Source organism: Apibacter sp. B3935, from assembly GCF_009827705.1.
In the GTDB taxonomy this organism is placed as follows: Bacteria; Bacteroidota; Bacteroidia; order Flavobacteriales; family Weeksellaceae; genus Apibacter.
Genome location: NZ_WINL01000001.1, coordinates 1 through 57,671, shown reverse-complemented (window position 1 = coordinate 57,671; position 57,671 = coordinate 1). Strand labels below are relative to the sequence as shown.

The window sequence follows — 57,671 nt, the reverse complement described above, 5'->3', positions numbered from 1 at the left end:
TTAAAGACAATCTATCATTTATAAATGAAATAGTTTTTTTTCCAATCTTCTTTTTATCATCAATTATATCGTCTTGAAACTGTAGTATTAAAAGATCAATTATTTTATTGGCATTATTAGGTAAATTACTTTTCATGCCTAAATTAATTACATGCCCATTTTTAGACATACTATAAACATCCAATAAATTTATATATTCTAAGGTAATATCTATAAGGGGTACAATGGATACTAATACGGATTTTTCCGAATTAGATGTATGGTTGCGAAAAAAAATAATTTCTCCAAACTTAAATTTCAATGGTTTGCCGAAAATACCTTCAATTTTATTATTAGTTTTTAGGTCTTTACAAATAAAGTTTTTACTAGATTTAATAACTATCTCATAATTTTTGGTGCTATCAACTAAATACTTAGATTTCTCGTCAACAAATTTTAATGTAATAGGTGAATTTTCTTTATAAATTTCTGTGGTTAAAAACCCTTTTTTTTCTTTATACTTAATATTTAAATCTAATTTGTCCACAACCTTCATCATTAAACGACGCGATTTAAGTATCTCAATCCAATCATCTAATTTATTTCGAGATAGATCCGCAAAATCTGTCATATCCATCCATTCTGAAATGAGAAAACTTTCTTTATTTCCTGTTTCAAGAATAATTTTGCTTTCTGACAAATATTTTTTAGGAGTAATTTTCAAAAATAAAATCCCGATAGACGTAGTTATTATGATGGAGAATAAGAACCATCTCCAATATTTAATATATTGAAATATTAATTCTTTTAAATTTATAAAATCTTCTTTTTCATAATATATATTTTTGTCATATCTATTCATATTCATACTATTTACAAATATATTAACGGGTAAGAATTGAAATTACGGATATAATTATACCTGCTAAAGATATAAATACCGAATTTGTTGCGCTATAAGCTGAAGAATTAGTTTTTGCATTATTAGGATGAACATAAATTACATCATTTTGAGATAAATAATATACCGGCGATCTAAATATTTCTTTTGAAGTTAAATCTACCGTAGTAAAAGTTTTATTTCCTCCTTTATCTCGTATGACTAAAATATCTTTTCTTTTTCCATATATAGTAAGATCACCTGCTAAACCAATAGCTTCAAGAATTGTAATTTTTTCATTGGATAATGTATATGTTCCTGGATTAGTAACTTCACCTAAAATTGTAATTCTGAAATTGGATATGTGAATATTAACTGATGGATCTTTAATATATTTTCTAAGTTTATTTCTTATAAAATCCATAGCTTGAGATCGAGTTAATCCTCCTAACTTTAATTTACCAAGTACAGGAAAATCAATTTCACCCTTTTCATCTATTAAGTAGGTTTTCAATCTAGGATTTGTTGAAATTAAACTTTCTGATCCAGTAGTATTTGCATTATATGGACTTTGTTGATTAAATGGAAGCGTAGACTCCAAATTCAAGGCTGAAACAGTAATTATTAATAAATCATCTGGTTTTAAAGTTGGTGTATACTTATAAAATTCTTTCAAAACTGCTTCATTACCTTGAAAATAATATAGATCTTTTTTCGAGACACATGAAGATATTAATCCTGATAAAAGAATTAATAAAAGTGGTATGATAAAAGAACTATTTTTTTTCATTAGTTTTTTATTTTTATAAATAAATATATTATCAAAATATTTTAAAATACAATATTTTTAATTATTATATTTTTATTCTTTAATACTAAATTAAGATTGGCAAAAATAATATATTTTAAGATTATAATCTAAAAATTATTTAAAATTTAATAATTAAATTTATTAAAATTAAATAAAATAAATACATAAGTAAAATACACATTTAATGATAACAAATAAAATACTATAAAAATATCTCATAAATAATTTTAAGTAATATGAAAATATTTACTTTAAAATATTATTGATCTAAATTTAGTAAATTGTATTAACATAAAACATAAATTATATGTTTTTTATTTTAATGTTTTTTTATAAAAATTATACATCAAATTAATCATTCCATCAGCAGCACCAATTTTTGGAACATGAATTCTTGTTGAATGTGCAAATTTCATGACCGAATTATATATTAATAATGCCGGAACTATTACATCTGCCCTATCCGGTTTCATATTAAATTTTTCAATTCTTTCCTCATAAGAAATGCCTTTATATAGTTCGTACTGATGATGTATATAAGAAGCCGAAAGAAATTTACCTTCTTTTTTTCCTGAATTTTTAAATACAAAATTTATATTTCCTCCTGATCCTATTAAATCCACGGATTTACCTTTTGTTATTTTAGTCACCCAGGGTTTAATGACATTTGTTAGATAATTTTCATCTACCTTTTTATCTAATAATCTAACGGTTCCTATAGGAAAAGATTGACTATGATGAACTTTACCTTTATTTAATAGGGATATTTCCGTACTACCCCCTCCAACATCTACGAATAAATAATAATTATCGGAATACAAAAAATTCTTAAGTTCCGAACTAAAAATGATCTTTGCTTCTTCTTCTCCGGAAATAACATCTATTTTAATTCCGCTTTTGTCTTTTATATAATTGATAACATCTTTGGAATTTGAAGCTTCTCGCATAGCAGATGTTGCAAATGCTCTATACTCATCCACATTATAAACTTTCATCAATAAGCTATAAGCTGACATTGCATCATTTAACCGAACCATAGTTTTTTTAGATATTTTCTTATCTGTAAAAACATCCTGTCCCAGTCTTATAGGTACACGAACTAAACTGGTCTTATTAAATGTTACAGTTTCTTTAGTTTCATAAATGGTATTTATTAGTAGTCGTACTGCATTAGAACCAATATCTATAGCAGCATAGGTTAATATATTCATCATTTATTGAACTCTTTAATATATTGGTATATAGTTTCTTGAGAACGATTTTTCTTTTTTCTGTTTTTCTGATAGGGTTCCTCAAATCCTTCTTTTATCAAACGTCCTTTGACATTATCGTTAAAACCTAGTTCGAAAATTTTCATAATCTCCTGTTTATTTTTTGTGCTGATAATAGGACATGCAACTTCAACTCTATGATCAAGATTTCTTGCCATAATATCCGCCGATGAAATATAAATGAGGTCATCACCTCCATTCTTAAACCAATACACTCGTGGATGTTCTAAAAATTTATCTACAACACTAATTATTTTAATATGATCACTTAAACCCGGAACTTGAGGGATTATAGAACAAATACCTCGTACAACCATTCGAACTTCAACTCCCATTTTACTGGCTTCATATAAATAATCAATGATTTCTTTATCACATATACTATTAACTTTAATATTAATTTGTGCGGGTAATCCGTTTTTTTTATTGTTTATTTCCCGTTCAATACCTTGTATAATTTTTCGACGTATTCCCCAAGGGCTTACTGCTATATCTTTATAATGTTTTACCAAATAATTGGCATTAAAAAAATCAAATACTTGATCCACTTGTTTTACTATAGCTTCATTAGCTGTAAAAAGAGTAAAATCCGTGTACAATCGTGCGGTACCTTCATGAAAATTTCCTGTTGAAATAAATGCATATTTAGTAGCTGCACCTCGCTGAGGTTCTCTTTCTACAATTCCTATTTTTGAATGGACTTTTAATCCGGGAACTCCAAAAATTACCTTGACTCCTTCATCTTGTAATTGTTTTGACCATTTAATATTATGAGCTTCATCAAATCTTGCCCTTAATTCTAAAACTGCCGTTACTTCTTTTCCATTCCTTGCAGCATTGAGTATGGCACTTAGAACTTGGGAGTCACTGGCAACCCTGTATATGGTTATTTTTATTTTTTTTACTTTTGGATCGATAGCCGCTCCTCTTAAAAATTTCAAAAAAACAGAATAATCATAATACGGAGCATAAAGTAAAGTATCTTCTTTGGCAAAAGCCTTAAAATAGTTTTTTTCGCCTTTTAAAATTTTAGGTATAATCGGTTCTATTTTTTTATATTCCAGATCTTGCCGTCCTAAGGTAGGAAATTTCATAAAATCTTTTTTATTATGATATTTTCCTCCGGGCGCTAAACTATCGTATTCATCAAGATCAAACATTTTCTTTAAAAACCTGAGCGTTTTAGGATCAATAGTTTTATCGTATACTAAGCGGACCGGTAATCCTTTTAATCTTTCTTTTAAGGCCACTGCTATGCTATCTACATAACTGACTTGCACATCGTTATCAATGGATAGATCCGCATCTTTCGTTAATTTTATGGATTTCCCCTCGATGGTCTCGAATTTAAAAAATTGAAAGATATCTTTTAAATGATATCTAATAATATCTTCAAGAAATATTACATAATGTTTATCATTAATATCAGGTAAGACTAAAAAGCGCGAAAATCTGTCCGAAGGAACTTCAATAAGAGCATATTGTTGATTTCCATTTTTTTTAGTCATGGTTACTATTAAATAAAAAACATTATCTCTAAGGTTGATAGTTTTATCTCCTTCTTTCCAATATAATATAGTTAAATTATGACTTAATTTATTTTCAAAAAAATCTTGCACAAAAGGTTTCAAGCTCTCGGGTAAGGTCTTATCATCAACTAATAAGGTTTTTTCTTTAGCCAGCTCCTTAATAATTTGTTCATACAATTTATCATATTTTTCTTGCTGATGAGCAACCGTCATATTAATCTCTTCCAATAAATTTACATCTTCTTGACTCTCAACAATATTATTATATTTTCTGTTGAATTGAACCATTCGTGCTATATAAGCATACCTTACTTTATAAAATTCATCTAAATTGTTAGAATATATTCCTAAAAAACGAAGTCTTTCCAATAAAGGATTTTTCTTATCCATTGCCTCTTGAAGTACTCGAGAGTTGAATTTAAGCCAACTTATTTCCCTATTGATATATCGAAAATTAGATCTATCCATGACTAAAATTTATTATAATTAAATCTAAAAAAATTTATTCTATTTTCAAATGGGTTAAAAAAAACAATCCATAAAAATTTATGGATTGTTTTTGCTATTGTTCAATTATTTTTTATTAATAATATCATTTAAAACATTGACAGATTCTCTAAGGTTAAAATCTTTTTTCATTCCTTTGTACCAATCTTCCCGTTTTGCTTTAAGGACAGTATCTTCTTTAAACTTGACTAACTCGTAAGCCGGAGCCTCTACTTTTATTTTTGCATCAAAATTAGTTTCCTTTTCATATACTTTACTTTGATCCCTTCTTTTATTCATTTCCTGCATGAACTTATCATACTTTAGCGGGATTTTAGTAATCTTTTCCAATTCTTTTGTCCATTTACCTGCTTTCTCTATAGACGAAACATAGGTACTACCTTTTAATCTTTCTGCACTTCTAGCTTTAAGATATTCATAATCTATTTTAGGGGTACCTTTCCAGGTAGAATAATTTGTTGGAGATATCTGATCCCACGGTAAAGCATATTCTTGAGACTTTTCAAAGATATCAGAATAGGAAAATATACCGGGAATAACTATATCGGAATTTACCCCTTTCAACTGAGTTGAACTTCCGTTTATCCTATAAAATTTTTGAATAGTTACCTTTAAGGCTCCGAACTTATCGTCTTTCATACCAAATCGATCCAAAGGAAAGATAGTTTGTACCGTTCCTTTACCATATGTTTGAGAAGGTCCGACAACCACAGCCCTATGATAATCTTGCATGGCTCCGGCCAGTATTTCTGACGCAGACGCTGAAAGTTCATTGGTCATAAGAATTAAAGGTCCATCCCAAACAATATCATTTTCTTTACTGTCTAATACTTTTATTTTTCCGCTTGAATCTTTCACTTGAACTACGGGCCCCTTTCCTACAAATAATCCGGTTATATCAACCACCTCAGACAATGATCCTCCCCCGTTGTTTCTTACGTCCATAATTAAACCGGTAATTCCTTGCTTTTTTAATTCATTAATTTCTCTTTTAATATCATCAGAACAATCTCTACCTTTACTGTTACTCTCTAGATTCACATAAAATTCGGGCAAATACAATATACCGAATTTATTACCTTTTTCATCCGTTATAATTGCACTTCTAACAAAGGTTTCCTGAATTTCAATTTCTTCTCTTACCAGAGTTACCGTTTTGGTACTTCCGTCCTTTTTCTCTAAAGTTAATACTACCGTAGTTTTTTCTTCCCCTCTTATTAATCGGATGGCATCATCTAATAACATTCCTACGACACTTACCGGAGTACCGTTTTTACCTTGTTGCACTTTAATTATTTTATCTCCTGCCTCAATTTCTTTAGATTTCCAAGCCGGACCACCAATTACTAATTCCCTGATCGTAGGATATCCTTTAACATCTTGTAATGTTGCACCAATTCCTATAATTTTACCACTTATAGAGCTGTTAAAATTTTCTTTATCTTTAGGTGAAAAGTAGGTAGTGTGAATGTCAAAAACTTCCGTGTATGCATTGACAAATATGGAATATAGATCAGATTTTTTTCTTAATTTTATTTGTCTAAAATATTCTGACAAGTTTTCTTTAACTTTTTTTACAGCATCTGCTTCTATTTCTTCTTTTGTTTTGGGCTTTTCATTTTTTTTAGTAACTTTTTTACTGATCGAATCCGTTTTTATGGAGTCACTAGTATTTATGCTATCTTTTACGTTTTGAGTATTAAATATTTCCTGCAGTATTCTATATTTAATGTAAGATTTCCAATACTGTTTTGCCTGATCTTTATTTTTTGGGAATTTTCTTTTTTTATCATCAGAATAAAAATAATCATCATTAGAGAAAGTAATTGGCTCGCTGAAAATATCATTAACATATTGTTCCGTTTCATCAATTCTTTTATATAACCTATCGATGGTTAAATGATAAAATGAAACATCATTATTAATAAACATATCACTCATTTTATCTCTGTATTCAGAAAACTCATCCATATCGGAATCCAGGAAATATCTTTTAAACGGATCTAAGTCTTCCATATATTTTTTAAAAACATCCCTTGAATAAGACACATCTAAATTTTTAGGCGCATAGCTTGTAAAAAGTAGTGTTTCTCTAACTCTTTTAATTATCTCTCTTTCATTGTCGGCATGAGAAGAAGCATTAAAACAAAACACTAACAGGCTCATGGAACATAGCGATAAAAATATCCAGGTCTTTTTTAAATTAAGCATCGGTTTACGTATATTATTTGTAATTTTAAAAAATAAATTCAAAGATACTATATTTTTACAAGGAAAAATCTTAGTTTTGTTATAAATTTTAAATTTCATTGAAATCCTATGGAAAAGCCCTTAATATTAGTTACCAATGACGACGGAATCAATGCTCCGGGAATACGTGAGTTGATTGATATTATGAATGAAATCGGTGAAGTATATGTTGTTGCTCCGGATAAGCCTCAAAGTGGAATGGGTCATGCAGTAACCATTCATTCCACTATTCGTGCAGAAAAAATGTATATTGAAAATGATACCCGCAGAGAATGGGCTTGTAGCGGTACTCCTGTGGATTGTGTGAAATTAGCCATTGATCAATTATTACCCCGAAAACCGGATATTTGTGTCTCCGGAATTAATCACGGTTCCAATTCCTCTATTAATGTAATCTACTCCGGAACGATGTCTGCTGCCATTGAAGGAGGTATTGAAGGAATTCCTTCCGTTGGTTTTTCTCTATGCGAATTTTCTTATACTGCAAATTTCAAAGCAGCCAGAAAACATATAAAATCAATATGTGAAAATATTTTAAAGTATGGATTACCGGAAGGGATCGTTCTTAACGTAAATATTCCTGAAGCCGAAGAAAAAGATATTCAAGGAATTAAAATTTGCAGACAGGCAAATGCTCATTGGGATGAAGAGTTTGACCGTCGAATTGATCCTAAGGGCAAAACTTACTATTGGATGACGGGTAAATGGTGTAATTCAGATAAGGGAGATGACACGGACGAATGGGCATTAGAAAATAATTTTATAAGTATAGTTCCCGTTCAATTTGATTTAACTGCTTACCATTTTATGGAAAAAATTAAACAATGGAATTTTGAAATAAAATAACATAATTTATAAATAAACTTTAAAAAGGAAATATTTCAAATGTTGGTTGTTATTGGTATATGTATTTTTGCAGTTTTGGGGATAATTCTTTTTGCTATATTGAATAATAAAAAATAGCTTCCACATTAAACTTTTCTCTTAAAGAATTTAAAATTATATTGATATTAAGGATTATTTTGTGATAGTTTATTAAATTCTTTCTTGATATCAAACTTTTGAATTTCTTCTTCTACTTTAGGAAATAAGAACATTTTATCGAATATTCCTAATCCAATAGTTTTCCATTGATCATGATATAAGATTTCAATGGTAGAAAACAGATAATAATTTTCTCTTCTTATATGAGTATCCATCATGTAAGTAACGATCTTATCACTGATAACGGGAATTATATTCTTACTAAATTCAGCTAAAAAATTAAGATTAAGATCTTTGTTTTCATTTAGTTCATCCTCCACTTTCTGATTCATAATGGATGTTAATTTATCTTTAATAAATGCTTGGTGCATTTCTTTGTCCGGATTAGTAAAAAAAAGACTACCAGCCAATAGTATAATGATAAAAATAAATAAATACCTTAATTTCATATTTCTTCAAATTAAAAGTTGCAAAGATAAAATAAAAATTTTATACAAATATTTATATTCTACTTCATTTATCCTTATACTTTATCTAATTACATGAAATAAATTAATATTAAATATTGGAACTTATCTTATAATTTAAGTTTAAATAAAACTATTATATTGTTTTGAATAACAAAAACAGTAATATAAAATTTTATATAAAAAATCACCTTCTTCATCTAAAAAAACTCATATTTTTGTGTAAATATTATTCGGAAATGGGCAATTATAATTTTGATCAAATCATAGATAGAAAAAATACAGATTCACTTAAATTTGGAGTACTTAAAGAAAGATTTGGAAGAGATGATCTTATCCCTCTTTGGGTTGCAGATATGGATTTTCAATCTCCAAAGGAACTTGTTGATGCTATGGTTGAAAGGTCAAAGAACGGAATTTTTGGATATCCTTATGTTTCCAATGAATACTATCAATCAATCTGTAATTGGCAATGGAAACAACATCAATGGAAAGTAAGCAAAGAAGAAATTAGTTATTTACCCGGAGTAGTCAAAGGAATTGCTTTTGCTATAGATGTCTTTTCAGAAAAAGGAGACCAAATTATAATTCAACCGCCCGTTTATTATCCTTTTCGTATTATAACCCAATTACATGACAGAGAAGTGGTAACCAACCCCTTACTTTTAGAAGGAGATCAATACAGAATGGATTTTGAGAGTTTGGAAAAATTAATGACTCCTAAATGTAAAATTTTATTACTCTCAAATCCCCACAATCCCGGAGGCAGAGTTTGGAGTCGAAATGAGTTGAAAAAACTTGCTGAAATTTGCTATAAAAATAATGTTTTGGTTATCTCGGATGAGATACACTCTGACTTGGTTCTATTTGGAAATAAGCATGTTCCTTTTGCAACAGTTTCTGAAGAAGCAGAACTAAACAGCATTACCCTTAGTGCACCTTCCAAAACGTTCAATATAGCCGGTTTGGTTACCTCCTACTCCATTATTAAAAACAAAAATTTAAGAGAGCGTTATCATAAATATTTGGTTAGCAACGAATTGAATCAAGGAAGTATATTTGCCTATCTGGCCATACAAATTGCGTATGAAAAAGGGGAAGAATGGATGAATCAATTAAAAAAGTATATCGAAGAAAATACTAAATATGTTGACCGATTCTTAAAATCAAACTGTTCAAAAATTAAAGTAATCATACCGGAAGCATCTTTTTTGATATGGCTGGATTGCAGAGAATTAAAATTATCTCAAAAAGAATTAAACTCTTTTTTTATAGAGAAAGCTCGTTTAGCATTAAATGATGGTGCCATGTTTGGTAAGGAAGGTACTGGATTTATGAGGATAAACGTCGGATGTCCTCGATCTGTACTTGAAGTTGCTTTAAAGCAATTATCGGATGCTGTCAGTCAATTATAATTAGGTTTATTATTTTAACTAATCATTAACTTATTTATAATTAAAATAAATTAATAGTTAACTATTCGCTTTTCGACCACATTTTCAGCACGTTAGATTATATTATACATATACATGTTAAAAATCATATAAATAAAAAATGATAAATTATCTAGTTTTATCCTTGAAAAAGGAGTTATATGAAAAACATTTATATTATATTGTTAACTTTCATCTTATTCACGCCAATATTTATTAAATCTCAGAATGTAAGTATACTTGCAACTGCCTCAACAGCTCAGGTAAATCAAAAAGCTTCTGCGAATTCTAATGAAATAAAATCAGAGGAGACTAAAAAAGAAACCATTTCTAACTCGAATGCAACGAATGAAAATAACGCCCCTCTAAAATTTATCACACAATTAGGGCTATTATTAATCGTTATTTATTTTGGTATAAAAAAAGGTGGAGTTTCCTTAGGTTTATTAGGGGGATTTGGAGTGGCCATATTAGTTTTATTATTCAGGGATTCTCCCGGATTACCTCCCATTGATGTAATGCTTATAATACTTGCCGTAGTTACTGCTTCCTCAACCTTAGAGGCCACCGGTGCACTTGGTATGTTGGTGAGTTTTGCGGAAAGAATTTTACGTAAAAATCCAAAATATATTGTCTATTTAGCTCCTTTATCCACTTTCTTTTTAACCATGCTTGTAGGAACCGGTCATGCTGTATATCCATTATTACCGGTTATTTACGATGTATCTTTTAAACAAAAAATTAGACCCGAACGACCTATGGCGGTAGCTTCCATAGCTAGTCAAATGGGAATTACAGCCAGTCCTATAGCAGCAGCAACAGCAGCTATGATTGGTGTGGCTTATAAAGCCGGAGTTACCATAAATTTAATTGACATTTTATTAGTTACCGCACCTTCTTGTTTTTTAGGAGTGATGTTAGCTGCAACTTGGAGTTTAAACAGAGGAAAAGATCTCGATAAAGATCCTGCATTTTTAAAGAAAATGGAAGATCCTGATATGAAAGCCTATATAGTAGGCGATTTAGAAAGATCTGAAAGTACTAAACCTTCAAAAGATGCTAAAATATCATTAAGCTTATTCTTTATTGGTATCCTATTTATCATCTTAATTGCTTTATTCCCGGATTCAATTTTACCAAAAAATAACGGTAAAACCATTCCAATGACCAGCGTATTGCAATTTATCATGTTAGGAGTTGGTGCTATTATTGTCTTAATAACCGGAGTTAAAGCTAAATCTATATCGGATACTAAGGTTTTTAATGCGGGAATGATTGCTGTAATTATGATTTTTGGAATAGCTTGGATGAGTGAAACCGTAATAAAAAATAATGAATCTTATTTATTATCTTTAATAAGTGATATGGTGAAAGAACGTCCCTGGACATTTGCCATAGCCATGTTCTGTGTGTCTATGTTTTTAAAAAGTCAAGCAGCCACAATATTAGTTATGATGCCCATTGGATTTATGCTACATATACCTGTATCCATTTTAATCGGATGTATTCCTGCATCTTATGCTTACTTCTTTTTTGCTTTTTATCCATCGGATTTAGCGACCATAAATTTTGATAGAACAGGAACAACCCATATCGGAAAATATATTCTTAATCACAGTTTTATGATACCGGGTTTAATCGGGGTAATTTCAGCAACAGCCATTGCTCTATTTTTATCCTATTACGTAGTTAATTAAATTAACTGATTAACTATTTTTTAATCTCAAGAAATTGATAAGTGTTTCTATGAATATAAAACTGTATTCATTTTGATTTTTATCAAGAAGATAAAATACGGAATCTTTTTCTAAAATCTGGATGGATGCTTGATCGGAAATAACAAAATTATTTTTTACCAAAGCTTTTTTTAACCAGTATGCAGATTGAGATTTGGAATCTACTCGTACCGTTTTAGAATTATCAGATTTGAAAAAATTATATTCATTGGCTTGATAATCAAAACGTATTGTATCGTTTACAAAATAATCATATAAGTTATATCTGTTAGCAATATCTTCTGTAAAACCTGTATGTAACAAATCATCTTTTATAAACCATAATCGGTCTGCTACAGCAAGGCCTAAGGATAAATCATGAGAAGTAAATAAAATAGATTTACCCTGATCGTGGGCGTACATTTTAATTATTTTCATGATTTCTAATTTATTAGCTATATCTAAATGTGAGGTAGGTTCATCTAAAATTAATATTGGACAATTTTGAACTAAAGCTCTGGCAATCATTACCTTTTGAAGATTACCATCCGAAAGTTTAGTTATATTATATTCTCTATATCGGCTAAGATTCAACAGGTGCAGTATATCGTCAATCGCTTCAATTTCTTTTTTTGTAAGACTTTGATACCATTTTTTATAAGGATATCTACCTAAAGCCACTAAATCAAAAACCCGTAGAGAGGGGCTGACAGCGATTTTAGAAAGAACTACCGCAAGATATTTTCCTGTTTCTAGGGGTGAGATTTCAGAAATATTTTTACCCTCAATTTTTATTGAGCCCTCAAGCAAAGGAAGTTCACCATAAATGGATTTTAATAATGTTGTCTTTCCACTTCCGTTTTTTCCAGTCAAAAGTATAATTTCTCCTTTTTTCATGGTAGCATTTATCCCTGAGAGAATTGGCGATTGATAACCTATGGATAGATTATGAAATTCAAGTATAGAATTACTGTTTGTTTCCAAAGGATTAATTTTTAAATCTGTCTTTTAAAATTATAAATAATATTGTTGGTACACCTATCAAAGAGGAAAGTATATTTACAGGCAATTGCGTATAACTCATAATAAGACTTACCAATAACATAAATCCGCTGCCTATTAAAATATTTAAATTAATTTGAGCCCAAAGTGCGGAAGGATTCCAAATTTGTCTGCAAAAATGCGGAATAATAATACCTACAAATACAATCGGCCCAAGCATAGCGGTTGTACTTCCCGTGAGTAAGCAGACGGCTATCAGAATATTAATTTTAAGCTTCGCCATATTCACTCCTAAAACCTTTGCATACTCCTCTCCCATGAGATAACCTATTAATTTTTTTACCGACATAAAAGCCGGAAATAGTCCCAGTATCGTGCAAATTGTAAAAACTGAAATTTGATTTCCGGATAATCCTTCAAATGAACCAAAAGACCAATATACGTATTGTTTCAGAGATTCAGATTGTGAGTAAAATTGTAAAGTACTGATTAATGACCCACAAAAAGAGGATAAAAGAAAACCAATAATAATAAATGTTGAAATATTCTTAATTTCTTTGGATATAAACAATAACAGGAGTGAAGTAAGCAAGGCACCCGTAAAAGCACTTATGATAAGTAACCAACCTTCTAGCCATTGGTATTGAAGAAAGAATAGTCCTCCACCTAAAAAAATAAGCAATGCTACAGCTAAAGCTGAAGCAGATGTAATTCCTAAGACGGAAGGTTCTGCTAAAGGATTTTTAAAAAGTTCTTGAAGTAAAAATCCGCTAACGGGTAATGATATCCCTGCTAATACTACAGCTACCGCCCTGTAAAATCGATACGATATAATTAACGTTTTAGTTTCTTCTTGAGTAAAAAAAAGATCGTATAAAGAAATATTTTCAAATCCGGTCAATAAATTAATAAGAAATAAGAATATACAACTTAAAAAAAGTAAAACTATAAGTAGTATAAATCTTTTTGAAAACATAAATACAAATATAAAAACTACTCGACCATTTGTAGTGAATAATCTATTAAATTCTGTTATCAAATTAGTATTTTTGCATTGAATTTTAACTTTATGCCTGAATATATTGATTTTTTTGTTGAATTATTAGGACCTGAACATTGTTTCTACGATGAACAAAGTCTTGAATTTTATTCTTATGATCATACCGAAAATTTAAGTTTTAAACCTTTGTTGGTTGTTAAACCTGAAAATTCGGAAGAAATTTCTCAAATAGTTAAATTCTGCAATGAAAAAACGATACCTATTACAACTAGATCCGGGGGGACCGGACTAATGGGAGGCGCTTTACCTATACATGGAGGAATTGTTTTATCCATGGAAAGACTTAATAAAATTATAGAAATTGATATTCAGAACTATCAGGCTGTTGTAGAAGCTGGTGTTATCAATTACCAACTTCAACAAGCCTTAGAACCGCACGGTTTATTTTATGGTCCCGATCCTTCGAGTTGGGGCAGTTCTTATATAGGAGGAAATATTGCTACCAATGCAGGAGGATTACGAGCGGTGAAATACGGAGTCACTTCTGCTTCCGTATTGAATTTAGAAGTAGTTCTCCCCAATGGAGAAATTATATGGACAGGTGCTAATACGCTTAAAAATTCAACAGGGTATAATTTAACCCAATTGTTTATTGGTAGTGAAGGTACATTAGGTATAGTTACCAAAGCCGTTTTAAAAGTTCTTACAAAACCCAAAACTGATATAACTTTGCTTATTCCTTTCCACAATTTAGAGGATTCGGCAAAGGCTGTAACGGAAATTTTTAAAAGCGGTTTACTACCATGTTCACTTGAACTTATGGAAAGAAATGCTTTGGAACAAACCTTATTGCATTTAGATGAAAACTCTATTATTTTACAGGAAAATGTACAAGCTCATCTATTAATAAATTTCGACGGAAATTCTCAAGAAGAATTATTACCATTACTTGAACAAACCATATCGGTTGTTGAATCCTTTCCGACAGAAGAAATTTACTTTGCTGACAATGAAACAGATAAAAATCGTTTATGGGAATTAAGAAGAAAAGTTGCTGAAATTGTAAAATCAAACGGATATACTATTGAAGAAGATACGGTTGTACCAAGAGCTGAATTACCTAATTTGATAAAATTTGCTCATCAATTAGCTGAAAAAAATGAATGTAAAGTAGTTTGTTACGGTCACGCAGGAGATGGAAATCTACACATTCGATTCAATCATCCCAAATATAAAAATTCGTATAATAATCCGGTTATTCACGCTATGCTTTATGAATTATTTGAGTATATCCATTCTCTTGGGGGAACAATTTCAGGAGAACATGGCATTGGATTGCTTCAAAAAACATTCTTGCCTATAGTTTTTTCAAAGGCTAATTTGCAAATCCAAAAAAACATAAAGAAAGCTCTTGACCCTAAAAATATTATGAATCCTGGAAAATTAATCCCCGATTAAATTAATCCAAATTCTATTTATGTAACAAAATTTTTAATGTAATTACTTATAATTTAATAACTAAACCTGTGAAAAAAATCGAATTAGAATTTTCGAAATTAATTGAAAAAAATCAGGGAATCATTCATAAAGTTTGCCGAATTTATACAAACAATGAAGAAGATTCTCAAGATTTATTTCAAGAAATTCTATTACAACTTTGGAAATCCTATAAAAGTTTCCAAGGAAATTCTAAATTCACTACTTGGATGTATAGAGTTGCACTAAACACGGCTATCACTCTTTTTAGAAAATCAACTAAAACCATCAATACCCAAGAAATTGATAACACCTTATATAAAATATCTGAAAATGATGATTTTAGTGAAAAGCAAGAACAAATCAACAAGCTTTATGAGGCTATTAAAAAACTTTCTGAAATAGAACGAGCTTTAGTGTTGCTATATTTAGAAGATTTATCTTACAGAGAAATTTCCGAGACTTTAGGTATTACAGAAGTTAATGCTCGGGTAAAGATGAATCGTGTGAAAACCAAATTAAAAGAAATAATGAACAAAAATGAAGAATGAATTGGATATAGACAGTCTAAAAAAATCTTGGCAAAAGCAAAGTGAGACCAATCAATATTCTCAGGCAGAATTAATATTGATGCTTAATAAAAAATCGCGTAATAATGTAAAATACATTGTAATCATAAGTGTTATTGAATTTATAATTTTAATGACCTCTCTCCTGTTTACAGCAGCGGATATGAACCTTATTATGCCCAATTTGGGAGGGGAAGCTCTAAAAGTTTACATTCGTAATTACCACATGAGCAGATTGCTCATCTATTTTAATCTTATAACTTCCATTGGATTTATATTTTATTTTTACAGATGCTATAAAAAAATTAATCTCCTGTATTCAACCAAAGATTTAATCAATAATATATTAAGATTTAGAAAAAGCGTTAATTGTTTTATTTGTATTAATATTTTGCTGGGTGTATTGATACTAATTTTAACCGGCTTTTATGAATTTATGTATGGAAAAAGATTGGGACGAGGATTCAATTCTACAGATATTTTAAATATCGATCAAATAAGACTTAATTTCTCTTATCCTGAAAATATATTTGTTTTTATTATCATTTGCATAATTTTATTTTTAATAATTATCGCCTACTATTTATTAATTTATGGAATATTACTAAAAAAATTAAAGAAAAATTTAAACGAAATTAAAAAATTGGAAAAAGACAATCTATAATTTATTTTAAAAATACAAGAGGTAGATCAGTGGTCTACCCTATTACAAAATCATATACAATATACAATTTGTGTATGATTTTTTTTATAAATGAAAAATCGTATTTTTGCACATATTTAGTTGGAAGAAGATGAATCAAAGTACTCAATATACCGAGGATAATATAAAAACTCTCGAATGGCAGGAGCATATTCGTATCCGTCCGGGAATGTATATTGGAAAATTAGGTGACGGATCTTCCCCGGATGATGGTATCTATATTCTCTTAAAAGAAATAATCGATAATTCCATCGATGAATATGTTATGGGAGCAGGAAAAAAAATTGATCTTTCCCTTGATAATACCATAATAAAAATACGAGATTACGGAAGAGGTATTCCTTTAGGAAAAATGGTTGATGCCGTTTCTAAAATGAACACGGGAGGAAAATATGATTCCAGAGCCTTTAAAAAATCCGTTGGATTGAATGGAGTGGGTACAAAAGCCGTAAATGCATTATCCTCCTATTTTAAGGTTAAATCCGTACGTGATGGAGTTTCACGATATGCTGAATTTTCAAAAGGTGTACTGACATACGAAAGCCCTGAAACAGAATCCAAAGAAAGAAAAGGTACCGAAATTTCTTTTGAACCTGATTCTTCCATATTCGGAAACTTCAAGTTCAGGAAAGAATATATAGACAAAATGCTTAAAAACTATGTCTATCTTAATCCCGGACTGAAAATTTTCTTTAATGGAGAAGAATACTATTCTGAAAATGGTTTGCAAGACTTACTTCAAGATAATATTGAAGGAGAAACGATTTATCCTATCATCCATTTAAAAGATGAAGATATTGAAGTAGCTTTCACTCACAGCGAACGTTCTCAATCAGAAGCTTATTTTTCCTTTGTAAACGGTCAACATACCACACAAGGAGGAACACATCTCAACGCTTTTAAAGAAGCCTTCGTAAAAACCATACGAGAATTTTATAATAAAAACTACGATGCATCTGATATTAGAAAATCAATCATAGCAGCGGTTTCCATTAAAATTATTGAACCGGTTTTTGAATCGCAAACTAAAACTAAATTGGGAAGTAGTGAAATGGGACCCGATTTACCCACGATTCGAACTTTTATGAATGATTTTCTAAAAAAACATTTAGATAATTTTTTACATAAAAATCCGGAGGTGGCGGATGCTCTTCAAAGAAAAATTATAATATCTGAAAAAGAAAGGAAAGAACTTTCCGGCATTCAAAAACTGGCAAGAGAAAGAGCAAAAAAAGTAAGTTTACACAATAAAAAATTAAGAGATTGTCGTCAACATTACAATGATCAGAAGTCTCAAAGAAAATTGGAATCTACTATATTTATTACGGAAGGTGATTCAGCCTCCGGATCCATAACTAAAAGTAGAGACGTGGAAACCCAAGCGGTATTCAGCCTTCGTGGAAAACCATTGAACAGCTATGGATTGACCAAAAAAATAGTTTATGAGAACGAAGAATTTAATTTACTTCAATCTGCTTTAAATATTGAAATAAGCTTAGAAGATTTACGTTATAATAATGTAGTTATCGCAACAGATGCCGACGTTGACGGAATGCACATCCGTTTGCTTATGATAACTTTTTTCTTACAATTTTTCCCTGATTTAATAAAGAACGGGCATTTATATATTCTCCAAACTCCTTTATTCAGGGTTAGAAATAAAAAAGAAACACGGTATTGTTATACAGATGAAGAGCGAATTAAAGCAATCCAAGAGTTAGGAAAAAATCCCGAAATAACTCGTTTTAAAGGGTTGGGAGAAATATCACCTGACGAGTTTAAAAATTTTATCGGCAAAGATATAAAATTAGAACCCGTAATGTTAAGTAAAAATACTTCTATTGAAGAACTATTGGACTTTTACATGGGAAAAAATACACAAACCAGGCAAGAATTTATAATTAACAATTTAGTAATAGATACTTTTTAATAATTGAAATTAAAAAAAACTATATAAGATGAATAATCCAAAAACTGCTTTTTTATGAAATTTCAAAATCCAAAAACCAAAAGTAAAATTGCTATAATAAATATTGTAATATTGATAGTTTTTTTTACTAGTTTTGTATTTATCTATTTAAATGTACCTGCTTTTGGCAGAAGTGATGAATTTGTTTTATTTATAAGTCTATTATTGCTTATTTATTTAGCCTATTTAGGTTGTCCTTTCTTTAGGTATGACAGTGAGGGAGAGACTTTAATCTTTCAAAATGAGAAATCTCTTCCGATTGCATTTTTGGTTAGAGAATCATTATCTGACTTTCCTAAAAGAAAACTTGTTAAATTTGTTATAAAAAACAAGCCTTTATTTAAAAAAGTTTTAGAAATTTACATATCCAGTAAACGAGTAAGTTCAGGACAATCTAAAGTGAATTTCGATATTTCATATTTAAATTCTAGACAAATTAGAGATATACGAATTTCACTTAATAAGGTAATCAGCGAAAACAAAAAAGAAATTTATCAATAAAAGTTTATAATAAGTATATAAAGACACTTTTAAACTAATAATGAACGAAGACAATCAAGAAAACGTAAATAAAAATAATCGAAACACTGAAACTATTCAAAAAATATCTGGTATGTACCAGAATTGGTTTTTAGATTATGCTTCTTATGTCATTCTTGAAAGGGCTATTCCATCCATCTTCGACGGTTTAAAACCCGTTCAAAAAAGAATCCTACACTCAATGAGGGAATTAGAAGATGGCCGATATAATAAGGTTGCCAATGTGGTGGGTAATACCATGAAATACCACCCCCATGGAGACGCTGCTATTACTGATGCTATCGTTCAAATAGGACAAAAAGAACTATTAATTGATACCCAAGGAAACTGGGGTAATATATATACAGGAGACGGAGCAGCTGCTGCCCGTTATATTGAATCCAGATTAACTCCTTTTGCTTTGGAAGTTGTCTTTAATCCTAAAACTACGGTTTGGAAACCATCTTATGATGGACGGAATAAAGAGCCTGAAAACCTTCCTATAAAATTTCCCTTACTTTTATCTCAAGGAGTGGAAGGTATTGCCGTGGGATTATCAACTAAGATTTTACCACATAATTTTTTAGAATTAATCGATGCTTCTATTGCGATTTTAAAAGGAAAAACATTTACCTTATATCCTGATTTCCAAACAGGAGGTTTAATTGACGTTGCGAATTATAATGACGGAGAACGCGGAGGAAAAATAAGGGCTCGAGCCAGAATTTCAAATCCTGAAAAAGGACTTCTTCTAATAAATGAAATTCCGTATGGAACTAATACAGGTTCTCTTATAGACAGTATCCTTAAAGCCAATGAGAAGGGAAAAATTAAAATAAAAAAAGTTGAAGATAATACCGCTTCTGAAGTTGAAATTTTAATACACTTACCTAATGATGTCTCTCCGGACAAGATGATTGATGCATTATATGCTTTCACAGATTGCGAAATTTCAATATCTCCTAATGCATGTGTCATCAATGTAGACAAACCGGAATTTTTAAGTGTTTCTGAAATATTAAGAAGAAATACCAACCATACTGTAAATCTTCTTAAGCAAGAATTAGAGATTGAACTCGGCGAATTGCAAGAACAATGGCATTTTGCTTCGTTAGAAAAAATATTTATCGAAAACAGGATCTACCATCAAATCGAAGAACTTGATAAGTGGGAAGATGTGATCTCAACTATCGATGCCGGATTAAAACCTTTTACTAAACATTTGATTAGAGAAGTTTCCGAAGAGGATATTAATAAGTTAACTGAAATACGCATTAAAAGAATTACCCGATTTGACCTGGATAAAGCAGAGGAAAATATTGCAGCATTAGATGGAAAAATAAAAGAAGTAAAACACCATTTAGATCAATTAATCCAATATGCAATTGAATACTTTACCAATATAAAGAAAAAATACGGGAAAAATAAAGAAAGGAAAACCGAAATTCGAACTTTTGATACAATTGACGCAGCAAAGGTTGCAGTTGCAAATATTAAATTCTATGTCAATCGTGAAGAAGGATTTATTGGATATTCCCTTAAAAAGGATGAATACCTTTTTGACTGTTCGGATATAGATGATATAATTGTGTTTAGAAAAGACGGGGTAATGCTGGTTACTAAAGCAGATGCTAAAACCTTTGTAGGAAAAAACATCATCCATGTAGGAATTTGGAAGAAAAATGATACCCGTACTATTTACAATATGATCTATCGTGAAGGTAAACTAGGTCCTTGGTATATGAAAAGATTTCCGGTTACCTCCATAACCAGAGATAAAGAATATAATTTAGCCTCTACCGCTAAAGGTTCAGAAGTCCAATATTTTACTGCGAATCCCAATGGTGAAGCGGAATCAGTTACCATTTTCCTTAAACCCAGCCAAAGGTTGAAAAAATTAAAGTTTGACATAGATTTTTCGGAATTAGCCATTAAAGGAAGAAGCTCTAAAGGAAATTTGGTATCAAAAAATTATATAAAGAAAATTGAATTAAAAGAGTCAGGTATTTCTACTTTAGCCCCTAGAAAAATATGGTTTGATGAATCAGTACAACGCTTAAACGTTGAAGGCCGCGGTAAATATTTAGGCACTTTTAAAGGAGCCGATAAAATTGTTACCCTCTCTTCTACCGGTATTGCTAAACTTCATACTTTTGATCTGTTAAATCATTTTGATAATGAATTTTTAGTACTTGAAAAATGGAATCCGGAAAAACCGGTATGTTGTATATATTACGACGGAGATAAATCCATTTATTATATTAAACGCTTCTTATTAGATGATACCTTGAATCCGCAAGTATTTTTTATCTCAGAAAATCCAAGATCTTTTATAGAATGGGTTGGAACCGGATGGAAATTAATTGCTAAAATCAATTTTGGTAAAGATAAAAGTCCGGAAACCATTAATTTAGAAGACTTTATAGCTATTAAAGGAATTAAGGCACAAGGAAATCAAATTTCTAAAGAAAAAATAAAAAAGATAACCATTACAGAAGAACCTTACGAACAGGAAAATGAAGCAAATGCCGATGCTGAAACTGAAGAAGCCCCAACTGAACCTAAAGATTCTCAAGATCCGAACTCCGGGACAGATGGTGAACAGATAAATCTTTTCTAATAATCTGAATATTTTTTATTTCAAAAAAACAGTAAATATTTGTTTACATATTAATTTCAAATATCTTTATTAAATAATTTAATGCCTTTACCGCATACTTACTCTTAAATTCACTAGATTTGTTTAATAAATTTAAGTTAAGTTTAATTTTTAATTAAAAAAAAGAATATGGCATTTGAATTACCAAAATTACCGTATGCATACAATGCGCTAGAGCCTTATATCGATGCAAAAACCATGGAAATCCATTATACGAAACATCATGGTACTTATACTACAAATTTAAATAATGCAATCGCCGGTACAGAACTTGAAAATTTACCTATAGAACAAATTATAATTAAAGGTTTTGATAAAACCCCTATAAGAAATAATGGTGGTGGTTATTTGAACCATTGTTTATTTTGGGAATGGTTAACCCCTAATGGTAAAGGTAAACCGGAAGGAAATTTAGCTGCAGCAATCAACGAATCTTTTGGATCTTTTGATGCTTTCAAAGATGAATTTTCAAAAGCAGCAGCCGGCAGATTCGGATCCGGATGGGCTTGGTTGTTATCCAATAATGGAAAATTAAGTATTGGCTCAACGGCAAATCAAGACAATCCTTTAATGCCGGGAGTAGGTGCATCAGGAACTCCTATTCTAGGGTTGGATGTTTGGGAGCATGCTTACTATCTTAACTATCAAAACAGAAGAGCAGACTACATCAGTGCTTTCTTTAACGTGATAAACTGGGATAAAGTTTCTGAATTATTTGAATCAAGTAAATAAATCAGTATAAAGATTTAATAAAAAGCCGTCTAAATTAGATGGCTTTTTATCTTTTAGTGAAGATTGACACCAATGCTAAAAGGAAAATAGCGCCAATAGTGGACATAGCCAATAGGAGAGTTTTATCATTTTCATTAACCGGTATTTGAAGATGTCTAAATAGCCAATTTCCTAAAAAACTACCTAAAATACCAACCATTAAATTTCCAAAACATCCAAAACCTCGACCTTTAATTAAAGTCCCTGCTAAAAAACCGGATGAAATCCCTATAAGTAATGTCCACATTATTTTATGTTCTAATTTTTTAACTTTTGTGAATTAATAATTTTTTTCCAATCTAAATATCCAAAAATTGCGATGATAAATAAAAATATAGTTAAAAGAGAATATAATAAAAGTCCTTTATGAAGTAATAACGGAACGGCTATAAAATTACTAATATTTAAAAAAATCCAATTATCCAGTTTTCTTTTTGCTAATAGCCACATACCGGCCCAAGCAAATGCGCTCACCAATGAGTCCCATACAGGAACATCTGAATTAGTGTAATTCGTTAAGAAAAAATATAAAAGAATCCATGAAAATATCACAATGCAACATGCGATTAATCTATCGTTGACAGTACATAAACTTACCGTACTACTATTATTAGTTTTATTTGTCCATAAAAACCATCCATATATACTCATCACAAAATAATATCCTTGCAATAAAATTTCCGCATATAAACGAAAATCCCAATAAATATACATGGTTATGAGTATATTAAGTAAGCCGCAAGGATACAACCAAACCTTATTATATTTGGCGAATAAAGCTTCCGCTATACCAAAAGCTACTCCTATGGCTTCTAACAAAGAAATTTGATAAAATTGTTGCTTTAAAATTGTCCACCATTCATGTATTGAAACCATAGTTACACCTATATTTATTTATTAGTACTTAAACATACATTATATGTAGATATTTTATTTTCTTAGAAAGTCATGATTTTAATATAAATTTTAAAATCAATCCGATTGATTAAAACGTAGTATTCCTGATTTCGTATAGTATATTATTATTTTACCTACAAAGATATTAAAAAGACCTACTTTAATTAGTATTCTTTTACAAATAATTAAAATATAGATTATTTCAATAATTTTTATGGCAATAAATTTGATGTGATTTAAGTTTTTAATAAGTAATATAATCCAAAAATTAGTATGATAGCAGGTATGACTAAAGAAAAAGAAAATTCAGATAACCCTATTGACATTCTAAAAAGATGTAAAATTATACGAGAAAAGCATACAAAATCAGCTTATTTAAATATAAATATTTCGGGAGAATGGAAATTATATTCAGGCGATTCAGTTCAAACTATTGATACTAAAAAACCGATCGCGCAAGGTAAAGATTACGGAACTTATCCTTTATATATATTACCATCCAAAAGAAGTTATTTTAAATTAGAGACTTCCGAAGGATCGGCTATACTTGCGGAAACACACCTTCCGATGGAAGGAGGATATAATTTTAGAGATTTAGGAGGTTTAGAGTCTAAAGACGGAAAACGAATTAAATGGGGGAAATTATTTAGAACAGACGATTTATATAATTTAACCCATAATGATTTACTATATTTATCCAGTATTCCTATAATTACTCTGGTTGATTTCAGATGCGAAGAAGAATATAAAGCCTTACCGGACAAAATTCCTGCAGAAGTTAAAAATCATTACTATTTATGTATTGAACCCGGTCGTTTAAAAGCATATGCTAAAAGTATTCATACGAGCAAAAATGATGTAATAAATGCTATGAAGCATTTATACAAACTTTTAGTTACAGAAGATAAATATTTAAACGCATACGAAGAATTTTTTACCTATATACAAGATCAAGAAAAATTACCGCTCCTTTTTCATTGTTCAGCAGGGAAAGATCGCACCGGATTGGCTACCGCATTGTTGCTATATGCTCTAGATATTCCTAAAGATATTATTTTAAAAGATTATTTAGCATCCAATGATTATCTGGCGGATAAATACCATCCGTTGATTGAACAAAATCCATCCAACAAATATTTATATACGGTCATACCGGATTATTTAGAGAGCGCATTAAACGAAATAGAAAATGAGTATGGATCCATTCAAAATTTTTTGATTAACCGAATGCATTTAAATATTGATAAATTGAAAAATAATTTATTGTATTAATATCTGTTTAAACATTAGAATCAAAAAATAATCTTCAATCAACATATATCGAATTTTAAACAGATAAGTACCTAATTTACTTACCTGTTTTAATAAAGAATGTATTAAAATTTATTCGTACAAATGGTAGAGAAATTCTATTTATTTAGGTTGGCTTTTTGTAGACGAACGGCATTTAATATAGCTAAAAGGGCTACTCCCACATCGGCAAATACAGCTTCCAATAGATGAATATCACCAAAAATTCCTAAAATCATTACAATAATTTTAATACCAAAAGCTAATATCACATTTTGCCATACAACATGTTTCGTGGCTTTACCTATTTTAACAGCTAAAGGAATTTTAGAGGTCTGATCGTCTTGAATTATGACATCGGCTACTTCGATCGTCGCATCACTGCCTAAACCTCCCATGGCTATACCAACATCACTTAAAGCGATCACCGGTGCATCATTAAATCCATCACCTACAAAAGCTACTTTACCAATCACTGTTGATTTTATTTCCTTCATTTTACTTACCTTATCTTCCGGTAAAAGTTCACCATAGGCATGATCTATACCTAATTCCCGGGCAACTTTTTGTACGATTGTATTTTTATCACCGCTAAGAATAGTTGCCCCGATGCCTAAATCATGTATTTTTTTAATATCTTGTTGAGCTCCTGATTTAATTTGATCTGCAATTTCCAAATATCCGGCGAACTTATTATTTACTGCAATTAAAACTACAGTATTTATGATTTCTTTACAAGTATCCGGATAAGAAATAGAATAGGCATCCATTAATTTAAAATTACCTACTAACAATTCATTATCTTCTATTTCCACTTTAATCCCTTTTCCCGGAATATCTTCCATGGAAGTAATTTTTGTTACCTCAGGTTTTTGATTTACATAAGCTTGAATTGCGGTGGCAATCGGATGATTACTATGAGATTCAGCTATATTAACCCATTGTAATAATTGAGTCCGATCAAAACCTTGCTCAACATGTACATTTTGAACAGAAAAATTTCCTAAGGTTAAAGTTCCTGTTTTATCAAATACAATTTGTTTGACTTCAGCCAAGATATCCAAAAAGTTGGAACCTTTAACCAAAATACCGTTTCTTGAAGCTAAACCTATGCCTCCGAAATATCCTAAAGGTATTGAGATTACCAAAGCGCATGGACAGGATATAACTAAAAATATTAAGGATCGATATAACCAAGTTTCATATTCATAGTTTGCAACAAAAAAATAAGGTAATATAAACACCAACAAGGCAATAAAGAAAACCGCCGGAGTATAAATCTTCGCAAATTTTCTGATAAACAATTCTGTTTTCGCTTTTTGACCGGTAGCATTTTGAACTAAATCCAATATTTTAGATAATTTACTGTCTGAATAAGGAGTAGTAACTTTTACAAGTGAAGAAGTGTTAAGATTTATCATTCCTGCTAAAATGGTCTCCCCTTTTTCTTTACTTTGCGGGGTACTTTCCCCGCTTAACGCAGAAGTATTGAACGTAGCCGTTGAAGAAAGCAATTCTCCATCCAATGCTACTTTATCTCCCGGTTTCAGTTGTATAATTTCGCCTACTTGAACCTCTTTAGCTTTTACGACTTTAGTAGTTTGATTTTCAATAATTGTCGCTTCATCGGGTCTTTGATCTAATAAAGCATTAATATTTCTTTTAGCTTTAGCTACTGCCAACGATTGGAAGTTTTCTCCAATGGAATAAAATAACATAACTGCAACCGCTTCCGGATATTCTCCTATATAAAAAGCACCTACCGAAGCTAAAAACATTAACGATAGCTCATTGAAAAAATCCTTATGCTTAAATTCTTCCAACATTTCTTTAAATACAGGATACCCTACAGGCAAATAAGCTAGTATATATGCTCCCAATTTAATCCAAGAATTGAAAAATGAAGTTTTAGAATAATCTAAAATGAGAGCGAGAGCTAAAAGGATAGAACTTATGATGGCCGGTAAAAATAATTGAAAAATATTTATGTTGAAATCTAGTTCGTGATCATGGGTATGCCCATGAGAAGATTCATGATCTCCTTGATTAGTAATATTTTTTCTATCGTTGTCATTACAGGCACAACCGGGTTTATAAGAAGACATAACTATCTATATTTTTTAATTATATAACAAAAATAATTCCCCTATGTTGCAATCAGATTGCAAAGAAAGAAATAGTAAAAAAATTAGAATCGGTATTCTTTCCTCTCGCCCAATCCTTGAGTTTAATTTTTTATAAATTTGCATGAAACGTAAATAATAAAAAATGGATAAGGCAGAACTTTTGGCCAAGCTAAATGAATCTTCACCAAATACACTAATGGATACCTTAGGGATCGTATACACTGATTATACAGGAGATACACTAACTGCAGAAATGGAAGTAAATTCCCGGGTACACCAACCGATAGGATTTTTACATGGTGGAGCCTCATTAGCTCTTGCTGAAACTGTAGGTTCGGTTTTATCTATTACCACGGTTGATCCTTCAAATTATTATGTTTTCGGAACGCAAGTAAACGGTTATCATTTAAAATCTGTTAAAAACGGAAAAATTTCAGCTACAGCCCAATTTATTAACAAAGGAAATACATCCCATGTGGTTGAAATTAATATTTTTTGTACGGATGATGAGGGAAATACTTTTAAAAATTGTTATGTTACCATGACTAATCGCATTGTTCCTAAAAATAATTTTGAATAATGGTATTTTCTGAAACAGTTAAAGATTGCATTAAAAAAAATATTCCTTTTGCTTTTATTCGACTTCCTAAAGACAGTAAAATATTTTTAATCAAAAAGGAAGAGGGCGGCTTATATGAATATTCTTTTCAATCTTTTGATAATTCAAAGAAATATACATTCCATTTTTCAACATTTACTGAGGTAAATGATTTATTACCATCGAATGACCTTATATTTCCTCTACCTAACAATGAAAATACAAAGGTTATTTCAGAACAAGAATATTTAAATCTTCTTCAACGGACCATTCATTATATTCAACAAAAACAAACAGATAAAATTGTAATTTCTCGCGAAAAATGGATCAATAAGGATAAAATCAACCCTTTCAAATCGTTTTTGTTTTTATGCGAAAAATATCCATCCTCCTTTTGTCAGGTAAGCTATTGGAATCAAAATGAAATTTGGATGGGGGCTACTCCTGAAATCCTAGGTTCTTTTGAAAATTCTTTATTTACAACGATGGCGCTTGCAGGAACGTTACCGGATATTGATTCGGTTCATTGGGAAAGCAAAGAAATAGAAGAGCAAAAATATGTCACAGATTATATTTGTGAAAAAATTAAAGTCTATACTTCGAATTTAACGGTAAAGGGTCCTGAAACACTTCATTTAGGACTTGTTAAACATTTGATAACCTATCTTTCTGCAAGATTAAAAACTTCTGATCAACTACCTCAATTGATAGCAGATTTGCATCCTACACCTGCCGTTTGTGGAATTCCGTTAAATAAAAGTAGAAGTTATATTTTGGAGAATGAAGGATATAATCGTGATTTTTATGCAGGATATATAGGATTGGAAACTCAGAAATTTAAAAAGTATTTTGTTAATTTACGATGTGCTAAACTATATGCTAATGGAGCTTTACTTTATGTAGGTGGTGGTATTACAGCGAAAAGTAATCCGCAAAAAGAATGGACCGAAACAGAATTAAAGGCTAAATTTATTGGTGAAAGTCTTTAAATACCTTCTTATGCTTAATCAAACAGGCTGAGTTGGTTTTTATCTATTTTTTTAGTTACAGATTTATTAGTTTTCTTGACGGTTTTTTTTATAAGACTGCTGTTTTCAACGGCGTCTCCATATATGGTTTTACCACCGTATTTCCAAGAATTTTTCCGTTCATTTTCAATCCATTCATGAAAATTGTTATTGGGTTTAAAATTCTTTTCAATTTCCATAGATACTTTGGATAGATTTTTCAATGCTTCCAATTTATCGGTTTCTCCTAATTTAGATCGTTGCAATGCTTTATCAAAAACTTCAATGGTTTCATCATATACTCGAGTGGGTACAGGAAAAGGATGTCCGTCTTTTCCTCCGTGTGCAAAAGAAAAACGGGCGGGATCTGAAAATCTGGAAGGAGTGCCATGTATTACCTCACTAACTAAGGTCAACGATTGAAGCGTTCTGGGTCCTACTCCATTCAAAAGCAACAGAGATTCCACATCTTGAACATCTGTTTCATGAGCAAGTACCAAAGCGGCGCCCAATCTCTTCAAATTGACGTCTTTTTCACGTACCTCATGATGAGTAGGCAGTATAAGAGATATTTCTTTCATTAAACGATCCGGATTTTCCTTAGTTAGTTCCAAAATTCCCTGTTTGGTAGTAGAAGCATCTTTATCGGTCAGATTAAGGATTTCTCCTTTGTTTTTACCATAAATAAAAGTATGGGGAGTTTCCGTAAAGGATTGAACTGAAGAAGACAGCCAATGATACCTTCTTGCCAGTTTATCGTTGATATTCATTCCTTGCTGCACAACTGTCCAATCACCATCTGTAGTAACTACAAAAGAATGTAAATATATTTGGAAACCATCTTGAACCGCACAATTATCAACTTTAGCTACCAATCTGCTCTTAGTAATGAGTTCATTTGCATCTAAACCGGTTTTATCGGCAATATGAAGTAATTCCGTTGGAGTATTTCGTGAAGATTTCCCCCTGCCCCCGCATACATAAATACCAAGTTCCGAGGATCTTTGATTTATTGCTTTTTTCAAAGCATTCATAACGGAAGTGGTTATTCCTGAAGAATGCCAATCCATTCCTAAAACACATCCTAAAGATTGAAACCAAAACGGGTCGCTTAATTTTTGTAAGAAAGTTTTTCTTCCGTATTCTTGAACTATAGCCTCCACAATCGCTCCACCTAATAAAGCCATTCTTTTAGCTAACCAGGCGGGAACTGTTCCATAGTGTAAAGGTAAATCTGCATATCCCTTCTTCATATAGTAAATATAGTAAAAATTAAATTAATTTACTCATTTACTGCACTTTTACCTTATAATTAAAATGATAGTAATTGCGCGGTAACTTTAATTTAAACAATTTTTGACTAAAAGTTTTTCAGCAATCATATTACTTAAAACTTCTGTTCTATTTTGACCTACAATTTGAACGGTTACACTTCCGTCAAACTCTTCAACTGATTCAATCTGAAATTTAATTCCTAAATTGAAATTTTTAGAATTTAAATACTTTAAAAATTCTTTAGAACTGTGAATGATAGCGGATAATTCCACGATTTCTCCAATCTGGTATTCGTTTAACTTTTTAAAGCGTCCCCCTTCAATATTTCCTTGTTTATCCGGTATGGGTGAACCGTGAGGATCGAACTTAGGATAATCTAACAATTCATCCATTTTATTGAAAAATTTTTCTGAATGTATATGTTCGATTTGTTCGGCTACTTCATGAACATCTTCCCAACTAAATCCCATTTTTTCAACCAAATACATTTCTGTTAGACGGTGTTTCCTAAGAATTAAAGCGGCTTCTTTTTTACCTTTTTCTGTCAGTTTTAAAGGTTTATAGCTCTGATAGTTTACCAATCCTTTTTTCAAGAATTTTTTCATCATGCTGTTCACTGTAGGCATTTTGATATCTAAGGATTGGCTTAACGCCAAAGTAGATACTTCTCCCTTTTCGTCAGACAGATTATATAAGGCTTTTAGATAATTTTCTTCTATAGATGAGAACATTTACAAATATATTAAAATATTAATTTTTCAAGATCAAATAATTTATTTTTCCAAAATACAATCGTAAAATAAATTTGTTAGACTAATCTAATTTTATATATTTGCTAGTCTAAAATTAATAATTATGAAAAGAGGATTGACTGTACTTTTTGCATTATCCCTTTGCACTCTATATTCCCAAGAAGTTAAAGATTCAATTAAAAACCCTAAAGAAAAATCTATTGACGATGTTGTCGTGACAGGAACCTTGAAGGAAGTTAGAAAATCTGACAGCCCGGTGCCTGTTGAAATTATTACACCAAAACTATTCAAAAAAAATCCTACTCCCAGTCTTTTCGATGCCGTAGGAATGATTAACGGAGTTAAACCTCAAATAAATTGCAGCGTTTGTAATACGGGAGATATTCACATAAACGGTATGGAAGGTCCTTATACCATGATATTAATTGACGGGATGCCTATCGTTAGCGGATTAGCTACTGTTTATGGTTTAAGTGGGATTCCCAATAGTTTGGTAGAAAGAATTGAGGTAGTTAAAGGTCCCGCCTCTTCTTTATACGGCTCAGAAGCTATGGGGGGAATTATAAACGTAATAACTAAAAACCCACAAAAAGCACCCAAATTTGCAGCGGATATTTTCAGTACAAGCTGGGGAGAATTAAGTACGGATTTATCCTTTAAATTTAATGCCGGTAAAAAAGTAACCAGTTTACTGGGTATCAATCATTTTTATTATGATAATCCTATCGATGCCAATCACGACGGTTTTACCGATTTAACTTTACAAAACAGAATATCGGTTTTTAATAAATGGAGTTTTAAACGAAACGAAAACAGAGTTGCCAGTTTAGGGCTGAGATGGGTCAATGAAGATCGCTGGGGTGGAGAAATGAACTGGAGTAAAAAATATCGAGGAAGTGACGAGGTTTACGGAGAAAGTATATATACGAAACGTGCCGAAGTGATCGGACTTTACCAATTACCTCTACATGAAAAAATATACACCCAATTTTCATATAATTGGCATGATCAAAATTCATGGTATGGGAATACTCCGTATATGGCAACTCAACAAGTAGCCTTTATCCAAAGTTATTGGGATAAAACCATAAAAAATCATAACTTTTTAGCAGGTGCTTCTTTTAGATATACTTACTACGATGACAATACACCTGCGACCGCTTCTCCTGACGGTTCAAAAAACAGACCTTCAGAAACACCGTTACCGGGATTATTTTTACAAGATGAATGGTATATAAATACTAAAAATAAACTTTTACTTGGGTATAGATACGATAACGATAAACATCATGGAAATGTACATTCTCCAAGAATTGCCTATAAGTTTTCACCCAATTATACGAATACCTTCCGAGCCAGTTTTGGAACCGGTTTTAGAGTTGTAAATATCTTTACGGAAGATCATTCTGCTCTTACGGGAGCGAGAGATGTAGTTATCTTGAATTCTTTAAAGCCTGAACGTTCATATAACGGAAATTTGAACTATGTTAAAAAAATGATGTTCGATGATCTGAATGTAAATCTGGATATCACCGGTTTTTATTCTTATTTTACTAATAAAATTATTGGTGACTTCGATTCCGATCCTACTAAAATCATTTATGATAACTTAGACGGACATGCTGTTTCGCAAGGTATATCTTTAAATACGGAATGGTCTTTTTTAATTCCTTTTAAAATTATGGCGGGTGTTACTTATATGGATGTTTACACCAAAGAAAAAGATGACAAGGGTTCTTATCTTAGAACAGATCAGCTTTATGCTCCCAAATGGTCCGGAACATTTGTTATGACTTACACATTTCCTAAAAATTATATATTGGACTTTTCAGGACAATGGAACGGAAAAATGAGGTTGCCTATCGAGCCTAATGATTTTAGAAGTGAATATTCCCCGTGGTATTGCATTGCAAATATACAGGTAACCAAGAAATTCCATAATGGAATGGAAATTTACGGAGGAATTAAAAACCTATTTAATTTTACGCCCAAAAATCCGATCATGCGTCCTTTTGACCCTTTCAATAAAGAGGTTGATAATCCGATTACCAATCCTAACGGGTACACTTTTGATACTTCTTATAATTATGCGTCCTTGCAAAAATTAAGAGGATTTTTGGGTATACGATATAATTTTTTCTAATTAATTTTAAAGTCAGAAAAAAAAATAAATTTCATATAAAATAGATCGCATACATATTTTGTTAAAATAAGAAGATCATATTTATTTTTATGGTAAATTAGCACTTTCATAAAAAATATCTATGATCGTCTTACCTTGTTTTTATTTTCCTCCTGTTTCTTATTTTGAAAAATGGATCCATTCGGAAAAGATCTATTTGGAACAGTGGGAAAATTTTCCTAAACAAACTTATCGTAATCGTTGCATTGTTCAAGGAGCTAATGGAAAATTGCCTCTTATTGTTCCTATTGAACATTCAGGAGCCAGAATTATAAAAGATATTAAGATTTCCTATGCGTCTTCATGGCAAAAATTACACATTAAATCATTACAATCAGCATATCAAAGTTCTCCTTACTTTGAATATTACGAAGATAAGCTAATCCAATTATTGGAAAAAAAAGAAACCTTTTTAATAGATTTAAATCTAAACACATTAGAATGGGCATGTTCTATCCTAAAGTTGGAATGTTCGTACGAACTCACGGATGAATACGTAAAAAATCCTCCGTTCACCGATGCGCGAGAAGCATTCAATGCAAAAAAAGAAAGTCCCTATAAAAATAAAAAATATATTCAGGTATTTTCAGACCGTTTCGAGTTTATGAATGATCTTTCCATACTAGATCTTATATGCAATCTTGGCCCGAAATCTGCTAATTACCTTACTAATGTCGAATAAATAAATAATTTTAAATGAAGATAAAACTATTAAGCCTAAGCTTCGCTTTTGCATTCTTTACTGCCAATGCATTTGCTCAAAATAACGTTCCGGCAGTTGATTCCCTTGCTTTAAAAAACTGGTATCATCAAAGTTATGAAAAAACCGGTATTTATGGTGTAGGGACTACTGATGCTATTGAATTTCTAAAGTCTAAAGGACTCAAGCCCTCTCCTATTATCGTTGGAGTAATTGATAGTGGTGTACAAATTGATCATCCGGATTTGAAAAATAATATTTGGAATAATCCAAAAGAAATCGCTAATAACGGTAAAGATGACGACGGTAATGGATATGCTGACGATGTTCATGGATGGGATTTTATCGGTGGAAAAGATGGAAAAGATGTAGACCACGATACTATGGAATCAACCCGTATTGTTTCTTTATATGAAAAACTATTCGAAACCGGTGATCTGAAAACGAATGAAAAAAATCGGGAAAAGTATCCGAACGAATTCAAAGAATATCAAAGAGCTAAATTTATATATGATAAAGATTTAGGTGAAGCTAAAGATGCCCTATCTAATATTGATGAGCAAAAAGCTTTGATAAGACAAATGACCACTGAATTACAAAATGCTCTGGGTGACAAACCTTTGACTCTTGAAAATGTAAATGAGGCAACTTTTACTGTTCCTCAATATAAACAAGCTTTCCTTCAGATGATTGCAAATAATAGCGATTTGGAAGGAAAAAATGCAACTCAAATCAATATGTTGGCAGATAGTGAAATGGGGGAAGCAGTTAAATACTATTCCGGTAAAGTAGATTACATGCTTAATAAAAGTTATGATCCTCGCTACATTGTAGGTGATGATTATACAGATATTAAGGAAAAACATTACGGTAACAATGAAGTGGAAGGCCCGGATGCATTACATGGAACTCATGTTTCCGGTATAATTGCAGCAGTTAGAAATAATAATATAGGTATGGACGGTATTGCCGGTGATGTTGCAAAAATCTTAGTAGTTCGAGCAGTTCCGGATGGTGATGAAAGAGATAAAGATATTGCCAATGCCATATATTATGCCGTTGATAATGGCGCTAAAGTCATTAATATGAGTTTTGGTAAGCCTTTTTCTCCTAATAAAGAGAGAGTATGGGAAGCTATGAAATACGCGGAAAAAAAGGGTGTATTAATGGTTCATGCTGCCGGTAATGATAATAAAAATGTAGATACTGAGTATAATTATCCAACCAATTTTAAGGACAATGAGCATAAATCTTTTGTAAACAATTGGATTACCGTAGGAGCCAGTACTCGATTTAATAATGCATTGAAAGCATCTTTTTCCAACTACGGAAAAGAAAAAGTTGATATTTTTGCACCAGGATTAGAAATTTACTCTACCGTTACCAAAGGAAAATATAAATTTTTACAAGGTACCAGTATGGCTTCTCCGGTTGTTGCGGGATGTGCTGCCCTTTTATGGTCTTATTTTCCTCAGTTAACTGCTGAACAAGTGAAAAATATATTATTCATAACAGCAAATAAATCCACTATAGAAGTAACGGCAGGTGGCGAGAGTGAAAACAGTCCTATGATTAAAACAACTTTTGATCAACTTTCAGCAACCGGAGGTGTTGTAGATGTTTTTAGAGCCGTGAAATATGCGTATGATAATTTCAACCCTGAAAAAGGAAGTAAAAAAGGAAAAAAATAAGTTGAATACTCTTTATATAAAAAAAGCTATTTTAAATAAAATAGCTTTTTTTTATGTTTCAAATTTAACGTTATGAAATTTTAGTAACTCCTTCCGTTAAGGCTTTAATTAAATTTTTTAAAGGCTTTTCAACCATGGCAGATATAAACATATTAAATTTACCATCAAAATTAAATTGAACTTCACTTGTACTATCTGTAACCTGATCTATCAATAAACTTAAGTCAAAATTCAAAGTTTCTTTAGCCGAACTTAATACAATTTTTGAATAAGGAATTCTTTCTTTCATTTTCAAGGCAATTTCAGGCATTCCTTTTAATGCAAAAACAAATCCATCTTCATCAGCCTCAAACTTATCAATGGTTTCAGGCATGAACTTTTTAAATTCAGAAGGCTGAGATGCTAACGTGTAAATATCTTCTGCCGATTTATTAACCAGTATTTTTTCTCCTTTAATATTCATTTTTGTAATTTTGGTAAAAACAAACACAAATGTACAAAATTTCTGTAAACCAAAGATTTCTTACCCTTGGTAAAAATAAGAGAAAAGGTGCCATTAACCTTCCATACGAAAATTCGAAAACTTTGGTATACGCTCTGGATATTTTGTACCATACGAAAATAAATTCAATTCATATTTACTCATCTGAAACAAAAAAAGTTTGGAAAAAATTACAAAAAATAGCTACACCCGTGTATGCAGCGGGAGGATTAGTTAATAATAGTAAAGACAATTATTTATTTATTAAAAGAAACGGTTATTGGGATTTACCGAAAGGTCATGTGGAAGAAAATGAAACTTTTAAAAAAGCTGCCAAACGGGAAGTAGAAGAAGAATGTTCTATTTCTAATCTAAAATTAAAAAAATACCTAACGACAACTTATCATGTGTATCAATCTGAAAAAAAATACTTTTTAAAAATAGTTCAATGGTTTGAAATGAAGTATGATGGAAATGAAAAACCTAAACCTCAAAAAAATGAAGGAATTGATAAAGCCCAATGGATTAGAAAAAAGGATATCCCTAAACTTATGAAGAAAACCTATGTAAATATCAGGGAATTAGTCGGCACTTATGTTTTAACTAATTCTCGAATTAAAAAATAATTAATATAAAATTCAATAAAAAAAGGAGTACTATAATTACTCCTTTTTTTTCTTTTTAAATCGTGATTTTTAGAATGTAAATTGCATTCCAAATTTAACTCCGAATTTATTAACATCCGGCATATGTAAGTAATTCCCTCTCCAGTTAAAATCTACTCTAAAGATTCTTAAATTTCCAAACCCTATATTTTCGATACCAAATCCATATTCATAATAGATATCTTTATTAGGCGCTACATATCTGATATTAGAAGCATTCATATTCTTGGAGCCTTCGGATATATCTCCCCAAACACCTCTGAAAATCGCTACTTCTCTTAATTGTAATTTTTTCAATAAAGGAATATAGGAAAATATCCTTCCGTTGAAGTGATGTTCAACATGCAATGCCGTATAAATATCGGTTACGAAATCATAGTAATCCAGCAATGCAAAGGTATTATTTACGATACCGTAAGACTGGTTACCCGGTATGATTCCTAACAAGGATAAGGGCAATTTATTAAACGATTTACCGAATTCAAAAGTAACATTCGATTTACCAATCGGTCCCCAAAGGATCGGATGATTGTATAAAAATTGTATTTTATCATAGTTAAAATCACCATCCAACACTCCATTGAATCCTTTTATATATTTTAAAATTAAGGTTGGAGATAAAGTCGTATGCTCATATCTGTCTAATCCAAAACGAGAATATTTAGCTCCCGGTCTCGCTTGAATACTAAATGTTAAATGAGAATCATACAAATCGTTTTTAATATCACCTTTTTTGTTGTAATAACCGATATTAAATTTGAACGGATTCGCCGATTTTATGTATTGATAAGTTCCATCTAATCGCAATTGTACATTTTTCCACGGTTCAATAGATAAAAATGCATTGGTTTGATTGACAGAACTCAAATATTCATTACTTCCTCGGGATATGATGGAAGATGACGCAAAAGAACGGGTCATAATTCCCTCATTTTCTGTAAGCGAAGTCCCTAACTGAGTTATATCCCTTTTTGTTCCCGCACCTATCGTAAAACGATTGTATTTGTTTAACATCAAGCGCCCTTCAAAACCGTATTTAAATTGATCGTCTTTAAATCCGTATGCCGTATATCCTTCCACTCTCCACATATCATTGGGAGAGAAAAATGTCCTGGCTCCTAAACGAATTCTGGTTCCTTCAACATCGTTATATCCTAGTGTTTGATACAGATTTCCAATATCAATGGCATTACCCACATTGACATAGCCTGAGGAAAGAATTTGTACGGCATCTACAATATTTCTAAATAATCGGGTTTTAGATACCTTGTCTACCATTTCATATGCCTTTTTATCATCTTCATTGAGACGATCCGGACGATTGTCGGCCCAAAAATCATCTTTTCGGTTGTAAGCTCCTTCAGAAATAGGTTCCCATTGTTGATCTAAAAGTTTTTCTACAGTGCCTTGCGGCTCATCGAATTTATAATCATTATAAGTTATGGTACGTTTTGCAAACATACCTTTTCCTCCTTCTTTTTTAGTTATAAGAGACATATCCAAAACCGTGTAATTTCGTAATGGAATAAAGATTGAATCATTGACATTGTCATAATTCAATTCCATATATATATCTTTAACGAAGTTTACATTAATACCCGAAGTAGATTGTAAGGTTACTTGCTTTACTGCATAAGTATCTTTAGTAATATATAAATCTCCTTTAAAAGTAAGCTCATTTTCTCTTCGAGGTCTGTATTTAATATAATAACAATCAACTCCGTCTACGGAAACCGTATCAGCTAATAAATAATCGTATACGGAAAATCCAATAGTAGCTACCGGACTGGTGAATCCTTTATTAAAAAAGTTTAACACATTATCGTATATGTTAACATCTTTATACAAATTTTTAACCGTATTGGCTACAATATCATTATTAGGAATTCCGGAAGCTTTATTTCCTCTCAAAAAAGATTTTTCCCGTTTGGAAGGCGTATTTTGTCCAACTATATCGGAAAGGGATTCGTTAAGAAAAACGGGAATGTACGTTTTTCCTGAGATATCTAATGTATCTATGTCTTTGGCTGAAATGTTTAATTTTTTAAAGATTTTTTTACTTATAAAAGCACTATCAACATTATTTAAATCAAATTCGATTTTCTCATATTCTTTATATTGATAATTCTTAAAATTAGTCAAACCGTTGGTTCTTCTTCTCTTCCATAATTCACGCAATATACGGTATGCCGGATTTTCTTTTTTTGGTAAACGTTTTTTCGGAAAACCGGTAACTACTACCTCGTCTATTTCCTTTTCTTTGCTTACGGTTCCTTTATCGGTTGATTGGCTACTATTTTTGTTTTTTAATTTGAGATTTACAATTAAGCCTAGATTATCTCCCCTTTGTAAGGGTATATATTTTGTCGGGTATTTATCTGTAATAATTTGTAACGTGTCAATGTATTTATTGGATTGTAATTCAAAATTTCCATCACTGTCTGTAGTGGCGTAAACCTGAGTATTTTTAAGAAAAATATCAGCATCCGTTATTGGCTTCTCTGTATCTTCATCTAGCAATTGACCGGAAACTCTAACGTAATTAACTTGCTGGTTTGAAGATGGTAATATTGTATCGGTATCAATTTTAGTTTGATTGGTAATTGATGGAGGAATTGAGGATGTACCAATCTTATCTTTTTCAGAGAATTTAATAATTAAATTTAAGTTTTGTTTTTTATTGACAGGAAATGACTTTTTCTTATAATTTACAATCTGAACAACGATAGAATCAAAGTTATTTTTAGATTCGAGTGAAAAATATCCAATATTATTTGAAAGGGTTGAAATTTCGGGAGCTTCAGGAAAAGATATTTTTGCTCCTTCAATAGGACGCTGGGTATCCTGATTTATAATTACCCCCGTAATTTTGATTTGTGCATTATAAGATAAACTAAATAAAAATGCAAACAAAAAAAGTAATTTATTACTCATTGAACGTTATTTAAAAAAACAAAAAACTTTCGTTTGTAGATATCGAACAAACGAAAGTCTTAGTATAAATATTATATTATATGTATGTGGTTCTCAACAAAACAAAGCTTTACCGTTTTTCAAGAACTTCATCAATAAGTCCATATTCTTTAGCTTCTGAAGCAATCATCCAATAGTCCCTATCTGAATCCTTCTCAATTTTTTCAAAAGGTTGACCGGAATGCTCTGCCAAAATTTCATATAATTCTTTTTTCAGCTTCAAGATCTCCTTTAATGTAATTTCCATATCGGAGGCTTGCCCTTGAGCTCCTCCCAATGGTTGATGAATCATAATTCGAGAATGTTTCAATGCTGATCTTTTTCCGGCAGCACCTGCGGTCAATAATACGGCTCCCATAGAAGCAGCCATACCGGTACAAATAGTAGCCACATCGGGCTTAATAATTTGCATGGTATCGTATATACCTAGTCCGGCATACACACCCCCTCCGGGAGAATTAATATATATTTGAATATCTTTATTGGCATCTGTACTTTCCAAGAACAATAATTGAGCAGTTACAATATTGGCTATTTGATCGTCTATACCTGTTCCCAGGAATATAATTCTATCCATCATCAACCGAGAGAACACATCCATTTGTGCTACATTTAATTTTCGTTCTTCAGTAATATATGGAGTCATTGAATTTACGTACTGATCTACCGCCAGACTATTAATTCCCTGGTGTTTTACTGCATATTTATGGAACTCTTTTCCTAAATCCATTTTTATTAATCTTTTTCTAAAATTTTTTACTTAATTTTCTCACTAAAACTATACCAAACAAGAGTCTCTATAGATAAGACTTTATTTTGTCAGCAATTTCAGTAAATTCTTCCGAACTCAGTGTCAATTTGTTACCAAAATTCATGTCTCCGATAGCGTTTAATGGGATCAGATGAACATGAACATGGGGAACTTCCAATCCTTGTACAGACATTCCTACCCGTAAACATGGAATAGCTTTTCCTACTGCCTGAGCAACCCTATAGGTAAAATCCATTAATTCATCATATTCTTCTTTGGGTAAATCAAACAGTTTATCGGTTTCTTTTTTAGGAATTACTAATACATGTCCTATTACTATTGGAAATGCATCTAAAAAAGCAAGGTGTTTTTCGCTTTCTGCAACTTTATAACAGGGAATTTCTCCTGCTACGATTTTTGAAAATATACTTGCCATAGGTTGTAAATTTAGCTTATTAATCTAGTGAAATTTCTAAAATCTCAAAATTAATTCGATTACCGTTCGGTAAATTTATTTCGGCAGTATCTCCAACTTCCTTTCCTAAAAGTCCTTTAGCAATGGGTGTATTAACAGATATTTTTCCGGTTTTTAAATCGGTTTCCGTATCCGGAACCAAGGTATACTTCATCTCCTGTCCATTGGCAGTATTCTTTATTTTAACAGAACATAATATAGCTACTTTAGAAGTATCAACTTGCGATTGATCTATTATTTTAGAATTAGAAATTATATCTTTAAGCTTAGCTATACGCATTTCAAGCAGACCTTGTGCTTCTTTAGCCGCATCGTATTCCGCATTTTCAGATAAATCACCCTTATCCCTAGCTTCAGCAATTTGCTGTGTGATTTTAGGTCTTTCAACTTGTTCCAATTGATCAAGTTCCTTACGTAATTTATCTAGACCTTCTTTCGTTACATAATTCATGATACTATTTTTTGTAATTTTGCGTTGTAATTTATAAACATAAAAAAAATAACCCGACTCTTCACGGTCGGATTATCCGTATGCAAATTTAGCAAATTTATTATGATTAAAAAATTAATTCTTTATATATTATTAATTTCACAGTTATTCATCTTCATCCAATGCGAAAATGGAAATAAAACAATTAGTTGTTTTCCTAATTCTTCTATAAGTTATTCAGCCGATCTCAATTTACCTCAGTTCCAAAAATTATCCGGTATTAATGGTTATGCTTATATTGAAGCGGGTCCTTTAACCGGTACTAAGGGCTTAATATTGGTTAGAATAGAGGCTAATAAGTTTTTAGCCTATGACAGAAATGCGCCGCATATTTGCCCGGGACCTAATACCCGATTGGAAGTAAAAGACGATTTTTATATCTATTGTCCTGAAGATGGAGCAAAATGGTCTCTTACTTCCGGTCAACCGTTAGAAATAGCTGACCGAGCACCTAAAATTTATCCTGCACAATTGGTTGGAAATACGGTTATAATATCGTATTAATTTTATATAATATTTTTAACACTTATCAGTTATAATAATATACTTGTATAGTATACAAAAATTAATGCATTGCCTGAGCAGCTGTGAATTGTTTTCAAATTTATTTAACTACTTATTCACGCCTTTTTTTCAATTATACTAATAATGTAAGGATTCTGAAGGTATAAATTATAAATAAATTTAAGATAATGATTCTTATATTATGATACTATATTAATATAATATAAATTTTATTTTATGATAGTTATCAGAAGCTTGTTGTGAATTGTTTTCAAATTTTATGAATTATAAATTAATTATTTCTAATTGAAATCTCAATTTTATTGATTATAAGCAGATGAGATTAATTAATTTAAAGATATTACCTTTTATGATTTATAAGATTTAGTTTTTGAAGAATTTATATATTAATTTGATAAATTAATAATATTATTTTGATAGTTAAACATTTTATTTTCTTAAATTATCTATTTCATATCTTTTTCATCTAAAAAAAATCCTTCCCCTTTTTTCTTTATTTCTTTTTTACAGTCAGTATTTCCATTACCCAAATTATTTTTTTGAACATAATTTTCGTATAGCTTTTGTTCCATATTTTCCCATTCTTCTTTAGTATAATTTTTTCCTTTATAGGTTTTATAAAAATTTTTATTTTTTAAAAATTTATTATTTTTATCGTAATCTTCAAATTCTAAGTTATTAAATGATTTTACAATAAGTTGTAATGCTCTTTTACTAATTTCCCAATTATAATTTTTTAAATTTGGATTAGAACCAATAGATTCAAAATAATACCATCCTTTTAATGTGCGAATTATATAGATTTGTATAAAAGCATTAAAAGTTAAAGAAGATATACTTCCAGATAAAGTAAATAATTCTTTTATTTTAGTATTAATATTGTTTATAGATAATTCTTTTATTGCTGAAATTTCTAAACTATATTCTTCTCTATTTTTTAGACGTTGTATAGAGTTATTATATACTTCGTCTACAATTTTAAATTTTTCATTTTCATAGAAAAAAGAAATAATAATTCCTTTATTATCACCATCAATGGTATGTTCAAATAAAAATTGAGATAAATTATTATTATTATTTATACTGTATTTTGCATCCCAAGAAGCCGGATAATAAAACTCAATTGGTTCATTAAAATTATAATCAAATGGTTTCAACATTTCAGCCATTTGCCAATTAGATTTATTTATTAAATCCCAATTAGAAGAAATATGATACATAGTTTCTGCTAATTCTTTATATGATTCTGAATAACATGAAACTTTAACTAAAAAATAGTTGGCCCCTCCACTAGGATTATAATCCTTCATTGTTGTATAACGTGATATAATATTCTTTTCTCCCTCGTTTTTTGATGTGAGGACATCTAGATAAAATCCTGTGGTTTTTCCTTGAATTTTTCTTTCTTGTAATAAAACTTCTCCCATTAAGTAAAGTTTTTTCTTTAGCCAATCCGAACAATTTATATCATATAAAATAGTTTCATAACCTACGGTTATTTCTATATATGGACTTTCATCTATTCTTGAATAAAAACCAATTTCTGTGAGATTTAAATCTTTATTCTTTATTTTATCTATTGAGAATGGTTTCACATTATTTGGTAAAACTATCCAATAGTGTAAATAATCGTTTGATTTAGTATATAAACATTGCCAATAATTTGCTTTCAAATATTCCTCTGAAAATGAAGTTTCTAAAGGAAAAATAGTCTCAAATTTCATAAATTTTTTTTTTAAAATCCAAAATTTGATGTTATTAATTGCATAGTTTGATCTAAAACAGGATAATTTTCTGCATTACAATCAACACGAACGCAAAAGTAAACATTTTCCTTACTGTAAACAGTGTGACGCGTAATTATTGAATCTCCATTGTCGGTAACTGTTGTTAATATATCTATATATTTCTGACCTTTAAATTGTAATTCCCTACTTTTTAATATTGTTTCCTTAGATAGTTTCAGTTTATTTAATAGCCAATCAGCAGGAGATATTTTATTTTTTATTTCTTCATAATATACAGTTACCTCAATGAATGGAAACTTCTTATCTATATTTTGATACCTACCTATATTAATTAAATCCATCCCATCAATAGGTAATGGATCTAATTCTAATGGTTTCACATTAATAGGAAGTACTATCCAGTATTTGATTTTATAACCAGCTTTTTTATTATTATAATTACATTGCCAAAAATTTTTTTGTAAATATTTTTCTGAAAAGCTATTTTTTATTGGAAAGGATATATTTTTTTTTTCTATTGAATCTTTTGTTTCTTCCATAGTTGTATCTTTACTTTTTATTGATTGAAAATCTAAATTGTTCTTATTACATGATATTAAAAAGTGGAACAGAACAAAGATTGTGATATATTTTTTTTTCATATTTTTTATTAAGATTTTAAATTTAAAAAAATATTCCATATAGCATTAAAAATGCTCCCAAACAAAAGATTACTTTAAAACCTAATATAATTTTATCTCTATAATTTATAAAAATACTGATAGGAAATTTATTTAGATTCATAGCGTTGTATGTTTTATGAAAATTTATTAATGTGTCTAACATTAATGGCACAGTGTATGTGGTCCAAATTACTAAGGTTATTACACCTGATCCCATAATTAATGAAAAACTTATATCATCATATGTATTTTTTATTTGAAATTTGAATATACTTAATAAAAAAGTAAACAAAAAATCTAAAGGAATTATAATAAATATCGGTAAAAATATATACCAAAATTTTATTTTTATATTATTATATCCAAACGAAATTATAATACAAACTAAACTATATAAAAGATAAAAAAAAATTTTCATAAATTTTAATTTCATTTATTTACCTATCCAGACACTTGATAAACCACTTATCACAATTCCCTCTTTATTATCTTCTTTCTTTTTTTTATCATCTTTCTTTTTTTTATATCCGAAAAGCCCTCTTGTATAATCAACTATGTTATTTTTTATATCAACTATGTTATTTTTCATATCAACTATGGGCTTATAACTTAGACTTAAACCTCCACCTAATTTGACACCTAAAATAAATGATGCACTTACATCTAACCCAAGATTTAATGAATAATTATCCTTATCGAGGTAGGCTTCTGCTCCTATATCCCAACCAACACCACATTTTACTCCAGCTTCTATTCCTGTTTTAATTTTATTATTTTTACCTTTATTCTTAATACCTGCATTTAATACATCTGTGCCTATTTTACCTTCTGCTTTAGCCCATCCAGCTTCTTCTGTTGTTCTTAATTTAAATCCGTATTTTTTTTCTTTACCTCCCTTATAAGCCTCAGTAGTTGCTTCATGCGTAGCGTATAATGCTTTAAATTCAGCTTCTCCATAGGCCAATCTTGCATCATCTTTACCTATTTGACCTTCCACATTATATCCTATTGCTTGAACTTCTGCACTAGATGTTGCACCATAATATCCATTACCCCATCCGGCACGTGCTTCCCCTTTTGCATTAAATAATTGAGCTTCAAGTTTACCACTTGCAAAATCATTTCCAAATTTTGACTTATAATCTAATGCGGTAATTTGTCCCTTTATTTTATCAAATTCTCCATTTTTTTTTTCATCTATTAGATCATATCCCATATAAAAAGGTCTAGCTTTGATATCTGCCCAATCAGGTGTGTTTTCTCCTTTTTTTATATAACCTTTTTTATCCATATTTTCAGCTAATGATAGATGTCCATGTTGTGGTGGTTTTCCAATTTCTGGCTTATTAGGACTTGACACACAACTGGTTTTATCTCCTTTTCTGGCGGCTGGTTTACCGTTTATCAATACAGTAGAATCTCCCTCTACAATTTTTCCTTTACTATGAGAGGAACACTTAAACCCATCTCCTTTCCTTGCCGCAGGCATACCTCCTATTAACACATTGGAACTTCCTGAAATAATCATTCCTTTATGCCCCGCAGTATCTTTTAAAAACCTTGCTGCAAACTTTGCCATAATCTATGAATTTATTTTAACTAATACTGCTTTAACATCGGCAACCTTCCCTCCTCTTATATCTAATTTAGATACTGCTTTTATATTACCTTTTTTTAAAGCTCTCATAATAAATTTTAAACCAACAATTGAAATGTTATCCTTTTTAGCATTCAATTTTATTGAACTTGTGTCTGATGTAATATTTGTCTTTTTCTTTGATTTAATTTCTATTTGTCCTTCGTCAGCTAACATTTTTATTTCCTTTTCAGTTAATGTTAATGAAGTTTTTCCTACTTGTAATGTTATTTTTGTATTTCCTTGTAAAGTTATGTTTCCTTCATTATCCATTTTCAACAAGGCATTCTCATCTTGAGAATCTTTATCACCTCCAACTGTAATAACCTGAGTGGTAGAGGTGCTTATAAATGAATTACCTGCACCATCAAATTTCATGCTTGTTTGTCCATGATCTTCCAATATAACAGAACCTTTTTGGTCGTTCATTAATAATTTACTTCCGCTAGCCGTTTCTAATCCTTTCATATAATTACCTGCTCCCCCGTGTCCGGATTTACCTCCCCCATTAAACATAGCCCCTAAGCTTACCGGCTTTTCTGCATTTCCGTTTTCAAAACTTACGATTACTTCTTCCCCTATCTCAGGCACTACATGCATTCCTTTGCCTTTTCCTGCATACGGGGTAATTGAACGAATCCAGGGTGTCATACCATTAAAAGGCTTTTGCCAAGGAAACTGTACCCGAATTCGAGACATTCCTTCCGGATCGTTATTATCCGTAACCGTAGCCGATTGCTCTTCACATAAAGGAATTGCATCTTCATCCATATATTCAGGAACCATATTGTCCATAGGTACGCCCACCAATTCATTATAATACCCTTCGGTAATGTCTTGAGAATGCGTGATTTCTATAATTTTATATCGTTCCAAAGGAACTTCCCCGTCTTTAAAAAGTCCGCTTTTAGGCATCCAGCCTTTAAGCTTTACAATATCTCCCAACCTTAAATTAGGATTATTGGTCTTAGCTTCTAAAAACAGTACATGCTGACGTCTGAGCTTTTGCCTTTCCACGGCTTGGGTTACCTCAATAGAACCTTTTTCCAATAAAGATTGATTGTATAAGGATAAAGGCACCTTAGCGTATATTTTTTCCGAAGCAGTGATAGCATGTTGTTGAAAAGGATTAACAATACTCCATTTAGGAGGAATACTGTCAGAGTCTACCGTATGGTTTTGAGCCCTTTTCGCATCATAACCAACATAGCTGAATTTTTGAGGAACTAATCTCATTTTCAGCTCATAACTGTAAACATCTTTTTCTTCCACCAATTCCACGGTTTTACCTCCCGCTCCTCCAAAGACAATTTGTTGCCCGTTATAATAGAGCCATTCCCCATACCTTGTAGCCAAACGTTTAATAAACTCCCAATCCGATTCACGGTATTGTACCGTATAAAGTAGAGGGTCTTTTAACATAGGACGTAAGTCCCAGCTGAGCAAATCCGATTGATATTCCGAAGTGGCCTGTTGAATAATAGCGTCCAAACTTTGATTTTCAAAACTTTGGCAATCCAGCCCGTTTTCCAATAAAATAGTAGGAGCATGGCCCTTGATAAAAAGCTTATTATAACCATCCACCTTTTTATTGGAAAGCTCGGTAACAATACCCGAAAAAATATAAGCGGTTTGTCCGTATTGTTTGAGTTGAATAGAAATTTTCTTACCTAAAAGCTCACGAGAATTGGTCATCGGATAAGAATCCCTGTCACCGAATGCTTCCGCATAACAAGAAATTTCAAAATGGTCATGGTCCGCCATTTTTTGGTTTAGCGTAAGAGTAAAATGACTGTCTCGTAATACTTCGTTACCATCGATAGAAATAGCTGCATAAACAATATGAGAATTTTTAAGTTGAGAAGCTAAATCCCCTCCATATTTAGCAAAAAAATTAGAAGCCATATCTTTAATTTTCTTTTCCAGAGCATCCGGAGGAGTTACACTAAAACAATCGGGAGGTTTAATGGCATCTTCAAGTTTAATGGATCTATCACTACCGGCAACTATATTTTTTTTAAGCATATCAAGCTTATCCGAATGATCGGAAACAGGAGCTGTAAAAGAATTAATTTTTTGATTTACCTTATCGGTAATTCCGGAAGAATCAACTATATTTTTAGTCAAATCTTTAGTGTTAATATTCACCGAATTCTTTTTATCCAAAGGATTCATGGGATTGTAATTTAATTAAGTTAAAAAATAAAAACTAATATTTATATAAAATATGGAGTAAATATAATGATTTTATTTATTTATTAATAATTAAATATTAAAAAATATCTTAAATAAATACATAAAATAATAAATATATATCTATAAAAGCTAATAAAATTAAATAATAGAGTCGATTTATGAGTTTTGAATTTTTTATTAATATCTACACTATAAATATTACATAGATGAAATAATAACTTATAATGTAATATATTGGAGATGAAGCTTTTAATAGTAAATACGATTCTTTAATTTAAAATCAACATAAACATAGGATTTAATTCTACTAATAAAAAGCTTTATTGTCTACTTTCTAAGTCCTTCTTTGCGTTTTTCCCAACCATGCGGATCGGGTTTATCTTTATGATCGGGCGAATATCCGTTAAGTATTTTAGATTGCAACCAAAAATAATTTTCCTCCTCTCCGCTTTCTTCCATAACCAAAGCCAATCGGTTTAAACTTTGATCTAATCCTTTACTGAAACGCTCCCGTTTCCATGCCTTAACTTCTCTTATTTTAGCCGAATCATAGTCTTTATCTTCCCATTTTGAAACCCTTTTAAAAACTTCCCATTCCCAACCGGCACTGTCTATGGCATAATGTAGATCTTTGGATATCAAATCAGGATCGCTGATAAATATTCCTTCCTCTTCTTTTTTCAGATAACCATTGTCTGCTAAATATTTTCCATAATCTTCATAAGGTCCGGGAACACTATAAGCAGTTCCATCCTTATTTAAATTACCGGTAAGTTGAATCAATCCTCTCCCTTTATAAAAGGAAGTACTGGATTTATATTTACTCGGTTTTTCTTGCGATAATTTAAAAAATCCCGTCTCTGCATTTACTTGAGCCAAAAAAGTAATCTTTTTTGAATACCAATATTTATATTATATCTGAGCCTTTACGTGTACCTTGCTTAAATTATTCGGGAGTTTCCTTATCACTAAATTGTTCCGCATAATCTACCATTTCTTCTAAATGGGGTAAATTATAGTAGTTGTTTTCTATAAAGGTGTTTTTTAAATCATACCAAGGCTCCAAATCATCTATTAATGAGGCGTGATATGCACCTAAGATATTTCCGTTTCCCCACCTTACAGTTCTTGATAAATGATATTTCCTAAATAGAGGATCACAGGTATTGGCTAAATACCCTATTTTTTTATAACTATATCCTTTTTGCGCTTTTGTTAAATCACTTTTATCTAATTCTCTTAATAGATATAATGTGCTGTCTATTAAATTTATTGCATAGGTGCCTTCATTCTCATTAGTTATATGTTCAATCGTTTTTAATATTCCTTCTCTGATATATAATTTATCATCCGTTTTAAAATTATCTACAAAAATTAAACTTCTAACTTCTTGCCCAAACCTATATCCATCCGATTTATATCGATAATATAAACTATCTAAAACACTTTTATTAATTTTATCTTCCTTGTCAAAATTGAAATTTAATAATAAGTCATGGGCCAATTCTTTTTCTTTAGAGAGTAAATATGTCAAACCGGCTTTATCTCCATACATTAAGTATTTATTTAAGGTTATTACTTTCAAGTTTTGTTTAACCGAATACTCCTTTTTATCGATACTATTTATTTTTATTAAATCCTCCAAAAAAACCATGGGGGTTATTATTTTTCTTTCCTTGTCTATAAACAAATTCCATCCATCCCAGGCAAAAGTATATTTATATTTATCAAAAGTCATGGTTTTACTGACATTACCTTTTATCTCCTCATCCGTATAAGCTACTCCTCTTAGATTGGCAAAACGAAGTGGATATAAGGTAACTATCGTTTCTTTACTTTTATCCAGATCGATTCCAAAAAGATATTTTACACGTTCTCTGAATTCGGCATACTCCGGAAATTTATATCCGCTGTTTAACAGCGTTTTTTCAATTAAGGGTTGTTGTAAGTCTAAATCTTCCCGGGTGGCAACATATTCGTTTTCCGGAGTATGATCTTCTACAAAAACCCGTTTTTGTAGTTCAATATGCTCGGCTATTTTTTTTAAATCTATTTCATTATTCATAACGGGCTTATTTTCTGTCGATTTTTCAATAGGTTTTGTTGTTGCTTCTTTATTTCCATTATTAAGTTGTATTGCCGTTTTATTTTCTTGGCCTTGACAAGAAAGTAAAACCAATACTTGTATACATGAGACCAATATCTTTCTCATAATTCTTTGTTTTTTATTATTTTTTATTAATTTCAAAGGTGTACCCTTGATCTTTCCACCGTATTTTTTTATCTGCCTTACTAAAATGAACTTTGGGGGTATAAAAACGGCAGGGAGTTAAGCTTTGCCTATTTTTAGTTAGAGGGTGATCGAGCAAATGGTAAGAATTTCTTAACCATTTGAGTTTAATAACTCCCTTCATATCTAAAGTTTTATCCATCCCATAGGGTGTTTCAGAAGAACTGATCGCTTCAATGGTGGTAACTATTTCCAGGGTTTCTTCTACTTCTTTTCCTTCTTCATTTTTCTTTTTTATCTTTTTTTCTTCGTAATCGATAATTACTCCGGTATGACCCATTCCTCCGCTTTTATTTTTCCATATAAATATATCTCCTTTTTGAGGTTTGTAATTTATATCATCATGTTTCAGTAAATATTCCGAATAGGTTTCCCCGAAGTCGTGCAGTATCCTTGTATTTCCTGCCATTACCTTTTTACTCCATTCTATTTTTTGTAAATATCGGCACACTAATTCCGAACAATCCATCGTATTTTCTCCCGATTCTTCTACTCGGTTTTGATCGTTGGCATATCTTACTTTATACGATTTTCCTGCTTTTGCCTCTTCCTGGCTTATGGCTTTGGTTAATAACCAATCTATTCCCTGTTGTATCTTTAAATCGCCATCAATATAGTCTAACGACTTGTCTACCTTTTCACATTCTGCTACCTTAAATAGGACCTTGGTTGAGTTTTCAACGGCTACGGATAATTTCCCTTCTTTTCCTCCTCTGTACCATACTTTTCTTTTATCCCGAGAATTCGTTTTTTTATTTAGTATTTTTACAATCATTTCCACTACCGCATCATCGGAGGATTGACCGGTCTTATCTGCTTCCAAATACATTTTATCTTTATACCAGTCGGCCATTCCGGTTAGGGCTGCTTGATACGGGGTATAGCCTTTTTCATTAATTGCGGAAGTAAATACATTAAAACCACTGTCGGGAGCAAGTTGATCTATTTGCTCTTGAATTTTACCGTAATTATATCTCCCGGTTATCTGAAGCAGTCCCCGACCTTTAAATCTCCAGCCGTCTTCTCCTCCTTTATTTCCTAATTCCTTACGATTGCCGTAAGCTATTTCTGCTATTTTTCTTTGATTGGCCGGGTGCTGAGCCGTCCTTCCATATTGATAGGCTAATTCATTAGGAGGCCCCTCTAATTTTCCTGTGCTGCTGAAGTTAATGAAATGTTTGGGTAAATCTTGCGCAGCATAATTTAAACTTTCTCCTTCTAAGGCTCCTTTTAAATCTAAGCCCGATTCTTCGCGAGATTGTGCAAAAAAATGTGCTTTTCGAGCACAAGTGTCTATGTTAAATTTATCTTTATTTTATAAATTTTTATTTAAAAAGGGATTATTATTTTATTGGTCTCGCTTTAAATTCATAATCTAATGGTTGTGGGGAATCGGGTATAGACTCATCATCTAAAAATAGATTTTCTTCTTTTTTTGCTGCTTCATACCACTCTTTAAATTTGGATAAACCGTAATAATTATTCTTTTTAAATTCCTTATCATAAGTGCCATCATCCTTATAATGCCAAAAATGCCCCATAAACATTTGATTATAATCGTAATGTTTATCGTATTTATATTGCTCTCCCCAATACATCAAATGAGCTGCTATTTTGGCTTTTTGCGCATCACTTAATTCTTTGTTAGCATTTAGGTGTTCTAAATTTGTAAGATATTCAGCTACATACATAATATATAAATTTTCATCCGGTGTAGACATTTCTTTTAGAAGATCTAAAGTATTTTGATGAACTCGTATTTCTCCATTACAATCTTTAGTCCATAATAATTTTCCCAACTCCTCCAAATCATTGTCATTAGCATAGGTATAAAAGAGTGGAAGATGGGTATTTTCTAGTGCCCACTTCAATAGTTTTTTATCTTCAGTATATCCAAAGTCTGTTACCAAACTGCGCATAAAAAACTTATCATGCGTAACCAACCATGGAAACTGGCTTTTATCGTCAGTAAATAAGTATTTGTTTCGTGAGATTAAACGCTGTTTATTGAAATTTCTTTTTTGCAATAAATTATTTACATCTTTCCACATCAATACCTCTATTTCACCATCGGCAGTATCAATCATATATGAATTTTCTTCATATTTTGATACTTCAGGATATATTTTCTGATAATCTAATACTACTGGAAGAGGTTCAAACTGTGTAATAAAATTATATTTTTTTGCTACATATATATAATTAAACCCCATATAGGTTGGATAATATTCTAAATCCTCATTGCATTTATAATATCTGTCTATTTTTAAATATGAATTTTCTGATTGATTGTCGATTATCCTTCCAAAAATCTTTTTTATTTTTTGATTAAAATCCTCTATTTCAGGGGTTTTATATCCATTGTTTTTTAAAATAGTGTCTTCAATTTGTACTAAAGCATCTAAATCTTCCTTTCCATATGTTTCCCCCCAATATTCTGGACTAGCACCTTCTTTAATTTGTTTTATCAGTACGTCTTTTATTTTAGATGTTTCCATTTTTTTTTCCTCTATATTTTTGTTTGTCAGACTCACCTCTTTTTTTTCTTGACAATTCATTATTGCAAAAAGGGTGATTGTGTTTATTAACAATAATTTGGTTTTCATATATTTTTTATCTTGAACTTTCTCCTTTACTGGTATCTTGAGTTTTTTGGTTTAATTTTTTATTTGCTTCATTGATAGTGGCATATTCATCATTTTTATTCAATTTATCTTCTTCTTTAATAACGTATCCTTTAGGCTTAAAAAAACCTCTAAGTTTTTTATATATTTTTACTCCTTTTTCGGTATAAGAATAGAATGTGCTACCATCAAATTTATAATTAGGTGAAAGGGTTATCATGTTTCCTTGATTTCCCCCTAAACCAATATAGGTGTTTTTATCTAATAATCTTCCATATACTAAGGTTATATGTCCTGATCCTTTCATTTTTCCATTTGAATAACAATCTGAAAATACGGCTATGGCACCAAAGAACGCCTCACAAGGTTCTAATGTGTTGTGATTGAAAAACATACTCGAACTGGCAGAATGAGGTGATTTAAATTTAGGCGTTGAATTCTCCAAGCACCAGGATACAAATGAGGCACACCAAGGTACTCCACTATCACTACCTGAAGTTCCTCCTGCTTTGTGATATTCTCTTATTCTTTTGTCAATTGCTTTCTCATGTTTACCGCCGTAATTAATTATCTCTTGAATAGCGGTTTCCATCCATGGCGCCCTGCCTTTGGCGCTTATAAATTCCAACTCTTTCTCTCCTTTGCAAACAGCCTTATCGTACTTAAACCATGTTTTTAACTTTCTAAGTCCTTCTTTGCGTTTTTCCCAACCATGCGGATCGGGTTTATCTTTATGACCTGGCGAATATCCGTTAAGTATTTTAGACTGTAACCAAAAATAATTTTCCTCCTCTCCGCTTTCTTCCATAACCAAAGCCAATCGGTTTAAACTTTGATCTAATCCTTTACTAAAACGCTCCCGTTTCCATGCTTTGATTTGTTTTATTTCAGCTGAATCATCTTTATTATCTCCCCATTTTGAAACCCTTTTAAATACCTCCCATTCCCAACCGGCACTGTCTATGGCATAATGTAGATCTTTGGATATCAAATCAGGATCGTTGATAAATATTCCTTCCTCTTCTTTTTTCAGATACCCATTGTCTGCTAAATATTTTCCATACTTTTTATAAGGTCCGGGATCATCGTAAGCAGTTTTATCCTTATTTAAATTACCGGTAAGTTGAATCAATCCTCTCCCTTTATAAAAGGAAGTACTGGATTTATATTTACTCGGTTTTTCTTGCGATAATTTAAAAAATCCCGTCTCTGCATTTACTTGAGCCAAAAAAGTAATCTTTTGTATGCAAGTATTTATATTATATCTGAGCCTTTACGTGTACCTTGCTTGAATTATTCCGGAGTCTCCTTATCAGTAAATTCTTCCGCATAAGCTACCATTTCTTTTAAATGGGGTAAATTATAGTAGTTGTTTTCTATAAAGGTGTTTTTTAAATCATACCAAGGCTCCAAATCATCTACTAATGAGGCGTGATATGAGCCTAAAATATTTCCCCTGCGCCATCTTACTGTTTTTGATAAATGATATTTCCTAAATAGCGGATCACAGGTATTGGCCATATACCCTATTATTTTATAACTATACCCTTTTTGCACTTTAGTTAAATCACTTTTATCTAACTCTCTTAATAGATATAATGTACTTGATATTAAATCTATGGTATAAATGCCTTCATTTTCATTAGTTATATGTTCTATCGTTTTTAATATTCCTTCTCTGATATATAATTTATCACCCGTTTTAAAATTATCTACGAAAATTAAATTTCTAACCTCTTGCCCAAACCTATATCCATCCGATTTATATCGATTATATAAACTATCTAAAACACTTTTATTAATTTTATCTTCCTTATCAAAATTGAAATTTAATAATAAGTCATGGGCCATTTCTTTTTCCCTTGAAAGTAAATATATCAAACCGGCTTTATCTCCATACATTAAATATTTATTTAAACTTACTATCGATAAATTTTGTTTAACCGAATACTCTTTTTTATCGATACTATTTATTTTTATTAAATCCTCTAAAAAAACCATCGGGGTTATTATTTTTCTTTCCTTGTCTATAAACAATTTCCATCCATCCCAGGCAAAAGTATATTTATATTTATCAAAAGTCATGGTTTTACTGACATTACCTTTTATCTCCTCATCCGTATAAGCTACCCCTCTTAGATTGGCAAAACGAAGTGGATATAAGGTAACTATCGTTTCTTTACTTTTATCCAGATCGATTCCAAAAAGATATTTTACACGTTCTCTGAATTCGGCATACTCTGGAAATTTATATCCGCTGTTTAACAGCGTTTTTTCAATTAAGGGTTGTTGCAAGTCTAAATCTTCCCGGGTGGCAACATATTCGTTTTCTGGAGTATGATCTGCTACGAAAACCCGTTTTTGTAGTTCAATATGCTCGGCTATTTTTTTTAAATCTATTTCATTATTCATAACGGGCTTATTTTCTGTCGGTTTTTCAATAGGTTTTGTTGTTGTTTCTTTATTTTCATTATTAACTTGTATTGCCGTTTTATTTTCTTGGCCTTGACAAGAAAATAAAACCAATACTTGTATACATGAGACCAATATCTTTCTCATAATTCTTTATTTTTTTATTATTTTTTCTTTATTTCAAAGGTGTACCCTTGATCTTTCCACCGTATTTTTTTATCTGCCTTACTAAAGTGAACTTTGGGGGTATAAAAACGACAGGCTGTAAAGCTTTGCCTATTTTTAGTTAGAGGGTGATCGAGCAAATGGTAAGAATTTCTTAACCATTTGAGTTTAATAACTCCCTTCATATCTAAAGTTTTATCCATCCCATAGGGTGTTTCAGAAGAACTGATCGCTTCAATGGTGGTAACTATTTCCAGGGTTTCTTCTACTTCTTTTCCTTCTTCATTTTTCCTTTTTATCTTTTTTTCTTCGTAATCGATAATTACTCCGGTATGACCCATTCCTCCGCTTTTATTTTTCCATATAAATATATCTCCCTTTTGAGGTTTGTAATTTATATCATCATGTTTCAGTAAATATTCCGAATAGGTTTCCCCGAAGTCATGCAGTATCCTTGTATTTCCTGCCATTACCTTTTTACTCCATTCTATTTTTTGTAAATATCGGCACACTAATTCCGAACAATCCATCGTATTTTCTCCCGATTCTTCTACTCGGTTTTGATCGTTGGCATATCTTACTTTATACGATTTTCCTGCGTCTGCTTCTTCCTGGCTTATGGCCTTGGTTAATAACCAGTCTATTCCCTGTTGTATCTTTAAATCGCCATCAATATAGTCTAACGGCTTGTTTACCTTTTCACATTCTGCTACCTTAAATAGGACCTTAGTTGAGTTTTCAACGGCTACGGATAATTTCCCTTCTTTTCCTCCTCTGTACCATATTTTTCTTTTAGGATGTGACTTCGTGTTTTGATTTAGTATATCAACAATCATTTCCACAACCCTATCATCGGAGTATTGACCGGTCTTATCTGCTTCCAAATACATTTTATCTTTATACCAGTCGGCCATTCCGGTAAGGGCTGCTTGATACGGGGTATAGCCTTTTTCATTAATTGCCGAGGTAAATACATTAAAACCACTGTCGGGCGCTTGTTGATCTATTTGCTTTTGAATTTTACCGTAATTCTCTCTCCCGGTTATCTGAAGCAATCCCCTTCCTTTAAATCTCCAACCGTCTTCTCCTCCTTTATTTCCTAATTCCTTACGATTGCCGTAAGCTATTTCTGCTATTTTTCTTTGATTGGCCGGGTGCTGAGCCGTTCTTCCATATTGATAGGCTAATTCATTAGGAGGGCTTTTTTCATTCAAGGCCGGATTGGCCCGAAAAGCTTTAAAATGTTTGGGTAAATCTTGCGCAGCATAATTTAAACTTTCACCTTCTAAGGCTCCTTTTAAATCTAAGCCCGATTCTTCGCGAGATTGTGCAAAAAAATGTGCTTTTCGTGCACAAGTGTCTAAGTTAAATTTATCTTTATACTTATTTAAAGCTTCTGCCAATTCTTCTAATATTTTAGTATCTTTTACCCCGCTATAAACCTGTTTTAATAAATCAACTGTAATATCTGCCTTACATCTGGGACATTCGTATGTATTGATCAAATTCTTCCCCCTGGCCACGGTAACCAAAGAAACAGAAGATAAATCTTCAAGATTTCCCAGATCAGAAACATAGAGCGGATTAAAAAAATGGAAAAAAACAGATTCCACCTTTTTTAATTGTTCCGCAGTAGGAGTTTGCCCTTCCTCCAAAGTGGGCATGGCAATGCCCACCTGCGAATACTCCTCATTAAAAACCTTTTCATACGAATCCCTGTTTACCGTCTTCAGCTGAGATTCCAATTCCACCCAAATCGTTGCATCGTTTGCATCCTTTTCCTCCTTAAAAACAGCGATATAGAACACCTGAGGGCTCGGAACGTTCGAGTCCCTCTCCGGGGTAAAATCCAGCGACAGTAAGCCGTCGGTCCCCACCACCTCTGCCTCATACCTTTTTGCCTGTGTTGCCACCATAAAGGACTTTTGCTTTTCGTTATAAGAATCCGCCCAATCATCCGCCCCCAATTTTTTATACACAATCACCGTCAGTTTTTCCTTAGCCATACCCACGGTATGTACCCAAACCGTATGCTTTATGCCGTACTCAGTAGTCTTTATCTGAACATCATCCGCTGCCTCATTAGAAAAGCACATAGAAGTAATGCGCGCAGGAGCAGGGACTTTCAAATATTCTCTGCGATCCAATACCAAATATAACGTTTTCCCGTCTATATGCACCGTTTCCACTTCTTGACCGTCTGCCTGGTGGATCAAGGATATGCGAGAAAGATCCAACGGTTCTTTTGAGGTAAATTCCACCGTAAAAAAAAGTTGGGTCTGTACTTTAGGGTCGGGATTGATGGTTTGTATCTTTTCTTTACTTTCCCGGTCCACAATAAAGGAAAGTTGACAACTTCCTTTTTCATCCAAGGCGGCATCCAGTTCTTTTATCAAACATTCTTGTCGGCGGAAGGTTTCCAACGGTTCAAAGTTGGGATGTTCTGCCCAAATCGTTACTTTGATTCCAACGCTCTCCAGCCCTTTCAAACTAAGGTAGAAATAATTTTCTTCCTCCCAGCCCGTCTCGGTCCTTCTGGTTCCGTTTTTGTAACACCACAGGGCTC

General features: G+C 31.3%; 47 protein-coding genes (1 of these 47 running past the window's edge). 18 read left to right on the top strand and 29 right to left on the bottom strand.

Annotated features, from left to right (window positions below; all coding sequences use genetic code 11):
• The 5 genes from GFV00_RS00235 to GFV00_RS00215 form a co-directional block, all read right to left on the bottom strand.
• A protein-coding gene (locus GFV00_RS00235) for a polysaccharide biosynthesis tyrosine autokinase (protein WP_160592808.1) crosses the window boundary here: on the bottom strand, window positions 1-841 show its 5' portion. The gene continues 1,568 nt to the left of window position 1, outside the view; the window shows 841 of its 2,409 coding nt (coding positions 1-841); the start codon lies at window positions 839-841; its stop codon lies off the left edge, out of view.
• Window positions 842-863: 22 nt separating this feature from the next.
• Entirely contained in the window at window positions 864-1,649 is a 786-nt protein-coding gene (locus tag GFV00_RS00230; RefSeq protein ID WP_160556787.1) for a polysaccharide biosynthesis/export family protein, read from the bottom strand.
• Between the two features lie 335 nt (window positions 1,650-1,984).
• Complete coding sequence (locus GFV00_RS00225; protein ID WP_160556788.1) at window positions 1,985-2,884, bottom strand: exopolyphosphatase; 900 nt, start codon at window positions 2,882-2,884, stop codon at window positions 1,985-1,987.
• Window positions 2,881-4,938: a polyphosphate kinase 1 gene (gene ppk1 / locus GFV00_RS00220; protein WP_160556789.1), complete on the bottom strand. Its 2,058-nt coding sequence runs from the start codon at window positions 4,936-4,938 to the stop codon at window positions 2,881-2,883. The genes GFV00_RS00225 and ppk1 overlap by 4 nt, the downstream gene beginning before the upstream one ends.
• A gap of 105 nt (window positions 4,939-5,043) precedes the next feature.
• The gene (locus GFV00_RS00215) at window positions 5,044-7,188 is read right to left on the bottom strand and encodes a carboxy terminal-processing peptidase (protein WP_160556790.1); all 2,145 of its coding nucleotides are present in this window, start codon (window positions 7,186-7,188) and stop codon (window positions 5,044-5,046) included.
• A 108-nt stretch (window positions 7,189-7,296) separates the two neighbouring features.
• Here GFV00_RS00215 and surE point away from each other — a divergent pair, with 108 nt between their 5' ends.
• Window positions 7,297-8,073 (top strand): 5'/3'-nucleotidase SurE, encoded by a 777-nt coding sequence (gene surE / locus GFV00_RS00210; protein WP_160556791.1) that lies wholly within the window; start codon window positions 7,297-7,299, stop codon window positions 8,071-8,073.
• A gap of 164 nt (window positions 8,074-8,237) precedes the next feature.
• Here surE and GFV00_RS00205 read toward each other — a convergent pair whose 3' ends face one another.
• Complete coding sequence (locus GFV00_RS00205; RefSeq protein WP_160556792.1) at window positions 8,238-8,660, bottom strand: DUF4359 domain-containing protein; 423 nt, start codon at window positions 8,658-8,660, stop codon at window positions 8,238-8,240.
• A 257-nt stretch (window positions 8,661-8,917) separates the two neighbouring features.
• On the opposite strand from GFV00_RS00205, the gene GFV00_RS00200 reads away from it, so the two are divergent.
• The gene (locus GFV00_RS00200; protein WP_160556793.1) at window positions 8,918-10,093 is read left to right on the top strand and encodes a MalY/PatB family protein; all 1,176 of its coding nucleotides are present in this window, start codon (window positions 8,918-8,920) and stop codon (window positions 10,091-10,093) included.
• A 179-nt stretch (window positions 10,094-10,272) separates the two neighbouring features.
• Window positions 10,273-11,808 (top strand): anaerobic C4-dicarboxylate transporter, encoded by a 1,536-nt coding sequence (locus tag GFV00_RS00195; RefSeq protein ID WP_160556794.1) that lies wholly within the window; start codon window positions 10,273-10,275, stop codon window positions 11,806-11,808.
• A 9-nt stretch (window positions 11,809-11,817) separates the two neighbouring features.
• Here GFV00_RS00195 and GFV00_RS00190 read toward each other — a convergent pair whose 3' ends face one another.
• Together GFV00_RS00190 and GFV00_RS00185 are read right to left on the bottom strand one after the other, a co-directional pair.
• Window positions 11,818-12,810: an ABC transporter ATP-binding protein gene (locus GFV00_RS00190; RefSeq protein WP_160556795.1), complete on the bottom strand. Its 993-nt coding sequence runs from the start codon at window positions 12,808-12,810 to the stop codon at window positions 11,818-11,820.
• Window positions 12,811-12,814: 4 nt separating this feature from the next.
• Window positions 12,815-13,804 carry an iron ABC transporter permease gene (locus tag GFV00_RS00185; RefSeq protein ID WP_160556796.1) on the bottom strand — a complete coding sequence of 330 codons (990 nt, stop codon included), beginning with the start codon at window positions 13,802-13,804 and terminating at the stop codon, window positions 12,815-12,817.
• 93 nt (window positions 13,805-13,897) lie between these two features.
• On the opposite strand from GFV00_RS00185, the gene GFV00_RS00180 reads away from it, so the two are divergent.
• The 7 genes from GFV00_RS00180 to GFV00_RS00150 all read left to right on the top strand — a co-directional run bounded on the left by GFV00_RS00180 (window position 13,898) and on the right by GFV00_RS00150 (window position 22,455).
• Window positions 13,898-15,286 carry an FAD-binding oxidoreductase gene (locus GFV00_RS00180; protein ID WP_160556797.1) on the top strand — a complete coding sequence of 463 codons (1,389 nt, stop codon included), beginning with the start codon at window positions 13,898-13,900 and terminating at the stop codon, window positions 15,284-15,286.
• Between the two features lie 68 nt (window positions 15,287-15,354).
• Complete coding sequence (locus tag GFV00_RS00175) at window positions 15,355-15,855, top strand: RNA polymerase sigma factor (RefSeq protein WP_105297843.1); 501 nt, start codon at window positions 15,355-15,357, stop codon at window positions 15,853-15,855.
• The gene (locus GFV00_RS00170; protein WP_160556798.1) at window positions 15,845-16,537 is read left to right on the top strand and encodes a hypothetical protein; all 693 of its coding nucleotides are present in this window, start codon (window positions 15,845-15,847) and stop codon (window positions 16,535-16,537) included. Before GFV00_RS00175 ends, GFV00_RS00170 begins: the two co-directional genes overlap by 11 nt.
• Before the next feature lie 130 nt (window positions 16,538-16,667).
• Window positions 16,668-18,506, top strand: coding sequence for a DNA topoisomerase IV subunit B (locus GFV00_RS00165; RefSeq protein ID WP_160543186.1), 1,839 nt, complete (start codon window positions 16,668-16,670; stop codon window positions 18,504-18,506).
• Window positions 18,507-18,560: 54 nt separating this feature from the next.
• A complete protein-coding gene (locus tag GFV00_RS00160; protein WP_160556799.1) occupies window positions 18,561-19,046 on the top strand; it encodes a hypothetical protein in 486 nt (161 codons plus the stop codon).
• Between the two features lie 40 nt (window positions 19,047-19,086).
• Window positions 19,087-21,684: a DNA gyrase/topoisomerase IV subunit A gene (locus tag GFV00_RS00155; RefSeq protein ID WP_160556800.1), complete on the top strand. Its 2,598-nt coding sequence runs from the start codon at window positions 19,087-19,089 to the stop codon at window positions 21,682-21,684.
• 168 nt (window positions 21,685-21,852) lie between these two features.
• Window positions 21,853-22,455, top strand: a complete 603-nt coding sequence (locus GFV00_RS00150) for a superoxide dismutase (RefSeq protein WP_160556801.1) — start codon at window positions 21,853-21,855, stop codon at window positions 22,453-22,455.
• 46 nt (window positions 22,456-22,501) lie between these two features.
• Here GFV00_RS00150 and GFV00_RS00145 read toward each other — a convergent pair whose 3' ends face one another.
• Window positions 22,502-22,741: a GlsB/YeaQ/YmgE family stress response membrane protein gene (locus tag GFV00_RS00145; RefSeq protein WP_160556802.1), complete on the bottom strand. Its 240-nt coding sequence runs from the start codon at window positions 22,739-22,741 to the stop codon at window positions 22,502-22,504.
• Window positions 22,742-22,752: 11 nt separating this feature from the next.
• On the bottom strand, window positions 22,753-23,370 hold the full coding sequence (pnuC, locus tag GFV00_RS00140; protein WP_160556803.1) for a nicotinamide riboside transporter PnuC: 618 nt from the start codon (window positions 23,368-23,370) through the stop codon (window positions 22,753-22,755).
• A gap of 294 nt (window positions 23,371-23,664) precedes the next feature.
• Here pnuC and GFV00_RS00135 point away from each other — a divergent pair, with 294 nt between their 5' ends.
• Window positions 23,665-24,663: a tyrosine-protein phosphatase gene (locus tag GFV00_RS00135; RefSeq protein ID WP_160556804.1), complete on the top strand. Its 999-nt coding sequence runs from the start codon at window positions 23,665-23,667 to the stop codon at window positions 24,661-24,663.
• A gap of 137 nt (window positions 24,664-24,800) precedes the next feature.
• On the opposite strand, the gene GFV00_RS00130 is transcribed toward GFV00_RS00135, so the two are convergent.
• The gene (locus GFV00_RS00130; RefSeq protein ID WP_160556805.1) at window positions 24,801-26,786 is read right to left on the bottom strand and encodes a heavy metal translocating P-type ATPase; all 1,986 of its coding nucleotides are present in this window, start codon (window positions 26,784-26,786) and stop codon (window positions 24,801-24,803) included.
• 163 nt (window positions 26,787-26,949) lie between these two features.
• Here GFV00_RS00130 and GFV00_RS00125 point away from each other — a divergent pair, with 163 nt between their 5' ends.
• Together GFV00_RS00125 and GFV00_RS00120 are read left to right on the top strand one after the other, a co-directional pair.
• Window positions 26,950-27,387 (top strand): hotdog fold thioesterase, encoded by a 438-nt coding sequence (locus GFV00_RS00125; RefSeq protein WP_160556806.1) that lies wholly within the window; start codon window positions 26,950-26,952, stop codon window positions 27,385-27,387.
• On the top strand, window positions 27,387-28,394 hold the full coding sequence (locus GFV00_RS00120) for a chorismate-binding protein (RefSeq protein ID WP_160556807.1): 1,008 nt from the start codon (window positions 27,387-27,389) through the stop codon (window positions 28,392-28,394). The genes GFV00_RS00125 and GFV00_RS00120 overlap by 1 nt, the downstream gene beginning before the upstream one ends.
• Window positions 28,395-28,408: 14 nt before the next feature.
• Here the strand turns inward: GFV00_RS00120 and GFV00_RS00115 are convergent, their stop codons facing one another.
• Entirely contained in the window at window positions 28,409-29,665 is a 1,257-nt protein-coding gene (locus GFV00_RS00115) for a DUF763 domain-containing protein (protein ID WP_160556808.1), read from the bottom strand.
• An 87-nt stretch (window positions 29,666-29,752) separates the two neighbouring features.
• Window positions 29,753-30,418: a metal-dependent transcriptional regulator gene (locus tag GFV00_RS00110; RefSeq protein WP_160556809.1), complete on the bottom strand. Its 666-nt coding sequence runs from the start codon at window positions 30,416-30,418 to the stop codon at window positions 29,753-29,755.
• 124 nt (window positions 30,419-30,542) lie between these two features.
• On the opposite strand from GFV00_RS00110, the gene GFV00_RS00105 reads away from it, so the two are divergent.
• The 3 genes from GFV00_RS00105 to GFV00_RS00095 all read left to right on the top strand — a co-directional run bounded on the left by GFV00_RS00105 (window position 30,543) and on the right by GFV00_RS00095 (window position 35,012).
• On the top strand, window positions 30,543-32,582 hold the full coding sequence (locus GFV00_RS00105; RefSeq protein WP_160556810.1) for a TonB-dependent siderophore receptor: 2,040 nt from the start codon (window positions 30,543-30,545) through the stop codon (window positions 32,580-32,582).
• 121 nt (window positions 32,583-32,703) lie between these two features.
• Window positions 32,704-33,303 (top strand): WbqC family protein, encoded by a 600-nt coding sequence (locus GFV00_RS00100; protein ID WP_160556811.1) that lies wholly within the window; start codon window positions 32,704-32,706, stop codon window positions 33,301-33,303.
• Window positions 33,304-33,317: 14 nt separating this feature from the next.
• Complete coding sequence (locus GFV00_RS00095; RefSeq protein ID WP_160556812.1) at window positions 33,318-35,012, top strand: S8 family peptidase; 1,695 nt, start codon at window positions 33,318-33,320, stop codon at window positions 35,010-35,012.
• 70 nt (window positions 35,013-35,082) lie between these two features.
• On the opposite strand, the gene GFV00_RS00090 is transcribed toward GFV00_RS00095, so the two are convergent.
• On the bottom strand, window positions 35,083-35,475 hold the full coding sequence (locus GFV00_RS00090) for an SRPBCC family protein (RefSeq protein WP_160556813.1): 393 nt from the start codon (window positions 35,473-35,475) through the stop codon (window positions 35,083-35,085).
• A gap of 29 nt (window positions 35,476-35,504) precedes the next feature.
• On the opposite strand from GFV00_RS00090, the gene GFV00_RS00085 reads away from it, so the two are divergent.
• The gene (locus tag GFV00_RS00085) at window positions 35,505-36,119 is read left to right on the top strand and encodes an NUDIX hydrolase (RefSeq protein ID WP_160556814.1); all 615 of its coding nucleotides are present in this window, start codon (window positions 35,505-35,507) and stop codon (window positions 36,117-36,119) included.
• A gap of 69 nt (window positions 36,120-36,188) precedes the next feature.
• On the opposite strand, the gene GFV00_RS00080 is transcribed toward GFV00_RS00085, so the two are convergent.
• The 4 genes from GFV00_RS00080 to greA all read right to left on the bottom strand — a co-directional run bounded on the left by GFV00_RS00080 (window position 36,189) and on the right by greA (window position 40,808).
• Window positions 36,189-39,092, bottom strand: a complete 2,904-nt coding sequence (locus GFV00_RS00080) for a DUF5686 family protein (protein WP_160556815.1) — start codon at window positions 39,090-39,092, stop codon at window positions 36,189-36,191.
• A gap of 109 nt (window positions 39,093-39,201) precedes the next feature.
• Window positions 39,202-39,861, bottom strand: coding sequence for an ATP-dependent Clp endopeptidase proteolytic subunit ClpP (clpP, locus tag GFV00_RS00075; RefSeq protein WP_105297863.1), 660 nt, complete (start codon window positions 39,859-39,861; stop codon window positions 39,202-39,204).
• A gap of 67 nt (window positions 39,862-39,928) precedes the next feature.
• Window positions 39,929-40,318: an HIT family protein gene (locus GFV00_RS00070; protein ID WP_105297864.1), complete on the bottom strand. Its 390-nt coding sequence runs from the start codon at window positions 40,316-40,318 to the stop codon at window positions 39,929-39,931.
• A gap of 19 nt (window positions 40,319-40,337) precedes the next feature.
• Window positions 40,338-40,808: a transcription elongation factor GreA gene (gene greA / locus GFV00_RS00065; protein WP_160556816.1), complete on the bottom strand. Its 471-nt coding sequence runs from the start codon at window positions 40,806-40,808 to the stop codon at window positions 40,338-40,340.
• Between the two features lie 102 nt (window positions 40,809-40,910).
• Between greA and GFV00_RS00060 the strand changes: the two genes are divergently transcribed.
• A complete protein-coding gene (locus tag GFV00_RS00060; RefSeq protein ID WP_160556817.1) occupies window positions 40,911-41,351 on the top strand; it encodes a hypothetical protein in 441 nt (146 codons plus the stop codon).
• Window positions 41,352-41,818: 467 nt separating this feature from the next.
• On the opposite strand, the gene GFV00_RS00055 is transcribed toward GFV00_RS00060, so the two are convergent.
• From GFV00_RS00055 to GFV00_RS00005, 11 genes are all read right to left on the bottom strand, one after another.
• Window positions 41,819-43,096, bottom strand: a complete 1,278-nt coding sequence (locus tag GFV00_RS00055) for a hypothetical protein (protein WP_160556818.1) — start codon at window positions 43,094-43,096, stop codon at window positions 41,819-41,821.
• Window positions 43,097-43,107: 11 nt separating this feature from the next.
• On the bottom strand, window positions 43,108-43,659 hold the full coding sequence (locus GFV00_RS00050) for a hypothetical protein (RefSeq protein WP_160556819.1): 552 nt from the start codon (window positions 43,657-43,659) through the stop codon (window positions 43,108-43,110).
• A gap of 556 nt (window positions 43,660-44,215) precedes the next feature.
• Window positions 44,216-45,361: a PAAR domain-containing protein gene (locus GFV00_RS00045; protein ID WP_160556820.1), complete on the bottom strand. Its 1,146-nt coding sequence runs from the start codon at window positions 45,359-45,361 to the stop codon at window positions 44,216-44,218.
• A gap of 3 nt (window positions 45,362-45,364) precedes the next feature.
• On the bottom strand, window positions 45,365-47,593 hold the full coding sequence (locus GFV00_RS00040; protein ID WP_160556821.1) for a type VI secretion system Vgr family protein: 2,229 nt from the start codon (window positions 47,591-47,593) through the stop codon (window positions 45,365-45,367).
• A 348-nt stretch (window positions 47,594-47,941) separates the two neighbouring features.
• Window positions 47,942-48,493: a hypothetical protein gene (locus GFV00_RS00035; protein WP_160556822.1), complete on the bottom strand. Its 552-nt coding sequence runs from the start codon at window positions 48,491-48,493 to the stop codon at window positions 47,942-47,944.
• A 67-nt stretch (window positions 48,494-48,560) separates the two neighbouring features.
• Entirely contained in the window at window positions 48,561-49,826 is a 1,266-nt protein-coding gene (locus GFV00_RS00030; protein ID WP_160556823.1) for a hypothetical protein, read from the bottom strand.
• A 16-nt stretch (window positions 49,827-49,842) separates the two neighbouring features.
• Entirely contained in the window at window positions 49,843-50,757 is a 915-nt protein-coding gene (locus tag GFV00_RS00025; RefSeq protein WP_160556824.1) for a peptidoglycan amidohydrolase family protein, read from the bottom strand.
• Between the two features lie 490 nt (window positions 50,758-51,247).
• Complete coding sequence (locus tag GFV00_RS00020) at window positions 51,248-52,510, bottom strand: hypothetical protein (protein WP_160556825.1); 1,263 nt, start codon at window positions 52,508-52,510, stop codon at window positions 51,248-51,250.
• Window positions 52,511-52,517: 7 nt separating this feature from the next.
• A complete protein-coding gene (locus GFV00_RS00015) occupies window positions 52,518-53,756 on the bottom strand; it encodes a hypothetical protein (RefSeq protein WP_160556826.1) in 1,239 nt (412 codons plus the stop codon).
• 65 nt (window positions 53,757-53,821) lie between these two features.
• Complete coding sequence (locus GFV00_RS00010) at window positions 53,822-55,087, bottom strand: hypothetical protein (RefSeq protein ID WP_160556827.1); 1,266 nt, start codon at window positions 55,085-55,087, stop codon at window positions 53,822-53,824.
• 17 nt (window positions 55,088-55,104) lie between these two features.
• The coding region (locus GFV00_RS00005; protein ID WP_160562674.1) for a peptidoglycan amidohydrolase family protein at window positions 55,105-57,671 on the bottom strand (2,567 nt) is incomplete at its 5' end.

What these genes read in the sequence shown, in the direction of transcription:
- GFV00_RS00230 (WP_160556787.1), bottom strand. Translation starts at nt 1,649, where the DNA reads ATGAAAAAAAATAGTTCTTTTATCATACCACTTTTATTAATTCTTTTA.
- GFV00_RS00225 (WP_160556788.1), bottom strand. Translation starts at nt 2,884, where the DNA reads ATGATGAATATATTAACCTATGCTGCTATAGATATTGGTTCTAATGCA.
- ppk1 (WP_160556789.1), bottom strand. Translation starts at nt 4,938, where the DNA reads ATGGATAGATCTAATTTTCGATATATCAATAGGGAAATAAGTTGGCTT.
- GFV00_RS00215 (WP_160556790.1), bottom strand. Translation starts at nt 7,188, where the DNA reads ATGCTTAATTTAAAAAAGACCTGGATATTTTTATCGCTATGTTCCATG.
- surE (WP_160556791.1), top strand. Translation starts at nt 7,297, where the DNA reads ATGGAAAAGCCCTTAATATTAGTTACCAATGACGACGGAATCAATGCT.
- GFV00_RS00205 (WP_160556792.1), bottom strand. Translation starts at nt 8,660, where the DNA reads ATGAAATTAAGGTATTTATTTATTTTTATCATTATACTATTGGCTGGT.
- GFV00_RS00200 (WP_160556793.1), top strand. Translation starts at nt 8,918, where the DNA reads ATGGGCAATTATAATTTTGATCAAATCATAGATAGAAAAAATACAGAT.
- GFV00_RS00195 (WP_160556794.1), top strand. Translation starts at nt 10,273, where the DNA reads ATGAAAAACATTTATATTATATTGTTAACTTTCATCTTATTCACGCCA.
- GFV00_RS00185 (WP_160556796.1), bottom strand. Translation starts at nt 13,804, where the DNA reads ATGTTTTCAAAAAGATTTATACTACTTATAGTTTTACTTTTTTTAAGT.
- GFV00_RS00180 (WP_160556797.1), top strand. Translation starts at nt 13,898, where the DNA reads ATGCCTGAATATATTGATTTTTTTGTTGAATTATTAGGACCTGAACAT.
- GFV00_RS00170 (WP_160556798.1), top strand. Translation starts at nt 15,845, where the DNA reads ATGAAGAATGAATTGGATATAGACAGTCTAAAAAAATCTTGGCAAAAG.
- GFV00_RS00165 (WP_160543186.1), top strand. Translation starts at nt 16,668, where the DNA reads ATGAATCAAAGTACTCAATATACCGAGGATAATATAAAAACTCTCGAA.
- GFV00_RS00160 (WP_160556799.1), top strand. Translation starts at nt 18,561, where the DNA reads ATGAAATTTCAAAATCCAAAAACCAAAAGTAAAATTGCTATAATAAAT.
- GFV00_RS00155 (WP_160556800.1), top strand. Translation starts at nt 19,087, where the DNA reads ATGAACGAAGACAATCAAGAAAACGTAAATAAAAATAATCGAAACACT.
- GFV00_RS00150 (WP_160556801.1), top strand. Translation starts at nt 21,853, where the DNA reads ATGGCATTTGAATTACCAAAATTACCGTATGCATACAATGCGCTAGAG.
- GFV00_RS00145 (WP_160556802.1), bottom strand. Translation starts at nt 22,741, where the DNA reads ATGTGGACATTACTTATAGGGATTTCATCCGGTTTTTTAGCAGGGACT.
- pnuC (WP_160556803.1), bottom strand. Translation starts at nt 23,370, where the DNA reads ATGGTTTCAATACATGAATGGTGGACAATTTTAAAGCAACAATTTTAT.
- GFV00_RS00135 (WP_160556804.1), top strand. Translation starts at nt 23,665, where the DNA reads ATGATAGCAGGTATGACTAAAGAAAAAGAAAATTCAGATAACCCTATT.
- GFV00_RS00130 (WP_160556805.1), bottom strand. Translation starts at nt 26,786, where the DNA reads ATGTCTTCTTATAAACCCGGTTGTGCCTGTAATGACAACGATAGAAAA.
- GFV00_RS00125 (WP_160556806.1), top strand. Translation starts at nt 26,950, where the DNA reads ATGGATAAGGCAGAACTTTTGGCCAAGCTAAATGAATCTTCACCAAAT.
- GFV00_RS00120 (WP_160556807.1), top strand. Translation starts at nt 27,387, where the DNA reads ATGGTATTTTCTGAAACAGTTAAAGATTGCATTAAAAAAAATATTCCT.
- GFV00_RS00115 (WP_160556808.1), bottom strand. Translation starts at nt 29,665, where the DNA reads ATGAAGAAGGGATATGCAGATTTACCTTTACACTATGGAACAGTTCCC.
- GFV00_RS00110 (WP_160556809.1), bottom strand. Translation starts at nt 30,418, where the DNA reads ATGTTCTCATCTATAGAAGAAAATTATCTAAAAGCCTTATATAATCTG.
- GFV00_RS00105 (WP_160556810.1), top strand. Translation starts at nt 30,543, where the DNA reads ATGAAAAGAGGATTGACTGTACTTTTTGCATTATCCCTTTGCACTCTA.
- GFV00_RS00100 (WP_160556811.1), top strand. Translation starts at nt 32,704, where the DNA reads ATGATCGTCTTACCTTGTTTTTATTTTCCTCCTGTTTCTTATTTTGAA.
- GFV00_RS00095 (WP_160556812.1), top strand. Translation starts at nt 33,318, where the DNA reads ATGAAGATAAAACTATTAAGCCTAAGCTTCGCTTTTGCATTCTTTACT.
- GFV00_RS00090 (WP_160556813.1), bottom strand. Translation starts at nt 35,475, where the DNA reads ATGAATATTAAAGGAGAAAAAATACTGGTTAATAAATCGGCAGAAGAT.
- GFV00_RS00085 (WP_160556814.1), top strand. Translation starts at nt 35,505, where the DNA reads ATGTACAAAATTTCTGTAAACCAAAGATTTCTTACCCTTGGTAAAAAT.
- GFV00_RS00080 (WP_160556815.1), bottom strand. Translation starts at nt 39,092, where the DNA reads ATGAGTAATAAATTACTTTTTTTGTTTGCATTTTTATTTAGTTTATCT.
- clpP (WP_105297863.1), bottom strand. Translation starts at nt 39,861, where the DNA reads ATGGATTTAGGAAAAGAGTTCCATAAATATGCAGTAAAACACCAGGGA.
- GFV00_RS00070 (WP_105297864.1), bottom strand. Translation starts at nt 40,318, where the DNA reads ATGGCAAGTATATTTTCAAAAATCGTAGCAGGAGAAATTCCCTGTTAT.
- greA (WP_160556816.1), bottom strand. Translation starts at nt 40,808, where the DNA reads ATGAATTATGTAACGAAAGAAGGTCTAGATAAATTACGTAAGGAACTT.
- GFV00_RS00060 (WP_160556817.1), top strand. Translation starts at nt 40,911, where the DNA reads ATGATTAAAAAATTAATTCTTTATATATTATTAATTTCACAGTTATTC.
- GFV00_RS00055 (WP_160556818.1), bottom strand. Translation starts at nt 43,096, where the DNA reads ATGAAATTTGAGACTATTTTTCCTTTAGAAACTTCATTTTCAGAGGAA.
- GFV00_RS00050 (WP_160556819.1), bottom strand. Translation starts at nt 43,659, where the DNA reads ATGGAAGAAACAAAAGATTCAATAGAAAAAAAAAATATATCCTTTCCA.
- GFV00_RS00045 (WP_160556820.1), bottom strand. Translation starts at nt 45,361, where the DNA reads ATGGCAAAGTTTGCAGCAAGGTTTTTAAAAGATACTGCGGGGCATAAA.
- GFV00_RS00040 (WP_160556821.1), bottom strand. Translation starts at nt 47,593, where the DNA reads ATGAATCCTTTGGATAAAAAGAATTCGGTGAATATTAACACTAAAGAT.
- GFV00_RS00030 (WP_160556823.1), bottom strand. Translation starts at nt 49,826, where the DNA reads ATGAGAAAGATATTGGTCTCATGTATACAAGTATTGGTTTTACTTTCT.
- GFV00_RS00025 (WP_160556824.1), bottom strand. Translation starts at nt 50,757, where the DNA reads ATGGCCGACTGGTATAAAGATAAAATGTATTTGGAAGCAGATAAGACC.
- GFV00_RS00020 (WP_160556825.1), bottom strand. Translation starts at nt 52,510, where the DNA reads ATGAAAACCAAATTATTGTTAATAAACACAATCACCCTTTTTGCAATA.
- GFV00_RS00010 (WP_160556827.1), bottom strand. Translation starts at nt 55,087, where the DNA reads ATGAGAAAGATATTGGTCTCATGTATACAAGTATTGGTTTTATTTTCT.